Below are 54087 nucleotides of genomic sequence, written 5' to 3'. Positions count from 1 at the left end.
ATCAAGGTCGGTTCGGACATCGCCTATCCGCCGGTCGAGTTCAAGGACAAGTCCGGCAACACGGTCGGCATCGACCCTGACATCGCCGCCGCGATCGGCAAGCAGCTCGGCGTGACGCTCCAGTTCCAGAACGGCACGTTCGACACGCTGATCACCGGTCTGCGCTCCAAGCGCTACGACCTGGCGATGTCCTCGATGACCGACACCAAGGACCGCCAGCAGGGCATCGACTCCGAGACGAAGAAGAAGGTCGGCGAGGGCGTCGACTTCGTCGACTACTTCACCGCCGGTGTCTCGATCTACACCCGGAAGGGCGACGACCGGGGGATCACGAGCTGGGCCGATCTGTGCGGCAAGAAGATCGCGGTCCAGCGCGGCACCGTCTCGCACGACCTCGCCAAGGACGAGTCGAAGAAGTGCGCCGGCGGCAAGAAGATCGCCATCGAGACCTTCGACAACGACCTGGAGGCCCAGACCCGGCTGCGCAGCGGTGGCGTCGACGCCGGTTCCTCCGACTTCCCGGTGGCCGCGTACGCGGTGAAGACCTCGGGCGGCGGCAAGGACTTCCAGATCGTCGGCGAGCAGGTCGAGGCCGCCCCGTACGGCATCGCCGTCGCCAAGGGCAACGACCAGCTGACCAAGGCCGTTCAGGCGGCCCTGGAGGCGATCATCAAGAACGGCGAGTACAACAAGATCATATCCAAGTGGGGTGTGGACGCCGGCGCGGTCACCGAGGCCAAGGTGAACGGCGGATCCTGACCAGGCACCGGCGCTGAAAGGTTCTTCCTGTGACAGACATCGAGAAGACGGGCCCGGTCGACCGGCCGCCCATATCCTCCACCCCACCGCCCGGCCCCGAGGCGATCAGGGCCATTCCGGTCCGGCACTACGGCCGGTACGTCTCGGCGGTCATCGCGATCGGGGCGCTCGCCGCGATCGTCTACGCCTTCAGCCAGGGCAAGATCAACTGGGGTGCGGTCCCCGACTACTTCTTCGACCACCGCATCCTCAAGGGCGTCACCCAGACCCTGCTGCTGACCGCCCTGTCCATGGTCATCGGCATCGTCGGCGGCATCCTGCTGGCCGTGATGCGGCTGTCCAGGAACCCGGTGACCTCGTCGATCGCCTGGTTCTACATCTGGTTCTTCCGCGGCACGCCGGTCCTGGTCCAGCTGTTCGTCTGGTTCAACCTGGGCCTGGTCTTCGAGTACATCGACCTCATGCCGATCTACAAGGACTACTGGTCGAGCTTCATGACGCCGCTGCTGACGGCGCTGCTCGGCCTGGGTCTCAACGAGGCCGCGTACATGGCCGAGATCTGCCGCGCCGGTCTGCTCTCGGTCGACGAGGGCCAGACGGAAGCGTCGCACGCGCTGGGCATGAGCCACGGCAAGACCCTGCGCCGAGTCGTGATCCCGCAGGCGATGCGGGTGATCGTGCCGCCGACGGGCAACGAAGTGATCAACATGCTCAAGACGACGTCGCTGGTGGCGGCCGTGCAGTTCTACGAGCTGTTCAAGAACGCCCAGGACATCGGGCAGGCGTCCGGAGCACCGGTCGAGATGTACTTCCTGGCCGCGGCCTGGTACCTGATCATGACGTCGGTGCTGAGCATCGGCCAGTACTACCTGGAGCGGTACTACGCGCGCGGTTCGAGCCGCACCCTGCCGCCCACCCCGTTCCAGAAGGTCAGGGCCAATCTCCTGTCCCTCGGCCGCCCGAAGGGAGGCATGGCATGACCGCCATGGTGAAGGCCGAGGGCGTCCACAAGTCCTTCGGCGCCGCGCACATCCTCAAGGGCATCGACCTGGAGGTCGCGCCGCAGGAGGTCTTCTGCCTGATCGGCCCGTCCGGTTCCGGCAAGTCGACGTTCCTGCGGTGCATCAACCACCTGGAGCAGATCAACGCCGGCCGGCTGTACGTCGACGGCGACCTGGTGGGCTACCGCCAGAAGGGCGACAAGCTCTACGAGCTCAAGGACAGCGAGGTCGCGCTGAAGCGCCGGGACATCGGCATGGTCTTCCAGCGCTTCAACCTCTTCCCGCACATGACGGCGATCGAGAACGTCATGGAGGCCCCCGTCCAGGTCAGGCGCGAGTCCAAGGCCGTGGCCAGGGCCCGGGCCGAGCGGCTGCTGGACCGGGTCGGCCTCGGCGACAAGGCGAGGAACTACCCCTCCCAGCTCTCCGGCGGACAGCAGCAGCGGGTGGCCATCGCCCGCGCCCTGGCCATGGAGCCGAAGCTGATGCTCTTCGACGAGCCGACGTCGGCGCTCGACCCGGAGCTGGTGGGGGATGTCCTGGACGTCATGCGCGGTCTCGCGGAGGACGGCATGACGATGATCGTCGTGACCCACGAGATGGGCTTCGCCCGTGAGGTCGGCGACGCGCTGGTCTTCATGGACGACGGTGTGGTGGTCGAGTCGGGCCACCCGCGCGATGTGCTGACCGACCCGCAGCACGACCGGACGAAGTCGTTCCTGTCGAAGGTGCTGTAGCGGCGCGGAGAGAGGGCGGTACGGAGGCGACCTCCGTACCGCCCTCTTCCGTCCCCTACTTCTTGGGCAGCAGCTCCGGGCTGAGCAGCAGCTCCCGCAGCTGGGCGCGGGTCAGCGGCGGCGTCTTCAGGAGCGGGCCCTGCGCCCGCTCGCCCTTGAAGCCGGTGCTGTCACGGACGGCCAGCACCCCGCCGCCCTTCAGGGTGAGCCGGCCGGCCAGTTCCTTGCCCCACCGCGGTCCGCCCTCGTGGTCCATCGGGTCGCTCCAGGTCGTCAGCACCCGCCCGTCCGGCAGCTTCTCGTTCACGCAGTCCGGCATGCCCGGCATCCCCTGGGCGGGCTTGCACGGGTCGTCCCCCGCGACGGGGCTGCCGGTGTCGATGTAGCCGATGACGAGATAGCCGACGCCGCCGTCCCTGCGTACGGAGAAGCTGCCGTCCAGCGGTCCCTGCAGGTGCTCCATCTCCCGCTTGGAGGTGTCCGGGTCGAGGACGACGGAGAGCGAGACCTGGTCCACGGCGCCGACGTCCTCGGGCAGCACCTTCGCCAGGTCCTTCGCCCGACCGCTGTTCCCCGCGAGCTCGACCGGGGCCGCCACGGTGGTTTCCTGCGGGTCGTCGCCCTTCGGTGCCAGGTTCGGCACGACCACGGCTCCGGCCGCGACCGCGGCGACCGCCGCGACCGAGACGGTGACCCGGCGCCGCAGCCGCACCCGGGCGGCCCCGGCGTACACCGTCCGGGTGGTGGTGGCCGGCTGTCCGGCGTCGTCCGCGGCCCGCCCCAGCAGCTCGTGCACGTCGTTGCTCATACCAGTTCCTCCGCCATCTCGGCGCGCAGTGCCGCCAACCCCCGAGCCGTGTGGCTCTTGACCGTGTTCTCCCGCATCCCGAGCAGCCCGGCCGTGGCCTCGACGCTCAGGTCCTCCCAGTAGCGCAGGACCAGTACGGCCCGCTGCTTGTCCGTGAGCCGGGCGAGTGCCGCCCGCACCGCCAGGCCGGTGTCCGTGTCCGGCGCCCGGCCGGCACGGTCGGGCAGTTCGCCGTAGGACTGTTCGCGCCGCCAGAACCTGCGGCGGGATGCGATGAAGGTGTTGATCAGCGTCTTGCGCGCGTACGCCTCGATGTTGTCGAGCCGTCCGTACCGCCGCCCGCCGAGCACCACCTTGACCAGCGTCGCCTGGACCAGGTCATCGGCCTCGTGCCGGTCGCCGCAGAGCAGGTACGCGCTGCGGAACAGCGCGGTACGTCTGCCTTCGACGAAGGCGTGCAGCGCGGCATCGTCATCGATCCGCATCGTCGGCGCCCCTCTCCGGGTCCGCGGGTGCGGACCGTCTCACCCTTCCAGTGCGGCGGGAGGCACGGCGGGTTGCAGCGGGGTCCGGAAAACGAAGAGGCGGTACGGGCAACCTCCCCGCACCGCCCCTCATCGCACGTTCCGCCGCTACTTCACGGCGAGCACCAGGCTGTCCGAGGGCGAGGCCCAGACGCTCCGCGCCTCGCCGAATCCGGCCGCGCGCAGGGTCTCGGTGTGCCAGCCGACGGAGGGCATGTCGCCGTCCGCGTGCTCGCCGTAGATCCTGTACCGCTCGGCGGTCGGCCCGGCGAGGACCGGGTCCTCGGCGGCCAGCGCCCACCAGTCCGCCCAGTCGAGTGCGCCGGCGACCCTGGCCCGGTCCATGGCGGCGTGCCGGTGGGCGCGTTCGGCCGTGTTGATCCGGGGCGTCGCGGTGTCGATCATGTGGTCCGCGTTCATGAACACCCCGCCGTCCCTGACGAGCCCGCCGATGTGCCCGTAGAGCGCGGTGAGCGGTTCGGTGTGCAGCCAGTGCAGGGCGGTGGCGGTGAGCACGGCGTCGTACGAGTCGTACGGCAACTGCCGCGCCCACTCGGGGTCCTTGAGGTCCGCGCTGACAAAGGTGACGCGCTCGTCGCCGTCGAAGTAGCCGCGCGCGATGGCGAGCAGCGCCGGGTCGAGGTCCACGCCGGTGCTGGTGGCTTCCGGGAACCGCTTGAGCAGCCGGTCCGTAATACTTCCCGTACCGCATGCGAGATCGAGCACCCTCGGCCGCGGTCCCACAAGGGCCTCGACCATGTCCAGCATCACCCGGAACCGCTCCTCGCGGTCGGGCATGTACCACTCCTGCTGCCGGTCCCAGCTCTCCTGCCAGGCCCGCCAGTCCGTACCTGTCGATGTCTCAGTCACCAGGAACCTCCATGTAATACCCTGGACCCGTAAAAGCCCATTACACCGTTCGCTGCATCGACCATAGACCGACGCCGTAAGGACTACAAGTGGAACTGGCCTATTACTCGGACTACGCCGTACGTCTGGTCAACACCGAGGAGCCGGACCGCAACAAGGACTCCCTCACCTCCGTGGAGGCGGTCCGCGAGCTCTTCGGCGCCAACGGCCAGGCGGCCCGGCGGGCGACCGACGCGGACGTGACCCGCTTCAGGTCCGTACGGGCGCGGCTGCGCTCGGTCTTCGAGGCGGCCGACGGCGGTGACGAGACGCTCGCCGTCGACCTGCTCAACTCACTGCTGCTGGAGTTCCCGGTCAGCCCGCAGATCTCCGGCCACGAGACCCGCGACGAGGACGGCAAGCCGGACTGGCACATGCACCTGGCCGACCATCCGTCGAACGCGACGGCCGGGTACGCCGCCATCGCGGCGATGGGCCTCGCCTTCCACCTCACCTCGTACGGGGTCGACCGGCTCGGCCTGTGCGAGGCATCGCCGTGCCGCAACGCCTACCTCGACACCTCGACCAACCGGTCCCGCCGCTACTGCTCCGACCGCTGCGCGACCCGCGCCAATGTGGCCGCCTACCGGGCCCGCAAACGCCTGGAGACGGAACGGGCCGCCGACACCGGCCGCAGCGCGGAGACCGCCCAGGCCACCACACCCCGCACCGACCGCTGATCCTTCTTCAACGGCCGGTAGCGCGCCCGGACCCTGGCCAGTACGAACTCCTCGGGCACCACCCCGTAGTCCGTGCTGTCCCCGCCCGCGAAGCTGTTGTCGGCCAGCACCCACCAGCCGCCCCGACGGCGCTCGGCGGCCCGCTTCACGACCAGCAGGTCCTGCTGGAACGGATGTCTGAGGATCACCACGTCACCGGGGCGCACCATCGCCCCGTACTGCACGAGCAGCCAGTCCCCGTGATGGAGCGTCGGCACCATCGACGGCCCGGTCACCTCCACCACCTGGAACCGCACCCGCCCCGCCAGCCCCCGCCCGGGCTGCCCCTGCGTCAGCTCCGGCACCTCCGGCACCTCCCGCATCTCTCCGGCACCTCCCCGGTCCGTCCAGTACACGTCCTGCACAGCGTTCCGTACATTCGGCCACTGGTCCCATCCTCGCCCTGGACTTTTGGCCTAAGCCCATGGGGGCACCCACGAAAACACGTCTCTCACGGAGTAATGTCCCACCTGAGAAGACGATCACGAGGAAGGACAGCTCAATGCTTTCCCGCCTGTTTGCCCCCAAGGTGAAGGTCAGCGCCCACTGCGACCTGCCCTGCGGCGTGTACGACCCGGCCCAGGCCCGCATCGAGGCGGAGTCCGTCAAGGCCGTCCAGGAGAAGTACCAGGCCAACGAGGACCCGCACTTCCGGGCCCGCGCGGTGGTCATCAAGGAGCAGCGCGCCGAGCTCGCCAAGCACCACATCTCGGTGCTGTGGAGCGACTACTTCAAGCCCCCGCACTTCGAGAAGTACCCGGAGCTGCACCAGCTGGTCAACGACGCCCTCAAGGCGCTCTCGGCCGCGAAGGCCTCCACGGACCCGGCGACGGGCCAGAAGGCGCTGGACCTCATCGCCCAGATCGACAAGATCTTCTGGGAGACCAAGAAGGCCTGATCTTCGGCCGGGCTGTCCGACCCGCGGTTTCGCGGCTCGCGTCGCCCACCTCCCCGCACCCGGTCCGCAGGCCGCCGAGCACGGCGTCCATGGCGGACCGGGTGCGGTCTTTTTCGCCCGGTCGCAGGTGTGCGTGGATCCGCAGCGTGACGACGGCGGACACGGGCCCGAGGACCAGCTGCACCTGCTTGACGCTCACGCCGTCGGCGATGAGCGCGGAGGCGCAGAAGTGCCGCAGGTCGTGGGTCACCAGGTGCGGCAGTGCGACGGGCTTGCGGCCTTCCCGCTCGGCGGCCCCGTTCTCGACCGCCTGGAGCACCTTGCGGGCGCAGTTCCACTCGGTCTTCCAGCACCGATGGTTGAGGGGCTCCCTCTCCTCCATCGTGAACAGCCACTCCTTGGAGGGGCGCGCGGCGAGGTGTTCCAGGAGGCCGTCGGTCGCCGCGCCCGTCCCCCACCGACGAATCCGTAGATCACTTCACATCAATACCGGGAGAGCCCGTGACCGACAGCAAGAACATCAACAACCCCGTGGGCCAGGGCGGCGGCCAGCGCAAGAAGCTGTCCCGCACCGAACGGCAGAACAACGGTCCGCACCGCAACCTCGACCGCCGGAACGCGGCGGACAAGAGGGCGGAGCTGGTACGGAAGATGCGCGAGAAGACAGGCACGGCCGAGGGCGCCGGGCAGGCGGGCGACGAACCCGCACAGAGCTGAGGCACCGCCGCCGCAGGGCGGCACCAGGAGTCCGGGTCAGTGACCTGCGCGACCACCATCGCCGCAGGTCACCAGCCCGGCCCGTTACTGGAGGACCAGGAAGGCCTGATCTTCGGCCGGGCCGTCCGACCCGCGGTTTCACGGCTCGCGTCGCCCACCTCCCCGCACCCGGTCCGCAGGCCGCCGAGCACGGCGTCCATGGCGGACCGGGTGCGGTCTTTTTTCGCCCGGTCGCAGGTGCGCGTGGATCCGCAGCGTGACGACGGCGGACACGGGCCCGGGATCCGTGTCACAGGCGCGTGACGGCAACGTCCTGGACGTGAGACAGCGCGAACCGGCAGCCAGGAGCGGTCGTCTTCTTGATCGTCAACGCGCGGTACCGAGCACCCGGTGCCCCGCACCTGCCACGCCGAAAGGGAACCCCGTAATGAACCGTCGTCTCCGCACCGCCCTTGCCGTCACCGCCATGCTCGGCGCGGGCCTGCTGATGACAGCGTGCGAGGACGGTGACGACGCGTCGGCGTCGGGCGCCCCGGCGGCATCCGGACAGGCGAGCCGGACGGCACCCGGCAGCAGTGACGGCGGGGACAAGAACGGCGGGAACAGCGCTTCCGGCGCTTCGAAGTCCTCCGGCGGCGGGGCCGCGGCCGGCGGCTCGTCGGACAAGTCCAGTGCGGGCGGCGGCGACACGGCCGGGGACAAGAGCGGCTACGGGCAGAGCTGCGGCACCAACGACATCTCCTGGAGCGCGAGTTCCGAGTCCCAGGCAGGCGGCTACTTCCTGATCAAGGGCAAGGCCAAGCCCGGCATCACCTGCGTCCTGCCCGCCGCGCTGCCGGTCGTGGCCTTCGGATCGGACGGAACGGCCGCCGCGCCCGCGGAGCAGTCCGCGGGGCAGCCGATCACACTGCATGGCGGGGTCACCGTCTACGCCGGGGTGAACCCCAAGACCACCGACGCGGACGGCGGCAAGGAGCTGGACAGCATCATCGTCTCCGTCGCCGACGACGACCCGAACCCGGAGTCCCTGAACGTCGGCTCGTTCGTCGTCGACAAGCCGATCGTCACCAGCTGGCACACCTCCCCCGCCGACGCCGTTCCCTTCTCGGACTAAGAGCGCCCGGCAGTTGGCGTCACTTCAGTCGCTTGCCCGAGCCGTGCACCAGCGCGGCGATGCGCTCGGGCAGCAGCGCCGCGAACTGGTCCCAGACGCGGCGGCCGCTCAGGAGCCGACGTATTCGTACACACCCCCGTGGGGGTGACGAAGCACCGCACGATGGCCATTGGGGGTGGGCTGCGCTGGCCTCACCACGGTGGCCCCGGCCGCCACCGCTTCCTCGATCGCCGCGTCCAGGTCAGCGACCACGAGAGTGGCCCCGACTCCGGCGACCCGTTGCACCGCTTCGTCGGTCCCGCTGAACAGGAGAAAGGGGCCGATGCTCGCCAGCCCCACCCCGGCGAAGGCGAAGCGGGCGGCTGTCTGGCCGGTCACCCTCTCGTAGAAGGTGATGGCCGCGTCCAGGTCGTCAACACGCTGTCGTGCGATCACTGAGTCGATCTTCATGGTCGGTGCCATAGCTCCTCGTAGGGGCGCGTCTCTGCTCATGCCGGGGGGTGTTCGCGGCAACGCTAGTTGCCACTGCTCGCGAGGAGCTGCCGTGCGTATCCGCCACGCAGTTCCTCGGTGATCCGGCGTCGCCATGGGTGGCTGATCACCGCATGGGTGAGCCGACGGGAAGTGCGGGGCGCAGCCATGATCGTTTCTGCGACTCGGCGGGCTCGGTCCATCAGTTGATCCCTCGGCAGCACCTCGTTGACCAGCCCCCATTGCAGTGCGGTCGCGGAATCGATCCCCCCGCCCGTGTAGGCGAGGTGGGCGGCACGCTTGGTACCAAGAAGCTCCTCCAGGGCGAGGTACATGCCGTCGCCGGGCACCGACCCGGCGGCGAAATTCCCGTCGGCGATCACCACGTCGTCGGCGCACAGGGTGATGTCGCACATCAAGGCCAGTTCCTGGCGTGGACCGGGTCCGTTCAGCACCCCGATGGTCGGGACGTCGACACCAAGGACCAGCCCCTCAAGGAGTCGCGCCCCGTCGGAATACTGCTCGTACAGCAGGTCGCTGGACCACTGTGACAACGGTTGCGCAAACGACCGCGGATCGACCCCGGCCATCCACTGTCGGCCCGTCCCGGTAATGATCAGGACCTCGTTGTCCGGGTCCGCACCGGCTTCCGCGAGCACTCTCCCCCAAGCGTTCAGCAGCGCACGCGAGAAGACCGCCGATCCGCCCTCGGTGTGCATACGGATCTCGACGACCCCCGAGTCCCGGTGGATGTCGAAGTGTTCGGCGAACGCGGCCGCATACCACTTCAGGGCCGGGCGTCCCACGAAGCCGCCGAGAATCCTGTCGCGATCATCCAGCGCATCGGGCATCGGGCATCGAACCTTTCGATCGGCAGGAGTCCGGCGCCCTCACTCTGTCATATTAAGTGGGGTCAGACCCCACTTAATGAGAAGACGGGAAAGAATGCAGCCAGCGAACGAGGAACGTGCGGGCGACGGCCGACCCGTGCGTGCCGATGCCCGGATCAGCCGCGAGCGGATCGTGGCCTCCGCCGGTCGACTGTTTGCCGAGGAAGGCGTGCTGGTATCCCTGGAGCGGATTGCCCGGCACGCCGGGGTGGGCTCGGCGACGCTGCACCGCCACTTTCAGGGGCGACGCGCACTTGCCGTTGCGGTGATGGACGAGCGGGTCCAGGCCCTGTGCGCACGAGCGCGTCGGCTCTCGGCCGAGTTCGAACCCGGGCACGCCCTTGAGGCGTGGCTACGGGTAGTCGTGGAGCACAACAACACGTTTCGTGGCCTTGCCATGCTGCTGTCCGAGGAACTTGCCGAGCCCGGACATCACGTGGAAGCGCGGCATGACGAGGTGCGCGCGGCAGGCGCAGAGCTTCTGCACCAGGCGCAGCAGGCGGGCGCGGCCCGGAGCGACATCACGATCTCGGAACTCCTCAACCTGGCCAACGGGATCGCGGTTGCCACCGAGCGCGTGCGGGACCGGGAGAGGAAAGCCGACCATCTGCTCAACGTCGTGATCACCGGCGTGCGGCCCCGCGCCGACGCGGCCGTACACGACGCCCGCGCCCAGGAGCGCCCGGCAGGCGGCACGCTGGATAGTCCATCGGGCACCCGGAGCAGAGCAGCCACGAGCCCGGGTGATCACGGAGTTCTCTACGCTCAGTGATCACCGGAGGGCTCGTGCCTGTCTTGCCATCATGCCTGCTCGAACCCCTTTGGGACGAGTTCGCGGCACTGCTGCCCGAGCACATCGACACCCACCCGCTCGGCTGCCACAACCCGCGCACCTCCGACCGGACCGTCTTCGAACATGTCATCGCCGCGCCGGCACACGGCTCCGGCTACGAGCGCATCGCCGGCCCCGGCTGCTCGGACCGCACGATTCGACGCCGCCTCACGCACTGGGCCGAGTTGGGGACAGCCAAGCAGGTGCACGCGCTCGCCCTGCAGGCGTACGACCGGATGATCGGCCTGAAGCTCGATGAACTGTCCGTGGCCGGCTGCATCACCAAGGCCCCCTGCGGCGGGGAGGCCGCCGCACGCTCACCCGTGGACCGGGGCAAGCAGGTCCTGAAACGCTCCGTGGCCACCGAGGCCACCGGCGTTCCACTCGGCGTCGTGGCGGCCGTGGCCAACCGCCACGACTCCCCGCTTCTCGTGCCCACCCTTCAAGCCGCCAAGGAACAGGTCGGCGACCTTCCCCACCAGGTCAACGTGAACCTTGACCGAGGTTACGGCAGCAGCAGGACCCGTTCCGCGCTCGCCGGACTCGAATTCACCGCCGAGATCGCCCGCAAGGGCGTCCCCCCGCCCAGATCCAAGCCGACAAGAGATGGGTGGTCGAGCGCAGTCACGCGTGGATGAACGGCTTCGGCAGGCTACGGCGCTGCACCGACAGGCGCAGCCGAGTCGTGGACTTCTACCTCTACCTCGCCGCAGCAATCGTCACGCTGCGTATGCTCATCCGCCGTGCCACCCCACGCTACCGCTGGGACGAGCGTCCCCACACCAAGCGGCTGAAGTGACGCCTACTGCCGGGCGTTCCAAAGGATGTGACTGTCGGTCAGTTTCCTTTCCCAGAACACTTCGTCGCGCCATGCGCCGTCGGCGTAGAAGTGGTCATGGGCGATGCCCCAGGAAGTGAATCCGTGCTTGCGCAGGACCGCCTGGGACGCGAGGTTCTCCAGTTGGGTGTGTGCCTCAAGGCGATGCAGGTTCAGCTCGTCCTCGGCGATCCGCAACGCGAGGCCCACGGCGCGGCTCGTGTGTCCGCGTCCCTGGTGGAGAGAGGAGACCCAGTAGCCGAGGAAACCCTTCTGGAACGGGCCGCGCAGGATCGAGCCGATGGTGACCTGCCCGATGACGGTCTCGTCGGCGACCACGACGCCGGGCCAGGTGAGTCCGTCGTCGTGGGAGGCCAGAAGGGATTCGATGACCGCGGCCTGCCCGTCGGGCGTGTAGAACTCCGCGGGCCTCGCGGGCAGCCAGCGCGCGTACGCCTGTTTGTCCCGGGAGAGCAGGCCGGCGAGTGCGGGGCCGTCGGAGGGCTCGATCAAGCGGATCGATGTGGAGGTCATGGGTGTTCTGCCGTCTTGTCGGCTGCGGTGGGCGGTCGGTGCGCGGGAGTCATACGGTACGCCGTCGGCAGGAGCGGTCACCCGTCCCGCCGCATCGGCCCTAATCGCCCGAGAATCCGAAGACTCCCAGGTGGGTGGGCTGGTCGTCGGCGTAGAGGACGACGTAACGGCCGGTCCACCGCATCCGGCACTCACCCAGGAGGCTCCGCTCGTGTTCCTCGTGGCTCGCGGCGTCGTCGGCAGCGGCGACAAGTTCTTCGTACTGCGCGACCGTGGGGCGGTCCGTACCGAAGTGGTGGACCACTCGGCCGAGTGCCAGAGGGCGAAGGGTGCCGTAGTCGGAGGGGCGGGACTGCGTCGGCGGGTCGTCCGTGGCGACGACCCTGTCGATGTCGAGGATCGTATGGGTGCCCTCGTTTCCCATGAACTCCGCGTCCTCGTACAGTTCTTCCAGGCTTCGGTAGCGGGAACCGTCGCCGTACTGCTCCCGGAACAGCCTTGTCCGCAGGGCCTCCAGGGCCGCCTCGACATCCCCGTCGTACCCGGTGACGTAGTCCCATCCGCCGGCACCCATGGAGCCGTCCTCTCCGAAGACCGTGAACGCACAGACGGTAGCGGCAGGGACTGACAACCTCCGCGGCCTCGCGCCGGGCCCGGGACGGTTACCGGGAGCGCGCGGAGGCGTTCGCGGAGGAGTTTGCGAAGCCGTTTACCTGGAACGCGGCCGTGTCGCCAGGGGTTTCGCCTCCCGCGAGGGGACCATATGAAGTCGGCCGATGCCGGTCCCCCGTCGATTCGCTCCTCGTACCACCGATGAGCTTTCGGGGCAGGATCGGTCGGTATGGGTGGACATGCGCGGGCGACGGGGCTGCGCGCACGAGGGGAGAAAACGATGACCACCGAGGGCTTCACCACATGTCTGTGGTTCGACGGGCAGGCCGAGGAGGCGGCGGAGTACTACATCTCCGTCTTCAGGAACGCGCGCCTCGGCAGGATCGGGCGCTACAGCGAGGCGGGGCCGGGGCCCGCCGGGTCGGTGATGACGGTCGAGTTCGAGCTCAACGGGCAGCGGTTCGTCGGGGTGAACGGCGGGCCGGAGTTCACCTTCAACGAGGCCGTCTCGTTCCAGATCGACTGCGCCGACCAGGCCGAGGTGGACCACTACTGGAGCAGCCTCACCGACGGCGGCGAAGAAGGGCCCTGCGGCTGGCTGAAGGACCGGTACGGCCTCTCCTGGCAGGTCGTGCCCGAGGGCCTGACCGAGTTGCTCCTCGACCCGGACGGGGCCAAGGCCGCCCGGGCCACCGCCGCGATGATGACCATGAAGAAGCTGGACATCGCCGCGCTGCGGAAGGCGCACGACGAGGGCTGAGCAGCGCGGACGCGGGGGTGCCGGAGGTGGATCCACCGACTCCCGTCGGATCCGCCTCCGGCATCCGCGCGCCGGCGCCCGGCGGGCCCTTGCCCGCCGTCACCCTCGCGCGCCGCTCCTCGCGCGCCGCGGGGCGAGGAAGGTGCCCGCGAGCAGCGCTCCGGCCAGGACCAGCGCCGAGTTGACCAGGATCGCGACCGAGACGCCCGAGAGGACGCCCTCGGGGCCGGTGTCGCCGAGGGCGGACATCCGGGCGGTGGCCACGGCGCTCATGACCGGGATGCCCAGGGTGATGCCGACCTGCTGGGTCATGGTGGCGAGGCCGGTGGCCAGGCCCTGTTCCTCGTCGGGGAGTCCGGAGGTCGCGGTGACCATGAAGCCGACGATCATCAGCATGTTGCCGATGCCGCCGACGAAGGTGGCCGCCAGCAGCAGCGTGATCCAGCCGCTCGACGTCCCGAGCGCCACCAGACAGAGCGTGGCGGCGGCCTGGACGGCGCCGCCGGTGACGATGGCCGTACGGCTCCCGAACCGGCCGACCGCACGGCCGCCGAGCATGCCGCCGATCACCGTGCCGATGCCCAGGACACCGAAGGCGAGACCGGTGGCGAGGGGTGAGTGGCCGAGGACTTCCTGGAGGTAGAGGGTGAGCAGGAAGACCAGCGAGGTCTCGGTGACGAAGGCGATCAGGCCCGCGGTGTTGCCCCAGATGACGCTGCGCCGCTTCAGGATGTGTACGGGGACCAGCGGCGCCGGGGCCTTCTTCTCGACGGCCCGGAAGGCGACGAGGAGCACGAGCCCGGCGAGCAGGGCGGCCAGGGTGGTGGGCCTGGTCCAGCCGGACTCACCGGCCTGCGTCAGACCGTAGACGAGCAGCAGCAGTCCGCCGGTGACGGTCACGGCCCCGGGGACGTCGAGCCGGGGGCGCCCGGCCGGCCGCGAGTCGGTGATGACGGCCGGGGCGAGGGCGACCACCAGGGCGGCGACCGGCACGTTGACGAAGAACGCCCAGCGCCAGGAGAGCAGGTCGGTGAGCAGGCCGCCGAGGACGGCACCGGCGGTGAAACCGGCGGACATCAGCGCCCCGTTGAGACCCAGGGCGCGTTCGCGCAGCGGGCCCTCCTTGAAGGCGGTGGTCAGCAGCGCGAGTCCGGCCGGGGTCACGGCCGCCGTGGCGAGCCCCTGCAACACCCGTGCCACGAGCAGCATTTCGGGCGAGGTGGCGAGCCCGCCGAGGGCGGAGGAGAGGCCGAGGACGGACATCCCGGCGAGGAACAGCCGCTTGCGGCCGACGAGGTCGGCGATCCGGCCGAGGAGCAGGGTGAAGCCGGCCGCGGCGAGCGCGAACGAGGTGGCGATCCACTGGAGGTGGGAGAGGGAGAAGCCGAGCCCCTCGCCGACGACCGGCAGCGCGACGTTCAGGATCGAGAAGTCCACGGCGATCATGAACTGGGCGCCGAGGAGGAGTGCGAGGACGAGCTTCTGCCGTCCGGTCATGCGGGTCCGGGACGGGGAGGAGACAGGGGAAGGGGAGAGAGCGGTGGCGCCGGTCGTATCCGACGGGGCCTGGCTGGGTGCGGACATGATGGCCTTCCTCGGAGAGAGGCTCTAATGGGACTAAAGTGCCGTTAAAGTGGAGTCACCGTAACAGAGGAAGGGTTACTAATGGAACTGGAGACCCGTTATGACTTCTGAGGGTGTGGAACCCGGAAGCGTCCGGCCCGGTGGCCGTACCGCCCGGGTCCGCGAATCGGTCCTGCGGGCGGCGGGCGACGCCCTGGCCGAGCACGGCTTCGACCGCCTGGACCTCGCCGATGTGGCGCGCCGGGCGGAGGTCGGCAAGACGACCGTCTACCGGCGCTGGTCCACGCCCACCGGGCTGATCGCGGACCTGCTCGACGACATGGCCGAGCAGTCCTCGCCCCGTACCGCCACGGGTTCGCTGGCCGAGGACCTCCGGGCCAACGCCCGGCTGGTGGCGAGGACCCTCTCCGACCCGCGGCAGGGCGCGCTCTTCAAGTCCGTGATCGCCGCGGCCACCTGCGACCCGCGCACGGCCGAGGCGCTGCACCGGTTCTACGCGATTCGCATCAAGGAGTGGTCCGGCTGCGTCACCGAGGCCGTCGAGCGCGGGGAGCTGCCCGCGGGCACGGACCCGGACGAGGTGATCCGCGCCGTGTCCGCGCCGCTCTACTACCGGCTGCTGGCCAGCGGCGACCCGCTCGACGAGGCGGCCGCGGACCGTGCCGCCGAGGCCGCGGCGGCGGCGGCACGGTCGGGCGCGTACGCCGGCTGAGGGCCGACGCGCAGGGTGCCGGGCGGGTCCGCCGCCCACCGCCCCCCGGCCCGCCAGGAGGTGCTGGGCCGCGAGCCGGTCGCGCCGGAGCAGGAGTACATCGATGTCGCCGTGGTCCCGGAGGGCTCGGCCCACGGCGGACTCGACCGCGTGTCCCCCCGCGATCCGTCAGGGGACACGCAACGGTGCGAAGAGGCGGGCGGTCTCGTCCGGCGGGGGCGGATCCCAGGAGCCCCACGGGGTCTCCGTACTGGCCTCCGGTTCCTCTCCTCGCCGGCACCGCCCGCCTCGGGGTCAGTCCGTCTTCAGCAGATGCCGGTAGCTGTCCGGATGCTCCCGCAGGAAGGCGGCCAGGCTCGTCGCCGGATGCCCGGTGAGGTCCGGCACCGCCGCCGAGACCGTGGCCATCTCGCCGACGGCGATGGCCTCGTACGACGTCACCCAGCCGGCCACCTCCCAGTCCTCGGCACCGTACTGCGCCCGGGAGGCGTAGGCCTCCTCGTGGGTCTCCGGCCGGTAGGTGACGGTCCGGCCGGTGACCCTGCCGAGCTCCTCGGCCGCCTCGGCGAGGGTGAACGCCTCCGGGCCCGTGAGGTCGTAGGTGATCCCGTCGTGGCGGGTGTCGTCGCCCTCGGTGTCGGCCAGCAGGACGGCGACCGCGGCGTCCGCGATGTCGTCGTGCGCCACCGCCGCCACCCGGCCGTCCCCGGCCGGGCCGCGCAGCACCCCGTCTGCACCGGTCATCGCCGGGATCCCGGCGAGGTACAGGCTGTCGCGCAGGAAGGTGTGGCGGATGTCGGCGGCCCGGATGTGCGCCTCGGTGTGCCAGTGGTCGCGGGCGAAGGTGAACGTGGCGTCCGGCGCCGCGCCCAGGAAGGAGACGTACACGATGCGCTCGACGCCCACGGCGACCGCCGCGTCCACGGCCGTCGTGTGCTCGCGCACCCGGTACGGGCTCTCGTGCGCCGAGACGAGGAACAGCGTGTGCGCCCCGGCCAGGGCGCGGCGCATGGCCTCGCCGTCGCCGTACGGGGCGGGCGGCGCGGCGACGGCGCCGGGCAGTTCGGGCAGCCGGGACGGGTCGCGCCCGAGGAGCCGCACGGGCACGCCTGCGCGTGCCAGACGCCGCGCGACACGGCCGCCGACGGCTCCGCCCGCGCCGGTGACGGCGACGATGGGGGCGCCCGGGGTCTCCGGGCCGGTGGGGGGTGGGTTGTTCATGCGGGAGCGCCTTCCTTGCGCGGCCAGGGCCGCACCTCCACGACCGCGTCCACCGGGACGGGACCGTAGATGTGCGGGAACTCCTCGCCGCCGGGCGCGACGGGCTCGTACCGTACGGGCGCCGGGAGCCGGTCGGGATCGATGACGAGGACCACGAGTTCCTGGTCACCGGTCCCGGCCCCGCTCCCGGCGCCGTACAGCATCTCGGCCACGCCGGCGAGCTGGTGCGGCAGCGAGCAGTGGATGAAGCCCTCTTCGTGCAGGGTGCGGCCGCGGGTGGACATCTCGTACGTCCCGATCCCGCGGGCCGCCTCCCACAGGGGGCCTTCGGTGAGGTGCAGCAGCAGTTCGGCCATGGGCCAAAGCTAACCGCGTCGACGCGCCCTCCGGGCCATCAGCGTGGCCGCCGATCCGGCCACGAGCAGCGCGGCGGCGATTCCGCCGAGAACCCACTCACCGCCGTGCGCGCCGGTGTGCGGCAACTCGCCCCCGGGATGGGGCTTGTCCGGCCAGGGACCGGGCTTGTCCGGCCAGCCGGGCCTGTCGGGCTTGTGCGGCCAGGTGTGGGACGGGGTGGGCTTCGGTCCCGGTGTGTGGGTGGGGGTGGGGGTGGGGGTCGGGGTCGGCGTGTCCGTCGGGGTCGGGGTGGGGGTCGGGGTCGACGTATCCGTGGGAGTCGGAGTCGGGGTCGGGGTCGACGTGTCCGTGGGAGTCGGAGTCGGCGTGGGCTCCTCGCCGCAGGTCGGCAGGTCCCCGTCGAAGGGGTAGGAGTGCATCTCCTGGCCGCCCGACTCACCGGCCGAGGTGTGGATCAGTGAACCTGCGTTGTAGAAACGGCCGTTGGTGCCGCTCATGTCCAGCGTGGCCGTGCTCGACTGCTGGCCGATCAGGATGCTGCCCTGGAACTGCCCGGTGCCGTGCAGGCCGACCTCGGTGGCGTCCGGGAAGTTCCACAGAAGGTGCTCGCGCAGCCCGGCCTGGGGCAGTGAGCCCATGTACGTACTGATGTTGCGGGCACTGCCGTAGAGGTTGACGAGGACGGTCGCGCCCGCCGGGATCGCGTTGAACGTGAGCCCCTGCTGACCGCCCTGGGCCGTCGTCAGGTCGGCGTCGACGGCGAAGACCTGGAGGGACGAGGTGCCGTCGCCGGTGAAGACGGTCTCGGAACCGGTGTTCACCACGGTGCCCGTGGCGGGGCGGCGGTGGTCCTGGTTGTCGTCGTACGCGTAGCAGTGGCTGGCCGCGGTCAGCTGGTCGCGCAGCTCCGTGTACGGGGCCGTGGCGGCCGGGTCGTGGACCGGGGCCGGGATCACCGTTCCGCTGACGGTGTCGGCGTACTTGACCACGCCGTGGTTCGCGCCTTCCTCGGCGAGCAGCCGCTGTCCGGTGGCGACGGTCAGGGGCCCGCCCACGGTCAGGTAGTCGGAGTCGTTGGGGGGCGGCACCCGGGAGCCCACACCCGCCACGCCGACGTTGTAGATCTGCGAGGCACCCTCGCGCTTGTTCATGTCGAACTGCCCGAGGGTGACGATCTTCCCCTCGGCCTCGGCGGCGGCTTCCCGGACCAGGAAGTCGCCGCCGACGAAGATGTTGATGTTGCTGTCGTGGAAATTGACGGGCCCGTTGTTCGGGTCGGGCCAGCTGTCCGGGCAGTCGCTGCCCAGACACGGGCCGAGCCCACCGGGCAACGGGTCGGCCAGAGCGATGGACGCCATCGTGCCCACCATGGCAGCGGCCGCCGCCGTGGCCACCGCCGCCCGGATACCTTTGCCTCGCCTACGCGCTTCTGTTGCCATAAGGGGCAATATGCAGGTTTGCTTACCAAATGACAGGAATGCCACGCCCGGTTCGCCCCTGATACACCCGGATATGCGGAGCCACGGCCGGGAACGCCCGTGCGCGCGGGCACGCGCGAGGCCGCGGCCGACGGCGCGTCAACGGTCGTCGGCCACACGCAGATCGTCTTCGGCGATACGCCGGTCGCCTTCGGCGGCTTCGGCGGTGGGTCAGGCCGTGTCCGCCAGGAGTTCGGCCTCCACGCCCGGGTCCAGGCCGACCGCGGGCCGGTCCGGGCGCTGCGGGGCCTGTCCGCCCAGCTCCTCCAGCCACTTCCAGGTGTCGGCGACCGTCTCCTCGACCGGGCGGCAACGCAGGCCGGTCGCGTACGCCTTGCTGACGTCCGCGCAGTGCAGGGTGTCGTACAGCTCGCCCGGCGGCAGCCAGACCGGCAGATCGCTCCACGGCTCCACGCCCGCCGCGAGGATCCTCTCCGCGGGTGTCCAGCGCAGTGCCGCGTCGGAGCCGGTGACACGCACACAGGCCTCGAGCAGTTGCCCCATGGTGGCGTGGCCCGGGCGGCTGACCAGGTTGTACGGTCCGTGCAGACCGCTGCGGGCGGCGTCCAGCAGCCAGTCGGCGAGGTCGCGGGCGTCGATGTACTGAAGCCTCAGATCCGGTGTGCCCGGGGCCAGTACGAGGCCGCCGCGGGCGATCCGCCCCAGCCACCAGGGCAGTCTGCCGATGTTCTCCCAGGGGCCCAGGATCAGTCCCGCGCGGGCGAGGAGGGCCCGGTCGCCGAAGGCGTCCAGCGCGGCCAGTTCGCCACCGCGCTTGGCCAGGGGGTACGAGACGTCCCCGCCCGCGTCGGGCGAGGCACCGGTCACCAGCGGCCCCTCCTCCGGCAGGCCTGCCGGGGCCGGGTAGTCGTACACGGAGCGGCTGGAGACATAGGCGTACCGGGCGGCCCGGTCGGCCAGCAGGCGGGCCGCGTCCCGTACCGCCGAGGGGGCGCCGCTCCAGGTGTCGACGACCAGGTCCCAGGCGTACCCGCCGTCGGGGTCGTCGCCCGGTCCGGCCAGGGCGGCGAGGCCGTCCTCGGTGGTGCGGTCGCCGAGGAGCTCCGTCACGCCCGGCGGGGGTGCGTGCCGGCCGCGGTGGAACACCGTGACGTCCCAGCCCCGCGCCAGCGCCGCCTCGGTGACGGCGCGCCCGACGAACTCCGTACCGCCCAGCATCAGAAGCCTCATGGCACCGACTCTGCCCGCCGGGCGGCCCGGTGGGAACCGGTCCTCGCTCTCGGCGGAATCGGGAACCCGTGCTTCACGGCGTGCGGGCGAGCGGGCTGCGGTTGCGCAGCAGCCACTGGTGGTACCCGGCCGCGCGCCGGGCCGCCTCCCGGTACGCCGCCTCCAGCTCCCCGTACACCGTCGCCGTGTCGACGCCGGGCCGGGACACCAGCAGCAGCCTTACGGCGAGGGGGTCGTCGCGCAGCGGGCGGATCGCCATGTCGTCGCGCGGTCCGGAGGTGGGCTGGCAGGGGGCGACCGCCTCGCCGAGCACGATGAGGGAGGCGGCGGTGAGGTAGTCGCCGTGCAGCACGGCCGGCGCGACACCGGCCTCGTCGAACACCCGGCGCAGCCCGTCCCATTCGCCGTCCACGGTGGGGTCGACCATCCAGCGGTCGGCGGCCAGGTCGACGAGGTCGACGACGGGCCGGCCGGCGGCCGGGTGGTCCCTGGCCATGGAGATGAACTGCGGTTCACGGTCCAGGAGTACGCACTGTTCCAGGCCGTCGGGGACGGCCAGCGGGCAGCCCTCGACCTCGTGCACGAAGGCGACGTCGAGCCCGCCCGCCCCGACGTCGCCGAGCAGTGCGCGGGCCGACACGTCGACCCGCAGCGAGATGTCCGTGCCGGGGAGCCGGAGCCGCAGCCTTCTCAGCCAGCCGCCGATGACCCTGCTCGCCGTGCAGCCGATGCGCAGGCGGGGCCCGGTGGCCCGGACCGCGTCGGCCTCCGCCTTCGCGTCGCTGACCAGGGCGGTCATCCCGTCGACCAGGGGGCGGGCCCGACTGAGGACCGAGCGGCCGAGCAACGTCGGCCGGCAGCCGGTCCGTTCGCGGCGGAACAGCTCGGCGCCCAGGGTGTTCTCGATCCGGCGCAGCTGGGTGGTCAGGGAGGGCTGGCTCACGCCCAGTCTGCGGGCGGCTTGGTGCAGGCTGCCCGTGTCCGCGATGGCGCACAGCGCCCTGAGGTGTCTCACCTCAAGCTCCATACGGTCGAGCGTAGGGCGGCGGACCATGGTCGCACCAGACTCCCCAATCGCATCAAAGCCCTTTAATTCACCTGGAGTTGGCGGGCTCTTCGACGGCGGTACCCGGGGTGGCGATAGCCCGGTGCTATCGCCGGTTGACATCATCCGCCGCGGCTCGTGCTCCCCGACACTCTCTCCGTACCGCACCCGTCCGAGTCCGATCATCGGACGGGTTCATCGGACCGGTAACGGTAGGAGACCCCCCATGAGACACCCCAGGACCGTCATGTCGGCCGTGGTCGGCCTCGGCTTCGGCCTCGCGGCCGCGCTGGGCACGGCACCGGCGATCGCCTCCTCGGCCCCCGCCGCGGCACCCACCACCACGTCGGACGCCCGCGCCGGCTACACCGCCTACGCCGGATCGCACGAGAACGCCGCCGCGAACAAGGCGTTCTTCGAGGCGGTCGCCAAGTCCGTGGCGAAGAAGCGGGCGGCGAACCCCGGCGCCCAGTCGGTCACCGTCGTCTACAGCACCTCCAACGCACCCAGCTTCCGTACCCAGATAGCCAACAGCGCGCAGATCTGGAACAGCTCCGTCTCCAACGTCCGCCTGCAGGAGGGCTCGAACGCCGACTTCACCTACTACGAGGGCAATGACTCCCGGGGCTCGTACGCGAGCACCGACGGGCACGGCAACGGGTACATCTTCCTGGACTACGCGCAGAACCAGCAGTACAACTCGACCCGCGTCACCGCGCACGAGACCGGGCATGTGCTCGGCCTGCCGGACCACTACTCCGGCCCGTGCAGCGAGCTGATGTCGGGCGGCGGCCCCGGCACGTCCTGCACCAACCCGTACCCCAACGCGAGTGAGCGCAGCCAGGTCAACTACCTGTGGCAGTACGGCTTCGCGGCGTCCCTCGCGCGCAGCGCCTCCTGACCCTCCCCGTCCGGACGCGTCGCACCACCGGGGCCACCTCGTAGGACGGGGTGGCCCCGCTGCGGTCTCCCGGTCCGGACGGGACCGAGCCCGGGAGCCGGCCCACGGACCGGGCACGGGATCCGGCCGGGGCCGGACGGTCAGGCGAGTTCCAGCGGGAAGGCGCCCCGGTGGCCCGTACCGGCCCCCTGCTCCGGGCGGGGCTCGAACTCTCGGCAGCTCCAGATCTCCTGGACGAACCCGGTGCGCCGGTCCCACAGATCCCGGACATCACCCTCCCCTGCCGCCCCTCGGTAGGCGTCCTTGGCACCCCGGAAGCATGCGAGGCCGCCGGACAGTCCGCGCACCGCGGCCGGCGCCGGGAAGTAGTCCGAGAAGGCGCAGGCGATGCAGGTCTGAAGACGCACGCCGGACGGCAGGGCGCGCTGGATCGTGGCGAGCGCCGCCCCGAAGTCGCTCTCGGCGCGATGGGACGTGTAGGCCGCACCGCCGAACTGCAGCTCCAGGCCGAGGTACGAATCGGGACGGCGCAGCGACAACAGGCAGCTGAGCGTGGCCTGGTGAACGGCCCCGTCCCAGAGGACCGGGAGCGGCAGGTCCCACTCCAGTACGCAGTCGCTCAGCGCACCGTCCACCAGGGTGAACCGGTCATCGGCCGGTGGCGTACCGACGGCCGGGGTGAGGCCGTCGAAGCTCGTGCCCTCGAAGTCGATGCCCCGTGTGCGGAGGCGTAGTTGCTGTCCGTCGGTGGTGAGGACGACGGCGTCGGAACCCTGTCGGTCCCGGTACCACCCTGCCCATGACTCATCTGTCATGGGCACGGACTGTAGCCCGTGCCCATGACAGTCGCCCGCTCGCCCTCCGTTTCGTCTCACGGGCCTTGTGACCTCGGCGCCTTGCTCCCGTTCCGCTTCCTCCGCCCCGCGGTCAGTGGGTCCGTCGGGTGACGAACTCCGCCAGGGTCAGGAGGTCGCCCGCCCGGGCCAGGTCGGGGACGGCCCGGGAGAGGTGATGGACCGCGCGGGCCATCCGGTCCGCCGCGGCGATCTGCGCCCAGTCGCGGCCGCCGGCCCGGTCGACGGCGTCGGAGGCACGGCTCACCTCGCCGGGTGTGTTCATCGATCCCCGGTACAGCGTGGCGAGTTCGGCCGCCGCCGGGGTGCCGGAGGCCAGTGCGGCGACGACGGGCAGGGACTTCTTGTGGGCGGCGAGATCCGCGCCGACCGGCTTCCCGGTCCGCGCCGGATCCCCCCAGATGCCGATCAGGTCGTCGATGAGCTGGAAGGCGAGGCCCGCCTCCCGGCCGAATCCGTCCATCGCGCCGACCGCCCGCTCCCCCGCGCCCGCGTACAGCGCCCCCAGCGCGCAGGCGCAGCCGAGCAGGGCGCCGGTCTTGGCGGTGGCCATGGTCAGGCACTCGTCCAGCGTGACCTCGTCGGGGCCCCGGTCCTCGAAGGCGCAGTCGGCCTGCTGGCCCGCGCACAGTTCGATGACGCAGGTCGAGAGCCGGGCCGAGGCGCGGGGCCCGGCCGGGGACGGGTCCTCGGCGAGCAGCCGCTGGGCGAGGGCGAGCATGGCGTCGCCCGCGATGACCGCGTCCGGGATGCCGAAGACCGTCCAGGCGGTGGGGCGGTGGCGGCGCGTCCGGTCCTCGTCGATGACGTCGTCGTGCAGCAGGGTGAAGTTGTGGGCCAGCTCCACGGCGACGGCCGCCCGCACCGCCTGTTCCTGGTCGCCGCCCAGCGCGCGGGCGGCGGCGAGGACCAGCGCGGGTCTGATCGCCTTGCCGGCCGGACCCGAGGACGGGCTGCCGTCGGCCTCCTGCCAGCCGAAGTGGTACATCGCCACGCGACGGATCGATCCGGGCAACGACTCGACCGCGGCGCGCAGTTGAGGGTCGACGAGGGCCCGGGTCCGCTCCAGGAGCGCCTCGGCCTCCTGACCCTGCGTCGCGGCGGCGGCCGGGGCGAAGGCCATGGCGGGCGGGTCGTCGGCGCTCTGCGCCACGGGAACGGGCGGGGCACCGCCGGGCGGGGCGTCGTCGCCCGGAATCCGGGGTGTGGGTGGTTGGGGTACGTGATGGGTCTTCACTGGGGCGTCCTCCCGAGGCCGCCCCGGGCACGGCTGCCCGGTGGCGGAGGTTGACGGGGGTCCGGACATCGCCGTCCGGACCCCCGAGGGGCTACCGCCAGCGGCTGACCTCGACGTTTTCCAGTACGCCCAGGGCGTCCGGCACGAGGATGGCCGCGGAGTAGTAGGCCGTCACCAGATAGGAGATGATCGCCTGCTCGTCGATCCCCATGAAGCGGACCGAGAGGCTGGGCTCGATCTCGTCGGGGATGCCGGACTGCTGGAGTCCGATGACGCCCTGCTCGGCCTCACCCGTCCTCATGCAGATGATCGACGTGGTCCGGGCGTCGGTGACCGGGATCTTGTTGCACGGGAAGATCGGCACCCCTCGCCAGGCCGGCACGTGGTGTCCGCCGACGTCGACGCTCTCGGGCACCAGACCGCGCTTGTTGCACTCGCGGCCGAATGCGGCGATGGCCCTCGGGTGGGCGAGGAAGAGCTTCGAGCCGCGGCGGCGCGAGAGGAGCTCGTCCATGTCGTCGGGGCCGGGCGCGCCGTCGTGCGGCTGGAGGCGCTGCCCGTAGTCGCAGTTGTTGAGCAGCCCGAACTCGCGGTTGTTGATCAGCTCGTGCTCCTGGCGCTCGCGCAGCGCCTCGACCGTGAGCCGCAACTGCTGCTCGGTCTGGTTCATCGGCTGGTTGTAGAGGTCGGCGACCCGGCTGTGGACCTTCAGCACGGTCTGGGCGACGCTCAGCTCGTACTCGCGGGGGGACGCATCGTAGTCGACGTACGTGTGCGGGACGACGGCCTCGCCGACATGGCCGGCGGAGAGGTCGATCGCCGCCTCGCCGTACTTGTTGGTGCGCTGTTCCGGGATGCTGAGCAGTCCGGCGAGGTGGTCGCGGAGCGAGTCCGCGCGCTCGGCGAGGTTCAGCACGTCCGCCCGGCTCAGCGTCAGCACCGTGCAGGCGGTGACGGCACGGGCCGTGTACTCCCAGACTGCGTCGCCGTCGATCAGAGCCTGGTCCCCGAAGTAGGCCCCGTCGGCGTGGACCCCGAGCACCGTCTCGTCCCCGTAAGGACCGGTGCCGACCTTCTCGACCTTGCCGTGTGCCAGCAGATAGACGCTGTCCGCCGCGTCCCCCGACGCGGCCAGCACCTGCCCCGCCGCGATCTCGCGCTGCTCGCACCGCCGGGCGAGCTCGCCCAGCACCTCCTCGTCGCCGAAGTCCCGCAGGGCGGGGAGCTCTCCGAGCTCGGCGGGGATGACCGCGACCCGGTCACCGGTCTGCACAAAGGTCACCCTGCCGTCCCCGACCGAGTAGCTCAGCCTGCGGTTCACCCGGTAGGTACCACCTTGCACCTGCACCCACGGCAGCGTCTTCAGCAGCCACCGCGAGGTGATCTCCTGCATCTGCGGGGCGGACTTGGTGGTCGTCGCGAGGTTCCGCGCCGCTGCCGTCCCCAGACTCTGCTGCGGCGGCAACGACGCGTTCTGAACCTCTTCACCAACGGACATCTGACGTCCTCTCGATCTTCGGCTGACCTGCGTGAAGAAGCCTTTCAGCACGGAGAGCGGTCGCACCATTACACAAAAGAGTGTGACTAATCGGCTTTGGGCTGGGCACAACGCTCAGCGATGTCCACGGACCGACTTAAGTTGCATCCTCGATGCAACTTATCTACGGTTACCGCCATGCGGCTGACGAAATTCACCGACGTGGCGCTGCGCGTGCTGATGCGCCTCGCCGTCGCGGAGAACGAGGATCCGCCGACCACCCGGGAGGTGGCGGCCACCATGCAGGTGCCGTACACCCACACCGCGAAGGTCGTCGCCAGACTCCAGCACCTCGGACTGATCGAGGCGCGACGGGGCCGCGGCGGGGGGCTCAGCCTCACCGGAGCCGGCCGCTCCGCCTCGATCGGCGAGCTCGTCCGGGAGCTCGAAGGCCCCGGCGACGTCGTCGAGTGCGAGGGCGCCACTCCCTGCCCGCTGCGCTCGGCCTGCCGGCTGCGCGGCGCCCTGCGCCGTGCGGAAGAGGCCTTCTACGCCTCACTCGATCCACTCACCGTCACCGAACTGGTCGCCTCCCCCACCGGACCGCTGCTGATCGGCATCAGCGGCACCCGCCCCGACACCGGCTGAACAGCCGCACACCACACCACGGGCACCACCGCCCGACCCGACCCCGTACCGCCCGGCTTCGCGCCGCCCGGTTCCGCACTGCCCAAAAATACGAATCTCATATACCAATTCACATGCGAGGAGTCCCGATGCTCTCCGAGACGTCGACCGCCACCGTCCGTGCCACCCTCCCCGCCGTGGGCGCGGCCATCGGAGACATCGCCGATCTCTTCTACCGCAAGCTCTTCGAGGCCCACCCCGAGCTGCTGCGCGACCTCTTCAACCGCGGCAACCAGTCGTCCGGCGCCCAGCGGCAGGCCCTCGCGGGCTCCATCGCGGCCTTCGCGACCCACCTGATCGAGCACCCGGACACCCGCCCGGACGTGATGCTCGGCCGGATCGCCCACAAGCACGCCTCCCTCGGCGTCACCGCCGCCCAGTACGACGTCGTGCACACCCATCTGTTCGCCGCGATCGCCGAGGTGCTCGGCGACGCGGTCACCCCGGAGGTCGCGGCCGCCTGGGACGAGGTCTACTGGCTGATGGCCGGCGCCCTGATCTCGATCGAGGAGCGGCTGTACGCGCAGCAGGGCGTCGTCGCCGGCGACGTGTGGCGCGAGTGGGAGGTGGCCGCCCGGATCGAGGAGACCGCCGATGTCGCCACCTTCCGGCTCCGCCCGGCCGACGGCGCCCCCGCACCCGCCTTCCGGCCCGGCCAGTACGTCTCCGTACAGGTGGAACTCCCCGACGGGGCCCGCCAGATACGCCAGTACAGCCTCTCCTGCGCCCCCGGCTCGCGGCTCCGCTCCATCACCGTCAAGCGGGTGCACGGCGGCGGCTCACCGGACGGCGAGGTCTCGCGCCATCTGCACACCGAGGTGGGGGCCGGCGACCAGCTGCGGGTCTCCGCCCCGTACGGCGACCTCGTGCTGGACTCCGCCGACGCACCGCTCCTGCTCGCCTCCGCGGGCATCGGCTGCACCCCGATGCTCTCGATGCTGGACCACCTCGCGGCGACCGGCCACCGGGCCCCGGTCACCGTCGTGCACGGCGACCGCTCGCCCGCCACCCACGCGATGCGCACCGACCACGCCCAGCTCACCGCCAAGCTCCCCGACGCCACCGCCCACTTCTGGTACGAGGACCCCGAGCCGGGCCACCGGGCCGACCGCACCGGCCGGGTCGATCTGAGCGGCCTCGCCGTCGCCCCCGGCACCCACGCCTACCTCTGCGGCCCCCTGCCCTTTATGCGTGCCGTGCGCACCCAGTTGCTGGCCAAGGGCGTCCCGGCGTCCAACATCCACTACGAGGTCTTCGGCCCCGACATGTGGCTGGCGCAGGACTGAATCCGTCCGGCGACAATTGCGGCATGCCCTCCGAAGCGCTCGACCTCTCCCGGCTGCGGCCGGTGCTCCCCTCGCCCCTGCAGCCGGTCGAGGACGGGCGCTTCACGCGTCACGGCGTACGGCTGCTGCTCAAGCGCGACGATCTGATCCACCCGGACCTGCCCGGCAACAAGTGGCGGAAGCTCTCCCTCAACCTGCGGGCAGCCGCCGGGCGCACCGTACTGACCTTCGGCGGCGCGTACTCCAACCATCTGCGGGCCACCGCCGCCGCCGGGCGGCTGCTCGGCTTCCGCACCGTCGGGGTGGTGCGCGGCGACGAGCTGGCCGGCCGGCCGCTGAACCCCTCGCTGGCCCAGTGCGCCGCCGACGGCATGACCCTGCACTTCATGGACCGCGCGACCTACCGCGCGAAAGGCGATCCGGAGGTCCTGGCGGGGCTGCTGAGCGCCTTCGGGGAGTGCTGTGTCATCCCGGAGGGCGGCAGCAACGCCCTGGCGGCACAGGGCTGTACAGAGCTGGGGCACGAGCTGCGCGGCCGGGCCGACGCGGTCGCGGTGGCCTGCGGCACCGGGGGCACCCTCGCCGGTCTCGCCGCCGGCCTCGCGCCCGGACAGCGCGCCCTCGGTGTCCCGGTACTGCGCGGCGGCTTCCTCGGGGAGGCGGTGCGCGAACTGCAGCGGGAGGCCTTCGGCGGCCCGGCCGGGTCCTGGTCCCTGGACGAGCGCTTCCACTTCGGCGGCTACGCCCGTACGACCCCGGCCCTGCACGCCTTCGCCGACGACTTCGAGCAGCGGCACGGCCTGCCCGTCGAACGGCTCTACGTCGCCAAGCTGCTGTACGCGCTCACCGAACTGGCCGGGGAGGGCGCGTTCCCCGCGGGAACCACGGTCGCGGCGGTCGTCACGGGCAGCCCTCAGGGAGCGTCCGACTCCTCCCGGTAGGCCGCCGCCTCCTCCAGGTCGAGCCGTCTGAGCAGCGTCCGCAGCATCTCGTCGTCGATCCGCCGCTCGTCCCGCAGCGTCACGAAGACCGCGCGCTCGGCTTCGATCATCTCCCTGGCCAGGCGCCGGTAGGTGTCGTCCGCCGACTCCCCGGTCAGCGGATTGGCCGCGCCCAGCCGCTCCCACACGGCGTTGCGGCGGCGCTCCAGTACGGTGCGCAGCCGGTCGGCCAGGGGTCCCGGCAGCTGGTTGCGGCGGTCGGCGAGCAGCTCCTCCAGCCGCGCCTCGGCGGCCACGGATGCCTCGCTCTGGGCCTGTGCCTCGGCCAGTGTCTCGGCCTTCGCGTCGCGCCCGGGGAGCTTCAGGACCCGCACCAGCAGGGGCAGGCTGAGCCCCTGGACGACCAGGGTGCCGATGACCGTGGTGAAGGTCAGGAACAGCACCAGGTTGCGGGCCGGGAAGGGGCTCCCGTCGGACATGGCGAGCGGGATGGAGAAGGCGATGGCGAGCGAGACCACACCGCGCATCCCGGCCCAGCCGACGATCAGCGGCGCCGTCCAGTCGGTGTCGGGCTCGCGTTCCCTGATCCGTTTCGACAGCCACCGGGGCAGATACGTCGCCGGGTAGACCCAGACGAAGCGGACCACGACCACGGCGAGGAAGACGACGACCGCGTACCGGACGGCTTCGCCCACGGCGTACGCGCCGAGCCCCTTCAGCACGAAGGGCAGCTGGAGCCCGATCAGCGCGAAGACCGCGGACTCCAGGATGAACGCGACCATCTTCCAGACGGCCGCCTCCTGGAGCCGGGTCGCGAAGTCCACCTGCCAGGACCGGTGCCCCAGATAGAGCGCCACGACGACCACGGCGAGCACCCCGGAGGCGTGTACGCGCTCGGCCGCCGCGTACGCCACGAAGGGAATCAGCAGCGACAGCGTGTTCTGCAGCAGCGCCTCCTTGAGGTGGGTGCGCAGCCAGTGCAGCGGCACCATCAGCGCCAGGCCGACCACGACGCCGCCGACCGCGGCGAGGAAGAACTCCCCGATCCCCGCGCCCCAGCTCATCCCCTCGCCCACGGCGGCCGCGATCGCCACCTTGTAGGCGGTGATCGCCGTGGCGTCGTTCACCAGGGACTCACCCTGCAGGACCGTCGTGACCCGGCCGGGCAGCCCGACCCGGCGCGCGATCGCGGCGGCCGTGACCGCGTCCGGCGGGGCGACGACCGCGCCGAGCACCAGCGCGGCGGTGAGCGGCAGGTCGGGTACGAGGCGGTACGCCAGCCAGCCGACCGCGACGGTCGCGAACAGCACGTAACCGACCGACAGCAGCGCGACCGGCCGGAGATTGGCCCGCAGATCGAGGTACGAGCTGTCGACGGCCGCCGTGTAGAGCAACGGTGGCAGCAGCAGCGGCAGCACGACGTGCGCGTCGAGCGTGTAGGTGGGCACCCCGGGCAGATAGGAGGCGATCAGGCCCACGGTGACGAGCAGCAGCGGGGCCGGCACGGGGGTGCGGCGCGCCGCCCCCGCGACCGCCGCACTGGCCGCGACCAGTCCCACCAGCGGCAATACGTCCATTCCACGGTCCTCGCATCCGCAGTTCACGGTCCACGTATCCGTCGTAACCTGACAATCATGAGTGACTGCCCTCACGTGTCCGCACTGCCGCGCCCCGAACCTGCTCCGCTCAGCGCGACGTGCCCCGGCTGCCTCGCGGCGGGCACCCACCCCGTGCAGCTGCGGCTCTGCCTCGTCTGCGGCCATGTCGGCTGCTGCGATTCGTCGCCCCTGCAGCACGCCACGGGGCACTTCAAGGAGACCGGTCATCCGGTGATGCGGAGCTTCGAGCCGGGCGAGAGCTGGCGCTGGTGCTTCGAGGACGGTTCGATCGTCTGAGGCCTGGGTACGTCAAACCGGCGCCGGTTGTTCGTAATTGACCGCCGCAGACCCCTACCCACTGTGTGTACTCATGGGCTTACCATGAGTGACAGCCATGGGCTGGGGCTCTGGCGACACGGCATCATGGGTCGCGATAGCGTCGCGGACCAGAACCGAAGACGTACCGCATGGCTCCGGGGCACCCTTCCCGGATCCTCGAAAGAGTTTGTGCCACCTTGGAGGTGAGGGTGTCCCAGATCGCAGGCGAGCCCGGGAATCAGGACTTCGTAGAGGTCCGGCTGCCCGCTGCGGGTGCCTACCTGTCGGTGCTGCGTACGGCCACGGCCGGTCTCGCAGCGCGCTTGGACTTCACTCTCGACGAGATCGAGGATCTTCGCATCGCGGTCGACGAGGCCTGCGCGATCCTGCTTCAGCAGGCCGTGCCGGGCTCCGTCCTCAGCTGCGTCTTCCGACTCGTCGAGGATTCTCTCGAGGTCACGGTGTCCGCCCCCACGACGGACGGCCGGGCACCGGAGCGCGACACCTTCGCCTGGACGGTGCTCTCCGCACTGGCCGGGAAGGTCGACTCCTCGGTGGCCGACGACCGTACGGTCAGCATCAGCCTCTACAAACAGCGCGGCGCGGGACCCGGGCCGGCGTGAGCAACGGGAACGGGGACGGTCCTGTGCGGGACGAAACGATGCGACCAGGGGTGGTGCGCGCAGCAGGCATCCCGGAACAGCAGGCCCTGCCCCATCCGGTGGACGGGGCGGACGGGCCGGTGGGCCGTACGGTCGCGGTGGAGCAGTCGCAGGCGGAGCGGGCAGGCCAGATGAGCGAGCACGGGCACCACGATCCACACGACCGCAGCGGGGCGCGGGCGCTCTTCGTCGAACTGCGCGCGCTTCCCGACGGGTCGCCCGAGAAGGCGGAGCTGCGCAATCGGCTGGTGCGGATGCATCTGCCCCTCGTGGAGCATCTGGCCCGCCGGTTCCGCAACCGCGGCGAGCCGCTGGACGACCTGACCCAGGTCGCGACGATCGGCCTGATCAAGTCGGTGGACCGGTTCGACCCGGACCGCGGCGTCGAGTTCTCGACGTACGCGACCCCGACGGTCGTGGGCGAGATCAAGCGCCACTTCCGTGACAAGGGCTGGGCGGTCCGGGTGCCGCGCCGGCTCCAGGAGCTGCGGCTCTCGCTGACCACGGCCACCGCCGAGCTCTCCCAGCAGCACGGGCGCTCGCCGACGGTCCACGAGCTGGCGGAGCGACTGGGCATCTCCGAGGAAGAGGTCCTGGAGGGCCTGGAATCGGCCAACGCGTACAGCACGCTCTCACTGGACGTGCCGGACACGGACGACGAGTCCCCCGCGGTCGCTGACACGCTGGGCTCCGAGGACGAGGCGCTGGAGGGCGTCGAGTACCGCGAGTCGCTCAAGCCGCTGCTGGAGGATCTGCCGCCGCGCGAGAAGCGGATCCTGCTGCTGCGCTTCTTCGGCAACATGACCCAGTCGCAGATCGCGCAGGAGGTCGGCATCTCGCAGATGCACGTCTCGCGGCTGCTGGCCCGCACGCTGGCGCAGCTGCGCGAGCGGCTGCTCGTCGAGGAGTAGCGGGCAAGGCCGCGCGGGCGCGGTCCTTGCCGTGCCCGCGCGGCCCCGTGCCGTCGGCCCGCCCCGCCCGGTCGCCGGGCGGGGCGGATTCAGTTCTCCGGGGTGGTGCCCGGCCGGCGGATGCCGAGCGCCTCGACCGTCGTCGGCCTGACCAGCTGGTAGAGCGCCGTCAGGGTCACCGCGGCGAGGACGATCCCGGCCGGGATCAGCACGCCGTGCGACCGCAGCAGCGTCCAGGCCACCGGCAGTCCGATGATCTGTGTGATGAGTGCGGGACCGCGGCTCCAGCTGCGCCGCAGCAGCAGACCGCGGGCGGCGAACAGCGGGATCAGGGCGAGCGCGATCAGCGTCAGACCGCCCATCTCCGCCTGCTGCGGGCTCTCGGGGCTGCCGAGCAGCCCCATGACCAGCATGTAGATCCCGCCGATGGCCAGCGCCGCCCCTTCCAGGGCGGTGAGTGCGGCAACGAGAGTGATCCTGCTCGGCTTCGCCGGTTCGAGCCTCGGCGAGGGCGACGAGGCGGGCGTGTTCTGCTGAGTACTCACCCTTGCAGGTTGGCATCCCGGCGCCGCGAAAGCGAAGCCGGGGTCGAAACCGGTACCGGAACGGATGCCGGAACCGGTACGGGGACGGGCGGCCGGTCGGCCCCGCAGCATCCGGGCCGTCACCGAGCGTGAAGGTCAGGGGGCGGGACTTCAGAGCGATACCGCGCGGTAGGTAGTCTGGCGGTCATGCGCGCACTCCTCGTGGTCAATCCAGCTGCTACCACCACCAGTGCGCGGACCCGTGACGTGCTCATCCACGCGCTGGCCAGCGAGATGAAGCTGGAGGCCGTGACCACGGAATACCGGGGCCACGCCCGGGACCTGGGGCGGCGGGCCGCGGACAGCGACGACATCGATCTGGTGGTCGCCCTGGGCGGCGACGGCACGGTCAACGAGGTCGTCAACGGCCTGCTCCACAACGGCCCCGACCTGGACACCCTCCCGCGGCTCGCGGTGGTTCCCGGCGGTTCCACCAATGTGTTCGCGCGTGCCCTGGGCCTGCCCAACGACGCGGTGGAGGCGACCGGAGCGATCCTGGACGCGCTCGCCAACCGGACCGAACGCACGGTCGGCCTCGGACTGGCGGCCGGCACCCCCGGCACCGAGGACGAATCCGTCCCGGAACGCTGGTTCACCTTCTGCGCCGGGCTCGGTTTCGACGCGGGTGTGGTCGGCCGGGTCGAACAGCAACGCGAACGCGGCAAGCGCTCCACGCACGCGCTCTACGTACGGCAGGTGGTCCGGCAGTTCATCGACGAGCCGCACCGCAGGCACGGCGTGATGACCCTGGAGACCCCCGGGCACGAACCGGTCACCGATCTGGCGCTGTCCATAATCTCCAACACCGCCCCCTGGTCCTACCTGGGCAATCGCCCTCTGTACGCGTCCCCGAAGGCCACCTTCGACACCGGCCTGGACGTGCTCGGACTGAAACGGCTCTCCACTCCGGCGGTCGCCCGTTACGGCACTCAGCTGCTCACTTCGAGCCCGGAGAAGGGCCCGTCCGGAAAGCACGCCGTTTCACTTCATGACCTCACGGACTTCACCTTGCATTCAAAGGTCCCGCTGCCTTTCCAGATGGACGGAGACCACCTGGGAGTGCGCACGAGTGTGACGTTCACAGGCGTACGCCGTGCACTGCGTGTGATTGTGTGAGTGGAAGGGACCAAAGTCCTTTAACTCGAACGTTTGGGCTGGGCTCCACCCCATAGAAGTACGGCTGTGACCTAGTCGACACCGAGGAATCAAAAAAAAGTTTCCAGAAGGGGTTGTATCCGCCGCTGAGGTTTGCGAATCTCTACATGGCGATCGGGACGGCCCGCAACACCAGCCTCCGCTGAGAGCCAGAACCCCTCCTCACTTGCACAGGACCACAACCAGTTCATCTGGGCGTCGGCCCGTCACCTGCGGGGGGATTCGTGAAAGCGTTCACATTCACAAGCAACAGTATGTAATACCAAGGAGAGGTAGCAGCCATGGACTGGCGTCACAACGCCGTTTGTCGTGAGGAAGACCCCGAGCTGTTCTTCCCCATCGGCAACACCGGTCCTGCGCTGCTGCAGATCGAGGAAGCCAAGGCCGTCTGCCGTCGCTGCCCCGTCATGGAGCAGTGCCTGCAGTGGGCGCTCGAGTCCGGCCAGGACTCCGGCGTCTGGGGTGGCCTCAGCGAGGACGAGCGCCGCGCGATGAAGCGCCGCGCCGCTCGCAACCGGGCGCGTAACGCCAGCGCCTGACCGACGCCACCGCTACGAGCCTCAGCCAGGCGGCGCGTACAGAGCGTACGCACAACCCCGCCCCCCGAGTCGCAGCGCGCAGTACCCCCGAAGCGCATGCATGAACAGTGAGCCCGGACCGTGAAAACGGTCCGGGCTCACTGCTGTGTTCGTCCCCGCCGGAGGTCCACTCCGGTGAACGGGCGGACCGGCGGGGCTACTTCTGGGGCCGGACGGGGATGTCGAGCACGACCTGGGTGCCGCGCTCGGGGGCCGGGACCATGCCGAAGGTTCCGCCCAACTCGCCTTCCACCAGCGTCCGGACGATCTGCAGACCCAGGTTGCCGGCGCGCTGCGGGTCGAATCCCTCGGGCAGTCCGCATCCGTCGTCCTGGACCGTGATCAGCAGCCGCGCCCCGGCGGAGGTACCGCCGCGCACCGCGGACACCTCCACCGTGCCGGACTCGGCGAGCGTGAAGGCGTGTTCCAGGGCGTTCTGCAGGACCTCCGTGAGCACCATCGCCAGGGGTGTGGCCACTTCGGCGTCGAGGATGCCGAAGCGTCCCGCCCTCCGGCAGGTGACCTTGCCCGGCGAGATCTCGGCGACCATCGCGATGACGCGGTCGGCGATCTCGTCGAACTCCACCCGCTCGTCCAGATTCTGGGACAGCGTCTCATGGACGATGGCGATCGAACCGACGCGCCGCACCGCCTCGTTGAGCGCCTCGCGGCCCCGTACGGAGTCCATCCGCCGGGCCTGGAGCCGCAACAGGGCCGCAACGGTCTGGAGGTTGTTCTTCACCCGGTGGTGGATCTCCCGGATGGTCGCGTCCTTGGTGATCAACTCGCGTTCACGGCGGCGCAGTTCGGTGACGTCCCGGAGCAGGACCAGGGAGCCGATGCGGACGCCCTTGGGCTTGAGCGGGATCGCCCGGAGCTGGATCACCCCGCCCGCGCACTCGACCTCGAACTCCCGGGGCGCGTAGCCGCTGGCCAGCTTGACCAGGGCCTCGTCCACCGGCCCCCGGGAGGGGGCGAGTTCGGCGGTGATGCCGCCCAGGTGCTGGCCGACCAGATCCGAGGCGAGGCCGAGCCGGTGGTAGGCGGAGAGGCCGTTCGGACTGGCGTACTGGACGACCCCGTCGGCGTCGAGCCGGATCAGCCCGTCGCCGACGCGCGGCGAGGCGTCCATGTCGACCTGCTGGCCGGGGAAGGGGAAGGACCCGGCGGCGATCATCTGGGCCAGGTCCGAGGCCGACTGGAGGTAGGTGAGCTCCAGCCTGGACGGGGTGCGGACGGTGAGGAGGTTGGTGTTGCGGGCGATGACCCCGAGGACCCTGCCCTCCCTGCGTACGGGGATCGACTCGACCCGTACCGGCACCTCCTCGCGCCACTCCGGGTCGCCCTCGCGCACGATCCGGCCCTCGTCCAGCGCCGCGTCCAGCAGCGGACGGCGGCCGCGCGGCACCAGGTGCCCGACCATGTCGTCCTGGTAGGAGGTGGGGCCGGTGTTGGGGCGCATCTGCGCCACGGAGACATAGCGGGTGCCGTCGCGCGTGGGGACCCAGAGCACGAGATCGGCGAAGGAGAGGTCGGAGAGCAGCTGCCACTCCGAGACCAGCAGATGCAGCCACTCCAGGTCGGTGTCACTGAGGGCTGTGTGCTGGCGGACGAGGTCGTTCATGGAGGGCACGTGTGCGAGCGTACCCGCGGACGTGCGATGGTTCCGAACCGAACGACCGGACCGTACGTGCAAGGGGAGGTGGCCGGAAAATTGCGGCTGCCGCATGGATGGACACGGGCGAATGGTCTAGTCCACAATGCTGAGGACAGAGCTTCCGCTCTCCCCGCACAGGAGAGTGGATCGAGGTACCCGCGCTCTCTGCCCTGACCGCGCAGGTACCTCTCCCCGGCCGGGGGCACCGCACACCGCCGGCCGAACAGACCGTCCGTGATGGCCGGTCTTACTCCGGGCTGCGGTGCCGGACGGGCTGAGGGTCCCGTCCCGGCGCCGTGGCCCGCGGGTGTTCCCGGGGAGTTCCGCCGCGCTCAGCGGGTCTCGGTGACCTTGGCCAGGGCGCGGGGCGCGTCCGGGTCCTGGCCGCGGGCGATCGTCACCTCGTACGCCAGCATCTGCAGCGGCAGGATCTCCAGAACCGGCTGGACCTCCTCGGCGACCCCGGCCGTCGGCAGCACGAACCCCGTGGACGCCGCCTCGACCTGGGCCTTCGGGCCGACCACGAAGAGATCGGCGCCCCGGCCGCGCAGCCGGTCCAGGACGGGCTGGAGGGCCTCGCCGCCCCGGCCGTCGGTGACCACGGCGATCACCGGGGAGACGTTGTCGACCATCGCGAGCGGGCCGTGCAGCAGGTCGGCGCCCGAGTAGGAGAGGGCCGGGATGTAGCTGGTCTCCATCAGCTTCAGGGCGGCCTCCTTGGCGGTGGGGTAGCCGTAGCCGCGCGAGGTGATGACCATCCGCTCGGCGAAGCGGTAGCGGGACGCCAGGGCCCTGACCTCGTCCTTGCGGGCCAGGATCTCCTCGGCCCGCTCCGGCAGGACCGCTGCGGCCGAGCCGTCGCCGCCGGCCAGCCCCTCCACGAAGAGGTAGAGGGACAGGAGCGAGGCGGTGTACGTCTTGGTCGCCGGGAGGGCCTTCTCCGGGCCGGCCAGGATGTCGATGTGGTACTCGGAGACCGCGGACAGCGGCGAGTCCCGGTTGTTGGTCACGGCCAGGGTGATCGCACCGGCCTCGCGCGCCGCCCTCGTGGAGGCCACCAGGTCCGGCGAGCCGCCGGACTGGCTGACGGTGACGACGAGGACGTCCCGGAGGTCCGGCTTCGCGCCGTACGCGGTGGTGGTCGACATCGAGGCGAGACCGCAGGGCAGACCGAGCCGGATCTCCAGCAGGTACTTGGCGTACAGCGCGGCGTTGTCCGAGGTGCCCCGGGCGGTGAGCAGTACGAAGCGCGGCCCGCGTGCCGCGACCGCGGCGGCCACCTCGCGGATCGCGGGGGCGCCCCGGTCGAGGATGCGCCGGAGCATCGCGGGCTGCTCGGCCATCTCGCGGGACATGATCCGGCCCGGCTGCTCGCTCTCCTCGGCTGGAGATGTGGCGGACATGTCGAGTGCCTCCCAGCGGGGTCCCGGTGCGTCGGCGGCGCCGTCCGGACCAGTCGACCACGGTGCGCCGGACGCCCGCCAGCGGACCGCGTCCACGATGGGAACACCCCGTGCCCGGGTTGCCGGGGTCTGCTAGATTGGAGGCCGATTGGTCTATACCACCTGACTCAACTCTTCAGATCGGCAGGCCCCGCGTGGAAGTTGTCATCGTCCCGGACGCCAAGGCAGGCGGCGAACTCATCGCGGAGGCGATCGGCGCCCTCCTGAGCCGCAAGCCCGACGCCCTTCTCGGCGTTGCCACCGGCTCGACCCCGCTGCCCATCTACCAGGCGCTGGCGGCCAAGGTCCGCTCCGGTGCCGTCGACGCCTCGCGCGCCCGCATCTGCCAGCTCGACGAGTACGTCGGTCTGCCCGCGGGCCACCCGGAGTCCTACCGCTCCGTGGTGCTGCGCGAGGTCGTCGAACCGCTCGGCCTGTCCGAGGCGTCCTTCATGGGCCCCGACGGCTCCGCCGAGGACGTCCAGGCGGCGTGCCTGGCGTACGACAAGGCGCTCGCCGAGGCAGGCGGGGTCGACCTGCAGCTCCTCGGCATCGGCACCGACGGGCACATCGGCTTCAACGAGCCCTGCTCCTCGCTCGCCTCCCGCACCCGGATCAAGACGCTCACCGAGCAGACCCGGATCGACAACGCGCGCTTCTTCGACGACGACATCACGCAGGTGCCGCACCACGTGATCACCCAGGGCATCGGCACCATCCTGGAGTCCCGCCACCCGATCCTGCTCGCCACCGGCGAGGGCAAGGCGGACGCCGTGGCGCAGACGGTGGAGGGGCCGGTCGCCTCGATCGTGCCCGCCTCGGCGCTCCAGCTGCACCCGCACGCGACGGTGGTGGTGGACGAGGCCGCCGCGTCGAAGCTGAAGCTGGCGGGCTACTTCCGCGCCACGTACGCGGCGAAGCCGGCGTGGCAGGGGCTGTAGCACTCCCGGGCACGTACGAGAGGGCCGGGACACCCACGCGGGGTGTCCCGGCCCTCTCCTGTGCCGTCGCGGGCCCGGCCGGGCGTGATGCGGCCCCCCGGCCCCGTATCACGCCCGGCACTCAGGCCGTCGGGCCGTCCGTGCCCCTGACGACGATCTCCGCCGCCGCGAGGCCGCAGACGCGGGCCGCGCCATGGGTGGCGATGTGCAGGCCGCCCCTGGGGGCCGCCTGCGGGACGCCCATCTCGACCACGACCGTGTCGGGGCGCTCGGCCACCAGGGCGTCGAGCGCCTCGCCCATCCAGGCGTGCCGGTGGACGTCGCGGACGACCACGACGATGCGCCGCTCCCCCGCCGCCCGCAGCACCGCGGCGACGGGCGCCTCGGTCTCGCTGCCGTACGTACCGGTCTCCGTGCCCGGCAGCAGCCGGCCCAGCTCCGCCGCGACGCCCCACGGGGTCTCGTCGCCGACGGCGATGTTCGACGCGGAGGCGAACGCGGCGACGTAGGCGGGCTCGGTCAGCGGGGCGGCGGAGCCGGTCGTCCGCACCGCCCGGCGGGCGGCGACCAGGCCGATGTCGGATCCGGTTCCGGTGCCGGACGCGGTCCCCTCCTGCTGTGCCGCGCCCGGCCCCGATCCGGCCTTCCCGGCCCCCTGCGTCCAGGACGCGAGGGCACGTACCCGGGCGGCCGCGTCGGCGAGCCGCTCCTCGGCGAGTTCACCGCTGCGCACGGCCCGGACCAGCGCGTCGCGCAGCCGGAGCACCGTGCCGTCGTCCTCCAGGCCGCCACCGACGCACAGCGCGTCGGCCCCGGCGGCGATCGCGAGGACGGAGCCCTGCTCGATGCCGTACGTCGCGGCGATGGCCTGCATCTCCACGGCGTCGGTGACGATCAGGCCGTCGTAGCCCAGCTCCCCGCGGAGCAGACCGGTGAGGATCCGCGGGCTCACCGTGGCGGGGTGGTCCGGGTCGAGCGCCGGCAGCAGGATGTGCGCGCTCATCACGCACTTGGTGCCCGCCGCGATGGCCGCCCGGAAGGGCACCAGTTCACGGGCGTGCAGGGTCTCCAGGTCCACGTCGATGCGCGGCATCGCGTGATGCGAGTCGATCGCGGTGTCGCCGTGCCCCGGGAAGTGCTTGGTGCAGGCGGCGACCCCGGCGGCCTGGAGGCCCTCGACGTACGCGGCGGTGTGCCGGGCCACGAGCTCGGTGTCGGCGCCGAAGGACCGTACGCCGATGACCGGGTTGTCCGGGTTGGAGTTGACGTCCGCGGACGGCGCCCAGTTGAGGTTGACGCCGCACTCGGCGAGCCGGCGGCCGAGCTCCTGGGCGACCGCGCGGGTGAGGCCGAGGTCGTCGACGTGACCGAGGGCGAGGTTGCCGGGGAACGAGGAGCCGGTGCGCACCTCCAGGCGGGTGACGTCACCGCCCTCCTCGTCGATCGCGACGAGAAGGTCCTCGCGCTCGGCCTTGAGCTGGGCGGTGAGCGCGGTGACCTGCTCGGGCGTGCGGATGTTGCGGCCGAACAGGGCGACGGAGGCGAGGCCTTCGTCGACCCGGCGCAGCACCCAGTCCGGGGCGGTGGTGCCGGTGAATCCGGGCTGCAGTACGGCGAGCGCGTCGCGGGTGACGGTGTCCGTGGCGGATATCAGGGTGGTCATGGGCGGCGTTATCCCTTCACTGCGCCGTCGGTGAGGCCGCTGACGGCCTTGCGCTGCAGGAAGACGAACAGGATGAGGATCGGGATGGCGAAGATCGAGGCCGCCGCCATGGTGGCGCCCCAGTCGTCGCCGAACTGGCTCTGGAACTGGGAGAGCCAGAGCGGGAGCGTCTTGGCCTCGGGGTCCTTGTTGAGGATCAGGACCAGCGGGAATTCGTTCCAGGCGGTGATGAAGCCGAAGAGCGAGGTGGCCATCAGGCCGGGGGCGAGCAGCGGCAGGATCACCTTGACGAAGGCCTGCGGGCGGGTACAGCCGTCGACCATGGCGGACTCCTCCAGTTCCTTGGGCACCGCGGCAACGTAGCCGCGCAGCGTGAGGATCGTGAAGGGGAGCACCATCACCATGTAGAAGAGGGTCAGCGGGACCAGGCTGTTGAGCATGTCGGCGTCGCGGACCAGCATGTAGATCGCGATGACCATGACTTCCCACGGCGCCATCTGGGCGATCATGAAGACCAGGATCATGCCCTTGCGGCCCTTGAAGCGCATCCGGGCCAGCGCGAACGACGCGAAGAGCGCGATGATCAGCGAGAACGCCACCGCGACCAGGGTGACGGTGAGCGAATTCCTGACCAGGGTCAGGAAGTTCGGTGCGTCGTACGCCGTCTTGAAGTGCTCGAACGTGACGTCGGTGGGGAGCCAGACCGGCGTCTCGGTGATGATGTCGCCGGTCGGCTTGAACGCCGTGCTGAACATCCAGTAGACGGGGAAGACCAGGGCGGCGAAGAGGACGATCGCCGTCGCGTTGGGCCAGATGCGGCCGAACAGTGAGCGCTTCACAGCTCGTCCTCCTCTTGCTTGAGAACGATCCGGAGGTAGTAGGAGGTCAGCCCCAGCATGATCAGGATGGTCAGCAGCGAGATCGCCGCGCCCATGCCGTAGTGCTGGTTGCCGACGCCCTCGACGAAGGCGTAGATCGGCAGGGTCTCGGTGAGGCGGTTGGGGCCGCCCTCACTGATGGTGAAGATCTGCGGGAAGGCCTTGAAGACCCAGATGACTTCGAGGAAGGTCGTGGCGTAGAGGAAGGGCCGCAGGAACGGGAACGTCACCGAGGTGAAGCTCTTCCAGACGCCGGCGCCGTCGAGCGAGGCGGCCTCGTACAGTTCCTTGGCGATCGTCGTGGTCGCCGCGTACAGGTTGATCGCGACGAACGGGATGGACTGCCAGACGATCATCAGGGTGACCACGAAGAAGGTGGAGAACTGTGATCCGGTCCAGTTGAAGTCGGCCATCGAGTGCCAGCCGAGCTTGTCCAGCACGTAGTTGACCACGCCGAAGCGCGAGGCGAACAGCCACTGGAAGACGGTGGACGCGGCCACGATCGGCATCGCCCAGGCGAGCACCAGGCCGACCATCAGGGTGAGCCGCATCTTCTTGCCGAGCCGGGCGAGCAGCAGTCCGACCAGGGTGCCGAGGACCATGATCAGGACGACGTTGACGCCGGTGAAGACGATCGTGCGGAGCGTGACCCTCCAGAAGTCCTCGCCGGTGAGGATCTCCTGGTAGTTCTTGAAGCCGTTCCACTCGGTGACATGCTGGATCAGCTGTCCCATATTGAGGTTCTGGAACGACAGCATGGCGTTCTTCACCAGGGGGTACCCGAGGAAGAGCGCCGTCACCGCGAGTGCGGGAATCATCAACAGGTACGGCGCTGCGCCTATACCCGGCTTCCGCTTGCTTCCCCCGTGCTGCCCGACGGGTGGTTTCCCGTCCTGCCCGCGGACTGCGGCTGTCTTGGCCACATCCGAGGGTTCGGTCTGCACTGCCATGCTCGCCATCTCTTCCAACAAAGCCCTACACGGAACGGTGCGTACGACCGGGGCGGCGGGTCGGGACCCGCCGCCCCGGCGCGGGACGCGCTACTTGCGACTACTGCTGCTGGCTGAGGCGCTTGTTGAGCTCACCCTCGACCTGCTTGGCGGCCTCGGCGGGCGACTTGCCCTGGAGAACCAGCGTCATGTAGGTCTTGATCGGGTTCGGCGGGTTCTCGACCGGCGCCCACTCCGGGATCAGCGGCGTGGTGCCACCAGACTTGGCGGCGGCCGGACCGGCGGCCTCGGCGGCGGGCTGGCCGACGGTGTACTTCTGCATGGCGTCGTTCTTCGGGGACCAGCCGGCCTCCTTGATGAGCGCGCCGTCGTTCTGCTCGGAGAGCGCGATCTTCAGGAACTCCTTGGCCAGGTCCTGCTTCTTGCTGCCCGCGGCCACGGCGAGGTTGGAGCCGCCGAGGAAGACACCCTCGGGCTTGTCGGCCGTCTCACCGGGGATGGTGAAGAAGCCGATGTCGTCCTTGATCTTCGGGTTGGCCTTGATGGCGGTGCCGGCCTCGTAGCCCATCGCGATGATGGCGCCGGTCTTGCCCTTGGCGAAGACCTCGGCCTGCTGCGGGGTGGCCTCGTCCTTGTCCTTGGGGGCCTTGGAGAAGGCCTGGTACTGCTTGTAGACGTCCATGGCCTCGGCGACCTTCGGGTCGGCCAGGTTGGAGACGTACTTGTCGCCTTCCTTCTTGACCGGAGAGACGTCCTTGCCGACGAGCAGACCGTCGAAGAAGTACCAGTTCTGGCCGGGCAGGTAGATCGGCTCGGCGTTGCCCTTCTTCTCGATGGCCTGGAAGGCCTTGAAGAGGTCGGCACGGGTCTTCGGCGTCTCGGTGATACCGGCGTCCTTGAAGACCTTCTTGTTGTACATGACGACGCGGTTGCCCACGTACCACGGCAGGGCGTACTGCTTGCCGTCGTAGATGGAGGGCTGGTTGACGCCGTCGGCCCAGGCGGAGCCGATCTCCTTCTTCAGGTCACCGAGGTCGGCGAGACCGCCGGTCTTGGCGTACGCCGGGGTCTGGGTGTTGCCGATCTCCAGGACGTCCGGCGGGTTGGACTCGGAGAGGGCCGTGGTGACCTTCTGCTGAATGCCGTTCCAGTCCTGGACCTCGATCTTCAGCTTGGCCTTGGTCTTCTTCTCGAACTCCTCGGTGACCGTCTTGGTCCACCCGTCCGGGTTCGAGCCGGACATCGTCCACACGGTCAGGGTCTGGCCCTTGTACGCGTCCGGACCGGCCTTCTTGCCGCTGTCACCGCCGTCGTCGGACCCACACGCCGCGAGGCCGATCATCATGCCCGCGACGCCGATCGCCGCGATGAGCTTGCGCTTCACGCCAAACCCTCCTCAGGGATACTGCAACCCCGCCCACCGCGAAGACATTCGACGAGTACTGCTGGGGCTGGACCTGGTCTTTAATGGTTTAGACCAGTACCGGGAGCTTGGCCTAGACCTTTAGGGGTGTCAAGGGTGTATAAGAAGTGCACTCGCGTCCGTTATAGGACCGACACCTAAGGGAGGGCGACCAGCCGTGACCGGACCGTGCCACCATGTGAGCCGCGACAGACGGAGGAGCCGGTGACGGCAGCAACGCAAGCGTCGGGAAGGCGGACCATGGGTGCCGACGGGGGCAGTACGGAGAACGAGACGGGCGCGGCCACGCGGACGGCGCGCGTCCCGAAGTACTACCGGCTGAAGCGACATCTGCTCGACATGACGGACACCATGCCGCCGGGCACCCCCGTGCCGCCGGAGCGGACCCTGGCCGCCGAGTTCGACACCTCGCGCACCACCGTGCGCCAGGCGCTCCAGGAGCTGGTCGTCGAGGGCCGGCTGGAGCGCATCCAGGGCAAAGGCACCTTCGTCGCCAAGCCGAAGGTCTCGCAGGCCCTGCAACTCACCTCGTACACCGAGGACATGCGCGCCCAGGGCCTCGAACCGACCTCCCAGCTGCTGGACATCGGCTATGTGACGGCCGACGACACCCTCGCCGGGCTGCTCGACATCACCACCGGCGGCCGGGTGCTGCGGATCGAGCGGCTGAGGCTCGCCAGCGGCGAGCCGATGGCGATCGAGACCACACACCTTTCGGCCAAACGCTTCCCCGCGCTGCGCCGCTCGCTGGTGAAGTACACCTCCCTCTACACCGCCCTGTCGGAGGTGTACGACGTGCGGCTGGCCGAGGCCGAGGAGACCATCGAGACCTCGCTGGCCACCCCGCGCGAGGCCGGCCTGCTCGGTACCGACGTGGGCCTGCCCATGCTGATGCTCTCCCGGCACTCGCTCGACGGACAGGGCGAGCCGGTGGAGTGGGTGCGCTCGGTCTACCGGGGCGACCGGTACAAGTTCGTGGCGCGCCTGAAGCGGCCCACCGACTGAGCCCGGAACACCACTCGGGGCCCCCGCGGAAAGCATCACTCCGCGGGGGCCTTTCGTACATCTCGGTACGGACCAACTGCCGTACGCCTGGCGGAATCACGAACAGAAGTACCCACTCAGGGGACCGTTGCCGGACCGCAATGCGGACAGGGGGTGACGGTGACCGGAAGCCTCCCCTAGATTTCCTGCGCATTACAAGGTGATCAGCGAGGGGACGGAGTCGCCGCATGCCAGCAGGCCCAGAAGGAAAACCGCCCACCGTCACACCGGTGCGGGTGGTCATCGCCCTCTGTCTCGTCGCGCCGTTCGTGGCGATGCTCTGGGTGAGTTCGTACGCGAAGGTGGACCCCACCTTCATCGGCATTCCGTTCTTCTACTGGTACCAGATGCTCTGGGTGCTGATCTCCACCGCGCTGACGATGATCGCGTACAAGCTGTGGCAGCGTGACCAGCGCGCCCGCAAGGGAGGTGAGCCGGCATGAAGGACGGCGTGAACGGCGTCGCGCTCGGCGTCTTCATCTTCTTCTTCGTGGCCGTCACGGTCATGGGCTTCCTGGCGGCGCGCTGGCGCAAGGCCGAGAACGAGGCCAGCCTCGACGAATGGGGCCTGGGCGGACGGTCGTTCGGCACCTGGGTCACCTGGTTCCTGCTCGGCGGCGACCTGTACACCGCGTACACCTTCGTCGCCGTTCCGGCGGCGATCTACGCGGCGGGCGCGGCCGGCTTCTTCGCCGTGCCGTACACCATCCTGGTGTACCCGCTGATCTTCACCTTCCTGCCGCGGCTCTGGTCGGTCTCGCACAAGCACGGGTACGTCACCACCTCGGACTTCGTGCGCGGGCGCTTCGGCTCCAAGGGCCTGTCGCTGGCGGTCGCCGTCACGGGCATCCTCGCCACGATGCCGTACATCGCGCTCCAGCTCGTCGGCATCCAGGCGGTGCTGGACGTGATGGGCGTCGGCGGCGGCGAGAACACCCACTGGTTCGTCAAGGACCTGCCGCTGCTGATCGCGTTCGCGGTGCTCGCCGCGTACACCTACTCGTCCGGACTGCGGGCACCCGCGCTGATCGCCTTCGTCAAGGACGGGCTGATCTACCTGGTCATCGCGGTGGCGATCATCTACATCCCGATCAAGCTGGGCGGCTTCGACGACATCTTCGCCAAGGCGGGCGAGGCGTTCTCGCAGACCAACCCGGCCACCGGCAAACCGCGTGGCGCGCTCGCGCCGGGCGAGGCGGGCCAGTGGGGTTACGCCACCCTGGCGCTGGGCTCGGCGCTGGCGCTGTTCATGTATCCGCACTCGATCACGGCGACGCTCTCCAGCCGCAGCCGCAATGTGATCCGGCGCAACACCACGATCCTGCCGCTGTACTCGCTGATGCTGGGCCTGCTGGCGCTGCTCGGCTTCATGGCCATCGCCGCCGGGATCAAGGTGGACAACGGGCAGCTGGCCATCCCGCAGCTGTTCGAGAACATGTTCCCGGACTGGTTCGCGGGCGTCGCGTTCGCCGCCATCGGCATCGGCGCGCTGGTGCCCGCCGCGATCATGTCGATCGCCGCGGCGAACCTCTTCACCCGCAACATCTACAAGGACTTCCTGAAGCCGGACGCGACCCCGGAGCAGGAGACCAAGGTCTCCAAGCTGGTGTCGCTGCTGGTCAAGGTCGGCGCGCTCGCCTTCGTCCTCACCATGGACAAGACGGTCGCGATCAACTTCCAGCTGCTCGGCGGCATCTGGATCCTCCAGACGATGCCGGCCCTGGTCGGCGGCCTGTTCACCCGCTGGTTCCACCGCTGGGCGCTGCTCGCGGGCTGGGCGGTCGGCATGGTGTACGGGACGGTGGCCGCGTACGGGGTCGCCTCGCCGACCCAGAAGCACTTCGGCGGCTCGTCCGCGGAGATCCCCGGCATCGGCGAGATCGGCTACATCGGCCTCACCGCGTTCGTGCTGAACGTGGTCGTGACGGTGGTGCTGACCTTCGTCCTGAACGCCGTGAAGGCGCCCGCCGGGATCGACGAGACCTCCCCGGCCGACTACACCGCCGACGCGGGCGACCCAGGCGTCGAGGCGGAACTCCCGCCGGCCACGGCGGGGGCGCCGGGCGGCCACTGACGATCCGCGCCCACGGCCCGTCGAGCCCCCTCCAGCGGGGCGCGGCGGGCCGTCGGCGTGATCGGGTCGCCCGGCCCGGGAAAGGGCCGTACGGCTCGTTCTGTGGGTCCGGCCCGGTCGACGCGACACAACATGTGGGGGCTGCCTCATCGGGCAGCCCCCACATGTATGCTCTTCCTCGCTGTCGCCGCAGGGGAATCCGGTGCGAATCCGGAACTGTCCCGCAACGGTGTATTCAGTGCGCTTTTGTGCACCCCCGAGTCAGTCCGATGACCTGCCGGCAGCGCATCCGGCTCGACCGAACCGGATGCCCAGACGTCCGGGCCTCGCGGTTGGGCCGGTGGACGCCGTGCGGAGCGCTGCCCTGCCCCGGGTCTGCGCGTCCGCAGGGCTGCCCCGTTCCCCGCCGGCCCCGAGCCGAGCGAGGGAGAGCACCACGTGACCATCGCGCCAGCCGATCCGGCTTCAGTCGCCGCGTCCGCAGCAGCCGAGTCCGAGGCAGCCGCACAGGACGGACCGGGGACCGCACTGCTGCGGACCCTGACCGACCTCACCGCCGATCTGCCCGACACCGACCCCGGCCGGGTCGCCGCCGCCGCGCTGCGCGGCCGCAGCGCCCGGGCGGACGAGGCGGAGCTGCGTTCGCTGGCCACCGAGGCCGCCGCGGGCCTGATCTCCGAGGACCCCGCCTACTCCCGGCTCGCCGCCCGGCTCCTGACCCTCACCATCGCGGACGAGGCGGCCGGGCAGGGCGCGGTCTCCTTCTCCGCCTCGGTCGCCGTCGGGCACCGCGAGGGCCTGATCGCGGACCGTACCGCCGCGTTCGTCGCCCGCCACGCGGCCGCCCTCGACGCGCTGGTGGAGCGTTCGCTCGCCGACGGCGCGGACGACCGCTTCGGCTACTTCGGGCTGCGGACCCTGCACAGCCGCTATCTGCTGCGCCACCCGCACACCCGCCAGGTCGTCGAGACGCCCCAGCACTTCATGCTGCGGGTCGCGTCCGGGCTCGCCGAGGACGACTCGCAGCGCGCCGTGGACGAAGTGGCGGCGCTGTACGGGCTGATGAGCCGGCTCGACTACCTCCCCTCCTCCCCCACGCTCTTCAACTCCGGCACCCGGCACCCGCAGATGTCCTCCTGCTACCTGCTGGACTCCCCGCTGGACGAGCTCGACTCGATCTACGACCGCTACCACCAGGTGGCCCGGCTCTCCAAGCACGCGGGCGGCATCGGTCTCTCGTACTCCCGCATCCGCTCCCGCGGTTCGCTGATCCGCGGCACCAACGGGCACTCCAACGGCATCGTGCCGTTCCTGAAGACGCTGGACGCCTCCGTCGCCGCGGTCAACCAGGGGGGCCGCCGCAAGGGCGCCGCCGCCGTCTACCTGGAGACCTGGCACGCGGACATCGAGGAGTTCCTGGAGCTGCGCGACAACACGGGCGAGGACCAGCGGCGTACGCACAACCTCAACCTGGCCCACTGGATCCCGGACGAGTTCATGCGCCGGGTCGACGCGGACGGCGACTGGTCGCTGTTCTCGCCCGCCGACGTACCCGGCCTCGTCGATCTGTGGGGCGACGAGTTCGACGCCGCGTACCGGGCCGCCGAGGCCCAGGGGCTGGCCCGCAAGTCGATCCCGGCCCGCGAGCTGTACGGCCGGATGATGCGCACCCTCGCGCAGACCGGCCAGGGCTGGATGACGTTCAAGGACGCCTCCAACCGGACCGCGAACCAGACCGCCGAGCCGGGCACCGTCGTCCACTCGTCGAATCTGTGCACCGAGATCCTCGAAGTCACCGACGACGGCGAGACGGCGGTCTGCAACCTGGGCTCGGTCAACCTCGGCGCGTTCGTCGCCGACGGTGGCATCGACTGGGAGCGGCTGGACGCCACCGTCCGCACCGCCGTGACCTTCCTGGACCGGGTCGTCGACATCAACTTCTACCCGACCGAGCAGGCCGGCCGCTCCAACGCGAAGTGGCGCCCGGTGGGTCTGGGCGCCATGGGCCTCCAGGACGTCTTCTTCAAGCTGCGGCTGCCCTTCGACTCCCCCGAGGCCCGCGCGCTCTCCACGAAGATCTCCGAGCGGATCATGCTCGCCGCGTACGAGTCGTCCTGCGAGCTCGCCGAGCGGTCCGGACCGCTGCCCGCCTGGTCGCAGACGCGGGCGGCACGCGGTGTGCTGCACCCCGACCACTACGACACCGAGCTGAACTGGCCCGAGCGGTGGGAGGCGCTGCGCGCCCGCGTCGCGAGGAGCGGGATGCGCAACTCGCTGCTGCTCGCCATCGCGCCGACGGCGACGATCGCCTCGATCGCGGGGGTCTACGAGTGCATCGAGCCGCAGGTCTCCAACCTCTTCAAGCGCGAGACGCTCAGCGGTGAGTTCCTCCAGGTCAACGCGTATCTGGTCGATGAGCTGAAGCAGCTCGGGGTGTGGGACGCCCGCACCCGTGAGGCGCTGCGCGACGCCAGCGGCTCGGTGCAGGGCTTCGCCTGGATCCCGGAAGAGGTGCGGGCGCTGTACCGCACGGCGTGGGAGATCCCGCAGCGCGGTCTGATCGACATGGCGGCGGCCCGTACGCCGTTCCTGGACCAGAGCCAGTCGCTGAACCTGTTCCTGGAGACGCCGACGATCGGCAAGCTCTCCTCGATGTACGCGTACGCCTGGAAGCAGGGGCTGAAGACGACGTACTATCTGCGCTCGCGCCCGGCGACCCGGATCGCCCGTGCCGCCTCCGGCCAGGCCGCGACCGCCGCCCCCATTCCCGTACAGCAGGCTTCGGCGCCCGACGCGGACGCGATCGCCTGCTCCCTCGAAAACCCCGAGTCCTGCGAGGCCTGCCAGTAATGAGCACCACCGAATCCGAGAAGAACCTGCTCGACCCGGGCTTCGAACTGACCCTGCGGCCCATGCGCTACCCGGACTTCTACGAGCGCTACCGCGACGCGATCAAGAACACCTGGACGGTGGAGGAGGTCGATCTGCACTCCGACGTCGCCGACCTCGCCAAGCTGTCCCCCGGCGAGCAGCACATGATCGGCCGGCTGGTCGCGTTCTTCGCGACGGGCGACTCGATCGTCTCCAACAACCTCGTGCTGACGCTGTACAAGCACATCAACTCCCCCGAGGCGCGGCTGTACCTGTCGCGGCAGCTCTTCGAGGAGGCCGTGCACGTCCAGTTCTATCTGACGCTGCTGGACACCTATCTGCCCGACCCGGAGGACCGCGCCGCCGCGTTCGACGCGGTCGAGGAGATCCCCTCCATCCGTGAGAAGGCGCAGTTCTGCTTCAAGTGGATGGACTCGGTCGAGAAGATCGAGCGGCTGGAGACGAAGGCCGACCGCCGCCGGTTCCTGCTGAACCTGATCTGCTTCGCGGCGTGCATCGAGGGGCTGTTCTTCTACGGCGCGTTCGCGTACGTCTACTGGTTCCGCTCGCGGGGTCTGCTGCACGGTCTCGCCACGGGCACCAACTGGGTGTTCCGTGACGAGACGATGCACATGAACTTCGCGTTCGAGGTCGTGGACACCGTCCGCAAGGAGGAGCCGGACCTCTTCGACGACGAGCTCCAGCAGCAGGTCACCGACATGCTGAAGGAGGCCGTGGCCGCGGAGCTGCAGTTCGGCCGCGATCTGTGCGGCGACGGGCTGCCCGGTATGAACACCGAGTCGATGCGGCAGTACCTGGAGTGCGTCGCCGACCAGCGGCTCACCCGGCTCGGCTTCCCGGCGGTCTACGGCTCCGAGAACCCGTTCTCGTTCATGGAGCTCCAGGGCGTGCAGGAGCTGACGAACTTCTTCGAGCGCCGGCCGTCCGCGTACCAGGTGGCGGTGGAGGGCTCGGTCGCCTTCGACGACGACTTCTAGACCCTAGATCCTGGCCCAGCTTCTGAGGTAGGGGCGCCGCGCAGCCGTGACCGGCCGCGCGGCGTCCGCCGTCTCCGGTGGTCCGTCGCTCCGGGCCCGTTCCGCGGCGCGCAGCTCGCGGTCGATGCGACGCTCGCGGGCGAGCCCGGCGAGGGCGGGCAGCAGGACGAGAGCGATGAGTGCGGCTGTGCCCAGGACGTTCTGGAATGTGTTCATGGCTCCACTCTCGTCCGCGCGGCCGGATTGCGGCAGTGGCAGGACTGTCATGGACCATCGAATTACTGCCACACTGGTGCCATGCTGAAAAATGTCGCCGCTCTGCTGCTCGACGAGGTCCACCCCTTCGAACTGGGTGTGCTGTGCGAGGTCTTCGGACTCGACCGCAGCGATCAGGGCCTGCCGGTCCACGACTTCGCCGTGGTCTCCGCCGAGGGCCCGGTGCTCCGGACCCACGCAGGCTTCACCATCAGTACGCCGTACGGCCTCGACCGCCTGGAGGAGGCCGACCTCATCGCCGTGCCGGCCGGCAGCCACTTCAGGGAGCGGGAGTACCCCGAGGAGGTCCTCGACGCGCTGCGCCGGGCGGTGGACCGGGGGGCCAGGGTGATGAGCGTCTGCTCCGGCGCGTACGTCCTCGGCGCGGCCGGACTGCTGGACGGGCGCCGCTGCACCACCCACTGGCGCCACGCCGCGGAACTGGCGCGCCGCTTCCCCCGGGCCGTCGTCGAGCCCGATGTGCTGTACGTGGACGAGGGCCAGGTCATCACCTCGGCGGGCACGGCGGCCGGGATCGACGCCTGTCTGCACCTGGTCCGGCAGGCGTACGGCCCCGATGCCGCCAACGCGATCGCCCGCCGCATGGTGGTGCCGCCGCACCGGGACGGCGGCCAGGCGCAGTACATCGAGCGGCCACTGCCCCGCACCTCCTGCGACACCGTCGGCGAGACGCTCGTCTGGATGGAGCGCCACCTCGACCAGGAGATGACCGTCGAGCAGCTCGCCGCCCAGGCCCACATGTCGCCGCGCACCTTCGCCCGCCGCTTCCAGCAGGAGACGGGCACCACTCCGTACCGCTGGCTGCTGCGCCAGCGGGTGCTGCTGGCGCAGCATCTGCTGGAGACGTCCGATGAAACGGTGGACACGATCGCGGGGCGCACCGGCTTCGGGACCGCCGCCGCACTGCGCCACCAGTTCGTACGCTCCTTGAGCACCACGCCGAACGCGTACCGGCGCACCTTCCGCGGTCCGGGCGCGATGGTCGAAGTCGCTTGATCTGCAGAAGATCTGACGTCGGATCAATCGTCCAACCGCTCGCCACTCCCGTCCATGGACCGCGGCCCGGCCGGCCCAGGAGGGTCGGTCGCATGGACATACGGAAGACAGGACGAAGGACCACGGGGGCCGTGGTGGCCGCGCTCGCCGCCGCGCTGCTGCCCTGGCAGAGCGCCTCGGCCGAGAACACCCCCACCGCCGCGCCCCCGCCCGAAGTGCTGCCCTCGCTGCGGCAGTGGCAGCCCGGAGAGGGTGAGTTCACCCTGACCGACCGGGCGCGGATCGTGCTGGACGGGGTGCGCGACAGCCGTACGACCGCCGACGCGCGCCGTTTCGCCGATGAGCTGGCCACCGGGCGGGCCCCGGTGGCCCGGGGCCTCGCGGCGGCCCGCCCCGGCGATGTCGTGCTGCGCCAGGACCCCTCCCTGAAGGGCTCGTTGGGCGCGGAGGGCTACCGGCTCGATGTCGGCGACCGGGTCACGGTCACGGCCGCGACCTCCACCGGTGTCTTCTACGGCTCCCGGACGGTCCTCCAGCTGCTGAACGACGACGGCAGGGCCGCACGCGGCTCGGCCACCGACGTTCCGGCGTACCGGGAGCGCGGCGTCGGTGTCTGCGCCTGCTACATCAATGTGTCGCTCCCGTGGTTCGAGCGGCTGATGAAGGACATGGCGTCCCAGAAGCTCAACCAGCTGTGGATCGAGGCCAAGGTCAGGAGCGACACCGACCCGGCGTCGGCGTTCTGGGGCTACTACACCAAGCCGCAGGTCCGCACCCTGGCCGCGCTGGCGAAGAAGTACCACATCGAGCTGGTGCCGGAGATCAACTCCCCCGGCCACATGGACACCTATCTGGAGAACCACCCGGAGCTCCAGCTCAAGGACAGGAACGGGGTCTCCTCCCCGCCCCGGCTCGACATCTCCCGGCCCGAGGCGCTCGCGTACTACACCTCGATGGTCGACGAGGCGCTGGAGGTGTGGGGCACCCGCTCCTGGCACATGGGCGCGGACGAGTACATGATCGGCTCCTCCTACCCGGACTATCCGCAGCTGCAGACCGCCGCGACCGCGAGGTTCGGCGCGAAGGCGACCCCCGACGACCTCTTCGTCGACTTCATCAACCAGGTCGACGAGCATGTGAAGGCCGGCGGCCGGTCGCTGCGGATCTGGAACGACGGTCTGGCGGGCAGGAACGGTGTGGTCCCGCTGAACCGTGACATCACCGTCGAGCACTGGCTGGGCGGCGGCAGCATCCAGAAGCCCTCCGCGCTGCTCGCCGAGGGCCGGCCGGTGATGAACTCCGCCTACGCGCTCTACCTGGTGCGCGGCGGCTACACCACGCGGACCCGGGAGCTCTACGAGAGCGACTGGACCCCGCTGCGCTTCGAGGGCGAGACCCTGCCCGCGACGTCGGCGAACCTCACCGGGGCCAAGATCAGCCTGTGGCCGGACAGCGCCGCCGCCGAGACCGAGAACGAGGTGGAGGCGAAGACCTTCATGCCGCTGCGGTTCCTGGCCCAGGCCACCTGGGGCGGCCCGAAGCCCAGCGGGACGTACGACGGTTTCGAGGCGCTGGCCCGGCGGATCGGCCACGCGCCGGGGTGGTCGAACACCGACCGCACCCCGCTGCCCGACGGTACGTACCGGCTGACCGCGGGCGCCAGGTCCCTTGCTCCGGGGGCGGATTCGGGGGTCTCCCTGGTCCGTGGCGGCACGGCCTCCTGGACGCTGACGGCCACCGCCGACGGGTACTACACGGTGCGCCCGGCCGGCACGGACCAGTGCCTGGACGCGGTGCGCGGCAAGAAGTACCTGGGCGCCCCGCTGGAGGTCGGGGCCGAACTGTCGCTGGCCGGCTGCTCGGCGACGGCGCGTACGCAGCGCTGGCAGCTGGACGCCTCGGCCGGGGCGCTGACCCTGCGCAACGCCATCTCGCAGCTGCACCTGACGGAGCGGGCCGGGGACGGCGCCGCGGTCCAGACGACGGGCGGTACGCGGCTGACGGCGAAGTCCTCCTGACCGTCCCGCACAGAGGTGGGGCCCGCCGGTGCCGGCGGGCCCCACCCGCGTGTCAGATGCCGCAGTTGGGCGCGGACCAGAAGTGGCTGGGGCCCTGGTTCACGTGGACGTGGTCGTTGTGGTCCGGGTAACCCGGGCCGAGGATCCCGTTGAACCCGTGGTTGCGGGCCTGCTGGGCCAGGGTGCAGAAGGCGATCCCGCCCAGGTCGGCCGCGTCACCGTACAGATGACGGCTGTTCGAGGCCCCGCCGACCGCGCTGTTGCAGGACGTGGAGCGGAAGCCGCTGTTGACGGTGATGGGGCGGTCGCCGAGCGCGTGGCGCAGCGCCTCCAGCTTCCACATGGTGCTCAGCGCGTTGGCCTTGGCCGTTCCCGCAGCGACGGCACCACCGGCCCAGGTGCTGTTGCAGTGGTTGAGCTCGGCGTACGTGAAGTGGGCCGGGGTGCAGTCGTTGTCCTGGAGCTCGTAGATCTTGGCCTGGGTGGCCGGGCCCGCGATGCCGTCGGCGGCGAGGCCGTAGGCGGCCTGGAAGCGCTTGACGGCGGCGGTGGTGGCCGGTCCGTAGGAGCCGTCGATGGCGAGTACGGAGTTGTAGCCGGGGTAGCCGGCCACCCGGATCTGGAGCTGGACGACGTCGTTGCCGGTGGCGCCGGGGGACATGGTGCGGGTCCAGGTGTAGCAGCCGTCGGCCTGTGCGGTGCCGGCGGTCACCATGGCACCACCCAAAGCGAAAGCCATGGTCATGACAAGACCGAGCAGAAGTCGTGCGGTACGTCTGAGCATGTGGGGCTCCCCGCTGTGACGGAAGTGTGGTCAGAGAGCTTGTCGGACGAGTCGACGCGCGTCAACTACCCACGTATGAATGGCAGTTGACGGGTGCCGGGGAACGAAAACCGGTCACCGAGGTCGGCGAGACCGCCGGTCTTGGCGTACGCCGGGGTCTGGGTGTTGCCGATCTCCAGGACGTCCGGCGGGT

54 protein-coding genes, 2 pseudogenes and 1 riboswitch (1 of these 57 only partly in view) are annotated in these 54087 nt (G+C 70.4%); of the genes and pseudogenes, 28 read left to right on the top strand and 28 right to left on the bottom strand.

Annotated elements, in window-relative coordinates:
* The 3 genes in view from ACWCPY_RS15295 to ACWCPY_RS15285 are tightly spaced (at most 29 nt apart) and all read left to right on the top strand, a layout consistent with a single transcriptional unit that may run on beyond the window.
* A protein-coding gene (locus ACWCPY_RS15295) for an ABC transporter substrate-binding protein (RefSeq protein ID WP_451265040.1) crosses the window boundary here: on the top strand, positions 1–759 show its 3' portion. 186 nt of this gene lie to the left of the window's left edge; only the last 759 of its 945 coding nucleotides appear in the window; its start codon lies beyond the left edge, outside the window; its stop codon occupies positions 757–759.
* A 29-nt stretch (positions 760–788) separates the two neighbouring features.
* Positions 789–1739, top strand: coding sequence for an amino acid ABC transporter permease (locus tag ACWCPY_RS15290; RefSeq protein WP_451265038.1), 951 nt, complete (start codon positions 789–791; stop codon positions 1737–1739).
* A complete protein-coding gene (locus ACWCPY_RS15285) occupies positions 1736–2497 on the top strand; it encodes an amino acid ABC transporter ATP-binding protein (protein WP_451265036.1) in 762 nt (253 codons plus the stop codon). Before ACWCPY_RS15290 ends, ACWCPY_RS15285 begins: the two co-directional genes overlap by 4 nt.
* A gap of 55 nt (positions 2498–2552) precedes the next feature.
* Here ACWCPY_RS15285 and ACWCPY_RS15280 read toward each other — a convergent pair whose 3' ends face one another.
* The 3 genes from ACWCPY_RS15280 to ACWCPY_RS15270 all read right to left on the bottom strand — a co-directional run bounded on the left by ACWCPY_RS15280 (position 2553) and on the right by ACWCPY_RS15270 (position 4699).
* Complete coding sequence (locus ACWCPY_RS15280) at positions 2553–3305, bottom strand: hypothetical protein (protein ID WP_451265034.1); 753 nt, start codon at positions 3303–3305, stop codon at positions 2553–2555.
* The gene (locus tag ACWCPY_RS15275; protein ID WP_451265032.1) at positions 3302–3790 is read right to left on the bottom strand and encodes a SigE family RNA polymerase sigma factor; all 489 of its coding nucleotides are present in this window, start codon (positions 3788–3790) and stop codon (positions 3302–3304) included. Before ACWCPY_RS15275 ends, ACWCPY_RS15280 begins: the two co-directional genes overlap by 4 nt.
* A 147-nt stretch (positions 3791–3937) precedes the next feature.
* Complete coding sequence (locus ACWCPY_RS15270) at positions 3938–4699, bottom strand: class I SAM-dependent methyltransferase (RefSeq protein WP_451265030.1); 762 nt, start codon at positions 4697–4699, stop codon at positions 3938–3940.
* A gap of 89 nt (positions 4700–4788) precedes the next feature.
* On the opposite strand from ACWCPY_RS15270, the gene ACWCPY_RS15265 reads away from it, so the two are divergent.
* Complete coding sequence (locus ACWCPY_RS15265) at positions 4789–5418, top strand: CGNR zinc finger domain-containing protein (protein WP_451265028.1); 630 nt, start codon at positions 4789–4791, stop codon at positions 5416–5418.
* Here the strand turns inward: ACWCPY_RS15265 and sodX are convergent.
* A complete protein-coding gene (gene sodX, locus ACWCPY_RS15260) occupies positions 5322–5780 on the bottom strand; it encodes a nickel-type superoxide dismutase maturation protease (protein WP_451265026.1) in 459 nt (152 codons plus the stop codon). The genes ACWCPY_RS15265 and sodX overlap by 97 nt on opposite strands.
* A 179-nt stretch (positions 5781–5959) precedes the next feature.
* On the opposite strand from sodX, the gene sodN reads away from it, so the two are divergent.
* Entirely contained in the window at positions 5960–6355 is a 396-nt protein-coding gene (gene sodN, locus ACWCPY_RS15255; RefSeq protein WP_093549788.1) for a superoxide dismutase, Ni, read from the top strand.
* Here sodN and ACWCPY_RS15250 read toward each other — a convergent pair.
* Positions 6309–6794: pseudogene (locus ACWCPY_RS15250) on the bottom strand (tyrosine-type recombinase/integrase); the annotation flags it as partial. The gene sodN and the pseudogene ACWCPY_RS15250 overlap by 47 nt on opposite strands.
* Before the next feature lie 62 nt (positions 6795–6856).
* Between ACWCPY_RS15250 and ACWCPY_RS15245 the strand changes: the two are divergent.
* Both ACWCPY_RS15245 and ACWCPY_RS15240 read left to right on the top strand, forming a co-directional pair.
* A complete protein-coding gene (locus tag ACWCPY_RS15245) occupies positions 6857–7072 on the top strand; it encodes a DUF6243 family protein (RefSeq protein WP_451265024.1) in 216 nt (71 codons plus the stop codon).
* 427 nt (positions 7073–7499) lie between these two features.
* Positions 7500–8186 (top strand): DUF4232 domain-containing protein, encoded by a 687-nt coding sequence (locus ACWCPY_RS15240; protein WP_451265022.1) that lies wholly within the window; start codon positions 7500–7502, stop codon positions 8184–8186.
* A gap of 108 nt (positions 8187–8294) precedes the next feature.
* Here ACWCPY_RS15240 and ACWCPY_RS15235 read toward each other — a convergent pair whose 3' ends face one another.
* Both ACWCPY_RS15235 and ACWCPY_RS15230 read right to left on the bottom strand, forming a co-directional pair.
* Entirely contained in the window at positions 8295–8636 is a 342-nt protein-coding gene (locus tag ACWCPY_RS15235) for a VOC family protein (RefSeq protein ID WP_451265020.1), read from the bottom strand.
* Positions 8637–8701: 65 nt separating this feature from the next.
* The gene (locus tag ACWCPY_RS15230) at positions 8702–9508 is read right to left on the bottom strand and encodes an enoyl-CoA hydratase/isomerase family protein (RefSeq protein WP_451265018.1); all 807 of its coding nucleotides are present in this window, start codon (positions 9506–9508) and stop codon (positions 8702–8704) included.
* Between the two features lie 94 nt (positions 9509–9602).
* Here ACWCPY_RS15230 and ACWCPY_RS15225 point away from each other — a divergent pair, with 94 nt between their 5' ends.
* Both ACWCPY_RS15225 and ACWCPY_RS15220 read left to right on the top strand, forming a co-directional pair.
* Positions 9603–10319 carry a TetR/AcrR family transcriptional regulator gene (locus ACWCPY_RS15225; RefSeq protein ID WP_451265016.1) on the top strand — a complete coding sequence of 239 codons (717 nt, stop codon included), beginning with the start codon at positions 9603–9605 and terminating at the stop codon, positions 10317–10319.
* 14 nt (positions 10320–10333) lie between these two features.
* A pseudogene (locus tag ACWCPY_RS15220) lies at positions 10334–11178 on the top strand (IS5 family transposase).
* A gap of 3 nt (positions 11179–11181) precedes the next feature.
* Here ACWCPY_RS15220 and ACWCPY_RS15215 read toward each other — a convergent pair.
* Positions 11182–11730, bottom strand: coding sequence for a GNAT family N-acetyltransferase (locus ACWCPY_RS15215; RefSeq protein ID WP_451265014.1), 549 nt, complete (start codon positions 11728–11730; stop codon positions 11182–11184).
* 100 nt (positions 11731–11830) lie between these two features.
* Entirely contained in the window at positions 11831–12304 is a 474-nt protein-coding gene (locus ACWCPY_RS15210) for a hypothetical protein (protein WP_451265012.1), read from the bottom strand.
* Positions 12305–12622: 318 nt separating this feature from the next.
* On the opposite strand from ACWCPY_RS15210, the gene ACWCPY_RS15205 reads away from it, so the two are divergent.
* The gene (locus ACWCPY_RS15205; protein ID WP_451265010.1) at positions 12623–13102 is read left to right on the top strand and encodes a VOC family protein; all 480 of its coding nucleotides are present in this window, start codon (positions 12623–12625) and stop codon (positions 13100–13102) included.
* Positions 13103–13201: 99 nt separating this feature from the next.
* Here ACWCPY_RS15205 and ACWCPY_RS15200 read toward each other — a convergent pair whose 3' ends face one another.
* A complete protein-coding gene (locus ACWCPY_RS15200) occupies positions 13202–14686 on the bottom strand; it encodes an MFS transporter (RefSeq protein ID WP_451265008.1) in 1485 nt (494 codons plus the stop codon).
* A 100-nt stretch (positions 14687–14786) separates the two neighbouring features.
* Here ACWCPY_RS15200 and ACWCPY_RS15195 point away from each other — a divergent pair, with 100 nt between their 5' ends.
* Positions 14787–15398 (top strand): TetR/AcrR family transcriptional regulator, encoded by a 612-nt coding sequence (locus ACWCPY_RS15195; protein WP_451265006.1) that lies wholly within the window; start codon positions 14787–14789, stop codon positions 15396–15398.
* 294 nt (positions 15399–15692) lie between these two features.
* Here the strand turns inward: ACWCPY_RS15195 and ACWCPY_RS15190 are convergent, their stop codons facing one another.
* From ACWCPY_RS15190 to ACWCPY_RS15170, 5 genes are all read right to left on the bottom strand, one after another.
* Positions 15693–16619, bottom strand: coding sequence for an NAD(P)H-binding protein (locus ACWCPY_RS15190; protein ID WP_451265004.1), 927 nt, complete (start codon positions 16617–16619; stop codon positions 15693–15695).
* The gene (locus ACWCPY_RS15185) at positions 16616–16975 is read right to left on the bottom strand and encodes a DUF952 domain-containing protein (RefSeq protein ID WP_451265002.1); all 360 of its coding nucleotides are present in this window, start codon (positions 16973–16975) and stop codon (positions 16616–16618) included. The genes ACWCPY_RS15190 and ACWCPY_RS15185 overlap by 4 nt, the downstream gene beginning before the upstream one ends.
* Before the next feature lie 9 nt (positions 16976–16984).
* A complete protein-coding gene (locus ACWCPY_RS15180) occupies positions 16985–18334 on the bottom strand; it encodes a choice-of-anchor A family protein (protein ID WP_451265000.1) in 1350 nt (449 codons plus the stop codon).
* A 291-nt stretch (positions 18335–18625) separates the two neighbouring features.
* On the bottom strand, positions 18626–19633 hold the full coding sequence (locus ACWCPY_RS15175) for an NAD-dependent epimerase/dehydratase family protein (RefSeq protein ID WP_451265225.1): 1008 nt from the start codon (positions 19631–19633) through the stop codon (positions 18626–18628).
* Between the two features lie 85 nt (positions 19634–19718).
* Positions 19719–20672, bottom strand: a complete 954-nt coding sequence (locus ACWCPY_RS15170; protein ID WP_451264998.1) for a LysR family transcriptional regulator — start codon at positions 20670–20672, stop codon at positions 19719–19721.
* 244 nt (positions 20673–20916) lie between these two features.
* Here ACWCPY_RS15170 and snpA point away from each other — a divergent pair, with 244 nt between their 5' ends.
* Complete coding sequence (snpA, locus tag ACWCPY_RS15165; protein ID WP_451264996.1) at positions 20917–21591, top strand: snapalysin; 675 nt, start codon at positions 20917–20919, stop codon at positions 21589–21591.
* A gap of 140 nt (positions 21592–21731) precedes the next feature.
* Here snpA and ACWCPY_RS15160 read toward each other — a convergent pair whose 3' ends face one another.
* The 3 genes from ACWCPY_RS15160 to ACWCPY_RS15150 all read right to left on the bottom strand — a co-directional run bounded on the left by ACWCPY_RS15160 (position 21732) and on the right by ACWCPY_RS15150 (position 25180).
* On the bottom strand, positions 21732–22406 hold the full coding sequence (locus ACWCPY_RS15160) for a DUF6304 family protein (RefSeq protein ID WP_451264994.1): 675 nt from the start codon (positions 22404–22406) through the stop codon (positions 21732–21734).
* A 112-nt stretch (positions 22407–22518) separates the two neighbouring features.
* On the bottom strand, positions 22519–23568 hold the full coding sequence (locus ACWCPY_RS15155) for a family 2 encapsulin nanocompartment cargo protein polyprenyl transferase (RefSeq protein WP_451265223.1): 1050 nt from the start codon (positions 23566–23568) through the stop codon (positions 22519–22521).
* A 205-nt stretch (positions 23569–23773) separates the two neighbouring features.
* Complete coding sequence (locus ACWCPY_RS15150; protein WP_451264992.1) at positions 23774–25180, bottom strand: family 2B encapsulin nanocompartment shell protein; 1407 nt, start codon at positions 25178–25180, stop codon at positions 23774–23776.
* Positions 25181–25357: 177 nt separating this feature from the next.
* Between ACWCPY_RS15150 and ACWCPY_RS15145 the strand changes: the two genes are divergently transcribed.
* The 3 genes from ACWCPY_RS15145 (at position 25358) to ACWCPY_RS15135 (ending at position 28073) form a co-directional block, all read left to right on the top strand.
* Positions 25358–25807, top strand: a complete 450-nt coding sequence (locus ACWCPY_RS15145) for an RrF2 family transcriptional regulator (protein ID WP_451264990.1) — start codon at positions 25358–25360, stop codon at positions 25805–25807.
* Between the two features lie 128 nt (positions 25808–25935).
* Positions 25936–27132 (top strand): globin domain-containing protein, encoded by a 1197-nt coding sequence (locus ACWCPY_RS15140; RefSeq protein WP_451264988.1) that lies wholly within the window; start codon positions 25936–25938, stop codon positions 27130–27132.
* A 23-nt stretch (positions 27133–27155) separates the two neighbouring features.
* Complete coding sequence (locus ACWCPY_RS15135) at positions 27156–28073, top strand: 1-aminocyclopropane-1-carboxylate deaminase/D-cysteine desulfhydrase (RefSeq protein WP_451264986.1); 918 nt, start codon at positions 27156–27158, stop codon at positions 28071–28073.
* Here ACWCPY_RS15135 and ACWCPY_RS15130 read toward each other — a convergent pair.
* Entirely contained in the window at positions 28046–29650 is a 1605-nt protein-coding gene (locus ACWCPY_RS15130; RefSeq protein WP_451264984.1) for a Na+/H+ antiporter, read from the bottom strand. The genes ACWCPY_RS15135 and ACWCPY_RS15130 overlap by 28 nt on opposite strands.
* Positions 29651–29707: 57 nt before the next feature.
* Between ACWCPY_RS15130 and ACWCPY_RS15125 the strand changes: the two genes are divergently transcribed.
* The 3 genes from ACWCPY_RS15125 to ACWCPY_RS15115 all read left to right on the top strand — a co-directional run bounded on the left by ACWCPY_RS15125 (position 29708) and on the right by ACWCPY_RS15115 (position 31562).
* The gene (locus tag ACWCPY_RS15125) at positions 29708–29968 is read left to right on the top strand and encodes a UBP-type zinc finger domain-containing protein (RefSeq protein WP_072483808.1); all 261 of its coding nucleotides are present in this window, start codon (positions 29708–29710) and stop codon (positions 29966–29968) included.
* A 230-nt stretch (positions 29969–30198) separates the two neighbouring features.
* Positions 30199–30612, top strand: a complete 414-nt coding sequence (locus tag ACWCPY_RS15120) for an ATP-binding protein (protein WP_148839137.1) — start codon at positions 30199–30201, stop codon at positions 30610–30612.
* Positions 30609–31562, top strand: coding sequence for an RNA polymerase sigma factor SigF (locus ACWCPY_RS15115; protein WP_403768758.1), 954 nt, complete (start codon positions 30609–30611; stop codon positions 31560–31562). Before ACWCPY_RS15120 ends, ACWCPY_RS15115 begins: the two co-directional genes overlap by 4 nt.
* Before the next feature lie 89 nt (positions 31563–31651).
* Here ACWCPY_RS15115 and ACWCPY_RS15110 read toward each other — a convergent pair whose 3' ends face one another.
* Positions 31652–32107 (bottom strand): hypothetical protein, encoded by a 456-nt coding sequence (locus ACWCPY_RS15110; protein WP_451264982.1) that lies wholly within the window; start codon positions 32105–32107, stop codon positions 31652–31654.
* Between the two features lie 186 nt (positions 32108–32293).
* Here ACWCPY_RS15110 and ACWCPY_RS15105 point away from each other — a divergent pair, with 186 nt between their 5' ends.
* Together ACWCPY_RS15105 and ACWCPY_RS15100 are read left to right on the top strand one after the other, a co-directional pair.
* Positions 32294–33262: a diacylglycerol/lipid kinase family protein gene (locus ACWCPY_RS15105; protein ID WP_451264980.1), complete on the top strand. Its 969-nt coding sequence runs from the start codon at positions 32294–32296 to the stop codon at positions 33260–33262.
* A 320-nt stretch (positions 33263–33582) separates the two neighbouring features.
* A complete protein-coding gene (locus ACWCPY_RS15100; protein WP_003953983.1) occupies positions 33583–33840 on the top strand; it encodes a WhiB family transcriptional regulator in 258 nt (85 codons plus the stop codon).
* A gap of 196 nt (positions 33841–34036) precedes the next feature.
* Here ACWCPY_RS15100 and ACWCPY_RS15095 read toward each other — a convergent pair whose 3' ends face one another.
* Together ACWCPY_RS15095 and ACWCPY_RS15090 are read right to left on the bottom strand one after the other, a co-directional pair.
* Positions 34037–35503: a histidine kinase N-terminal domain-containing protein gene (locus ACWCPY_RS15095; RefSeq protein WP_451265221.1), complete on the bottom strand. Its 1467-nt coding sequence runs from the start codon at positions 35501–35503 to the stop codon at positions 34037–34039.
* 365 nt (positions 35504–35868) lie between these two features.
* On the bottom strand, positions 35869–36939 hold the full coding sequence (locus ACWCPY_RS15090; RefSeq protein WP_451264978.1) for an SIS domain-containing protein: 1071 nt from the start codon (positions 36937–36939) through the stop codon (positions 35869–35871).
* Positions 36940–37133: 194 nt separating this feature from the next.
* Here ACWCPY_RS15090 and nagB point away from each other — a divergent pair, with 194 nt between their 5' ends.
* Positions 37134–37919 (top strand): glucosamine-6-phosphate deaminase, encoded by a 786-nt coding sequence (gene nagB / locus ACWCPY_RS15085; RefSeq protein ID WP_451264976.1) that lies wholly within the window; start codon positions 37134–37136, stop codon positions 37917–37919.
* A 121-nt stretch (positions 37920–38040) separates the two neighbouring features.
* On the opposite strand, the gene ACWCPY_RS15080 is transcribed toward nagB, so the two are convergent.
* The 4 genes from ACWCPY_RS15080 to ACWCPY_RS15065 all read right to left on the bottom strand — a co-directional run bounded on the left by ACWCPY_RS15080 (position 38041) and on the right by ACWCPY_RS15065 (position 42794).
* The gene (locus tag ACWCPY_RS15080; protein WP_451264974.1) at positions 38041–39582 is read right to left on the bottom strand and encodes a glycoside hydrolase family 3 protein; all 1542 of its coding nucleotides are present in this window, start codon (positions 39580–39582) and stop codon (positions 38041–38043) included.
* 8 nt (positions 39583–39590) lie between these two features.
* Complete coding sequence (locus ACWCPY_RS15075) at positions 39591–40421, bottom strand: carbohydrate ABC transporter permease (protein ID WP_451264972.1); 831 nt, start codon at positions 40419–40421, stop codon at positions 39591–39593.
* Positions 40418–41410 (bottom strand): carbohydrate ABC transporter permease, encoded by a 993-nt coding sequence (locus ACWCPY_RS15070; protein WP_451264970.1) that lies wholly within the window; start codon positions 41408–41410, stop codon positions 40418–40420. The genes ACWCPY_RS15075 and ACWCPY_RS15070 overlap by 4 nt, the downstream gene beginning before the upstream one ends.
* A gap of 100 nt (positions 41411–41510) precedes the next feature.
* Positions 41511–42794, bottom strand: coding sequence for an extracellular solute-binding protein (locus ACWCPY_RS15065; protein WP_451264968.1), 1284 nt, complete (start codon positions 42792–42794; stop codon positions 41511–41513).
* 279 nt (positions 42795–43073) lie between these two features.
* Here ACWCPY_RS15065 and ACWCPY_RS15060 point away from each other — a divergent pair, with 279 nt between their 5' ends.
* From ACWCPY_RS15060 to ACWCPY_RS15040, 5 genes are all read left to right on the top strand, one after another.
* Complete coding sequence (locus ACWCPY_RS15060) at positions 43074–43838, top strand: GntR family transcriptional regulator (RefSeq protein WP_329815939.1); 765 nt, start codon at positions 43074–43076, stop codon at positions 43836–43838.
* Positions 43839–44065: 227 nt separating this feature from the next.
* Entirely contained in the window at positions 44066–44320 is a 255-nt protein-coding gene (locus tag ACWCPY_RS15055) for a DUF3311 domain-containing protein (RefSeq protein WP_451264966.1), read from the top strand.
* Entirely contained in the window at positions 44317–45951 is a 1635-nt protein-coding gene (gene mctP, locus ACWCPY_RS15050) for a monocarboxylate uptake permease MctP (RefSeq protein WP_451264964.1), read from the top strand. The genes ACWCPY_RS15055 and mctP overlap by 4 nt, the downstream gene beginning before the upstream one ends.
* A 160-nt stretch (positions 45952–46111) precedes the next feature.
* Positions 46112–46247, top strand: a riboswitch (cobalamin riboswitch).
* Between the two features lie 142 nt (positions 46248–46389).
* The gene (locus ACWCPY_RS15045) at positions 46390–48801 is read left to right on the top strand and encodes a ribonucleoside-diphosphate reductase subunit alpha (RefSeq protein ID WP_451264962.1); all 2412 of its coding nucleotides are present in this window, start codon (positions 46390–46392) and stop codon (positions 48799–48801) included.
* On the top strand, positions 48801–49820 hold the full coding sequence (locus ACWCPY_RS15040; RefSeq protein WP_451264960.1) for a ribonucleotide-diphosphate reductase subunit beta: 1020 nt from the start codon (positions 48801–48803) through the stop codon (positions 49818–49820). The genes ACWCPY_RS15045 and ACWCPY_RS15040 overlap by 1 nt, the downstream gene beginning before the upstream one ends.
* Positions 49821–49823: 3 nt before the next feature.
* Here ACWCPY_RS15040 and ACWCPY_RS15035 read toward each other — a convergent pair whose 3' ends face one another.
* Positions 49824–50036: a hypothetical protein gene (locus ACWCPY_RS15035; RefSeq protein ID WP_451264959.1), complete on the bottom strand. Its 213-nt coding sequence runs from the start codon at positions 50034–50036 to the stop codon at positions 49824–49826.
* Between the two features lie 81 nt (positions 50037–50117).
* Between ACWCPY_RS15035 and ACWCPY_RS15030 the strand changes: the two genes are divergently transcribed.
* Both ACWCPY_RS15030 and ACWCPY_RS15025 read left to right on the top strand, forming a co-directional pair.
* On the top strand, positions 50118–51092 hold the full coding sequence (locus ACWCPY_RS15030) for a GlxA family transcriptional regulator (RefSeq protein WP_451264957.1): 975 nt from the start codon (positions 50118–50120) through the stop codon (positions 51090–51092).
* A gap of 92 nt (positions 51093–51184) precedes the next feature.
* The gene (locus ACWCPY_RS15025; RefSeq protein ID WP_451264955.1) at positions 51185–53110 is read left to right on the top strand and encodes a family 20 glycosylhydrolase; all 1926 of its coding nucleotides are present in this window, start codon (positions 51185–51187) and stop codon (positions 53108–53110) included.
* Positions 53111–53162: 52 nt separating this feature from the next.
* On the opposite strand, the gene ACWCPY_RS15020 is transcribed toward ACWCPY_RS15025, so the two are convergent.
* On the bottom strand, positions 53163–53894 hold the full coding sequence (locus ACWCPY_RS15020; protein WP_451264953.1) for a D-Ala-D-Ala carboxypeptidase family metallohydrolase: 732 nt from the start codon (positions 53892–53894) through the stop codon (positions 53163–53165).
* Between the last annotated feature and the right edge of the window lie 193 nt (positions 53895–54087).

The sequence above is a fragment of the Streptomyces sp. NPDC002403 genome, assembly GCF_053593015.1.
The sequence above is the reverse complement of the archived record's forward strand: the minus strand, read 5'-3'. Positions and strand labels throughout refer to the sequence as shown.

What these genes read in the sequence shown, in the direction of transcription:
- ACWCPY_RS15285 (WP_451265036.1), top strand. Translation starts at nt 1,736, where the DNA reads ATGACCGCCATGGTGAAGGCCGAGGGCGTCCACAAGTCCTTCGGCGCC.
- ACWCPY_RS15060 (WP_329815939.1), top strand. Translation starts at nt 43,074, where the DNA reads ATGGGTGCCGACGGGGGCAGTACGGAGAACGAGACGGGCGCGGCCACG.
- ACWCPY_RS15230 (WP_451265018.1), bottom strand. Translation starts at nt 9,508, where the DNA reads ATGCCCGATGCGCTGGATGATCGCGACAGGATTCTCGGCGGCTTCGTG.
- ACWCPY_RS15030 (WP_451264957.1), top strand. Translation starts at nt 50,118, where the DNA reads ATGCTGAAAAATGTCGCCGCTCTGCTGCTCGACGAGGTCCACCCCTTC.
- ACWCPY_RS15130 (WP_451264984.1), bottom strand. Translation starts at nt 29,650, where the DNA reads ATGGACGTATTGCCGCTGGTGGGACTGGTCGCGGCCAGTGCGGCGGTC.
- ACWCPY_RS15210 (WP_451265012.1), bottom strand. Translation starts at nt 12,304, where the DNA reads ATGGGTGCCGGCGGATGGGACTACGTCACCGGGTACGACGGGGATGTC.
- ACWCPY_RS15175 (WP_451265225.1), bottom strand. Translation starts at nt 19,633, where the DNA reads ATGCTGGGCGGTACGGAGTTCGTCGGGCGCGCCGTCACCGAGGCGGCG.
- ACWCPY_RS15070 (WP_451264970.1), bottom strand. Translation starts at nt 41,410, where the DNA reads ATGGCAGTGCAGACCGAACCCTCGGATGTGGCCAAGACAGCCGCAGTC.
- ACWCPY_RS15140 (WP_451264988.1), top strand. Translation starts at nt 25,936, where the DNA reads ATGCTCTCCGAGACGTCGACCGCCACCGTCCGTGCCACCCTCCCCGCC.
- ACWCPY_RS15275 (WP_451265032.1), bottom strand. Translation starts at nt 3,790, where the DNA reads ATGCGGATCGATGACGATGCCGCGCTGCACGCCTTCGTCGAAGGCAGA.
- ACWCPY_RS15160 (WP_451264994.1), bottom strand. Translation starts at nt 22,406, where the DNA reads ATGACAGATGAGTCATGGGCAGGGTGGTACCGGGACCGACAGGGTTCC.
- ACWCPY_RS15095 (WP_451265221.1), bottom strand. Translation starts at nt 35,503, where the DNA reads ATGAACGACCTCGTCCGCCAGCACACAGCCCTCAGTGACACCGACCTG.
- ACWCPY_RS15215 (WP_451265014.1), bottom strand. Translation starts at nt 11,730, where the DNA reads ATGACCTCCACATCGATCCGCTTGATCGAGCCCTCCGACGGCCCCGCA.
- ACWCPY_RS15020 (WP_451264953.1), bottom strand. Translation starts at nt 53,894, where the DNA reads ATGCTCAGACGTACCGCACGACTTCTGCTCGGTCTTGTCATGACCATG.
- ACWCPY_RS15100 (WP_003953983.1), top strand. Translation starts at nt 33,583, where the DNA reads ATGGACTGGCGTCACAACGCCGTTTGTCGTGAGGAAGACCCCGAGCTG.
- ACWCPY_RS15200 (WP_451265008.1), bottom strand. Translation starts at nt 14,686, where the DNA reads ATGTCCGCACCCAGCCAGGCCCCGTCGGATACGACCGGCGCCACCGCT.
- ACWCPY_RS15190 (WP_451265004.1), bottom strand. Translation starts at nt 16,619, where the DNA reads ATGAACAACCCACCCCCCACCGGCCCGGAGACCCCGGGCGCCCCCATC.
- ACWCPY_RS15080 (WP_451264974.1), bottom strand. Translation starts at nt 39,582, where the DNA reads ATGACCACCCTGATATCCGCCACGGACACCGTCACCCGCGACGCGCTC.
- ACWCPY_RS15055 (WP_451264966.1), top strand. Translation starts at nt 44,066, where the DNA reads ATGCCAGCAGGCCCAGAAGGAAAACCGCCCACCGTCACACCGGTGCGG.
- ACWCPY_RS15280 (WP_451265034.1), bottom strand. Translation starts at nt 3,305, where the DNA reads ATGAGCAACGACGTGCACGAGCTGCTGGGGCGGGCCGCGGACGACGCC.
- ACWCPY_RS15170 (WP_451264998.1), bottom strand. Translation starts at nt 20,672, where the DNA reads ATGGAGCTTGAGGTGAGACACCTCAGGGCGCTGTGCGCCATCGCGGAC.
- ACWCPY_RS15040 (WP_451264960.1), top strand. Translation starts at nt 48,801, where the DNA reads ATGAGCACCACCGAATCCGAGAAGAACCTGCTCGACCCGGGCTTCGAA.
- snpA (WP_451264996.1), top strand. Translation starts at nt 20,917, where the DNA reads ATGAGACACCCCAGGACCGTCATGTCGGCCGTGGTCGGCCTCGGCTTC.
- ACWCPY_RS15225 (WP_451265016.1), top strand. Translation starts at nt 9,603, where the DNA reads ATGCAGCCAGCGAACGAGGAACGTGCGGGCGACGGCCGACCCGTGCGT.
- ACWCPY_RS15035 (WP_451264959.1), bottom strand. Translation starts at nt 50,036, where the DNA reads ATGAACACATTCCAGAACGTCCTGGGCACAGCCGCACTCATCGCTCTC.
- ACWCPY_RS15135 (WP_451264986.1), top strand. Translation starts at nt 27,156, where the DNA reads ATGCCCTCCGAAGCGCTCGACCTCTCCCGGCTGCGGCCGGTGCTCCCC.
- ACWCPY_RS15240 (WP_451265022.1), top strand. Translation starts at nt 7,500, where the DNA reads ATGAACCGTCGTCTCCGCACCGCCCTTGCCGTCACCGCCATGCTCGGC.
- ACWCPY_RS15185 (WP_451265002.1), bottom strand. Translation starts at nt 16,975, where the DNA reads ATGGCCGAACTGCTGCTGCACCTCACCGAAGGCCCCCTGTGGGAGGCG.
- ACWCPY_RS15180 (WP_451265000.1), bottom strand. Translation starts at nt 18,334, where the DNA reads ATGGCGTCCATCGCTCTGGCCGACCCGTTGCCCGGTGGGCTCGGCCCG.
- ACWCPY_RS15150 (WP_451264992.1), bottom strand. Translation starts at nt 25,180, where the DNA reads ATGTCCGTTGGTGAAGAGGTTCAGAACGCGTCGTTGCCGCCGCAGCAG.
- ACWCPY_RS15025 (WP_451264955.1), top strand. Translation starts at nt 51,185, where the DNA reads ATGGACATACGGAAGACAGGACGAAGGACCACGGGGGCCGTGGTGGCC.
- ACWCPY_RS15125 (WP_072483808.1), top strand. Translation starts at nt 29,708, where the DNA reads ATGAGTGACTGCCCTCACGTGTCCGCACTGCCGCGCCCCGAACCTGCT.
- ACWCPY_RS15235 (WP_451265020.1), bottom strand. Translation starts at nt 8,636, where the DNA reads ATGAAGATCGACTCAGTGATCGCACGACAGCGTGTTGACGACCTGGAC.
- sodX (WP_451265026.1), bottom strand. Translation starts at nt 5,780, where the DNA reads ATGCGGGAGGTGCCGGAGGTGCCGGAGCTGACGCAGGGGCAGCCCGGG.
- mctP (WP_451264964.1), top strand. Translation starts at nt 44,317, where the DNA reads ATGAAGGACGGCGTGAACGGCGTCGCGCTCGGCGTCTTCATCTTCTTC.
- ACWCPY_RS15105 (WP_451264980.1), top strand. Translation starts at nt 32,294, where the DNA reads ATGCGCGCACTCCTCGTGGTCAATCCAGCTGCTACCACCACCAGTGCG.
- ACWCPY_RS15090 (WP_451264978.1), bottom strand. Translation starts at nt 36,939, where the DNA reads ATGTCCGCCACATCTCCAGCCGAGGAGAGCGAGCAGCCGGGCCGGATC.
- ACWCPY_RS15195 (WP_451265006.1), top strand. Translation starts at nt 14,787, where the DNA reads ATGACTTCTGAGGGTGTGGAACCCGGAAGCGTCCGGCCCGGTGGCCGT.
- ACWCPY_RS15205 (WP_451265010.1), top strand. Translation starts at nt 12,623, where the DNA reads ATGACCACCGAGGGCTTCACCACATGTCTGTGGTTCGACGGGCAGGCC.
- ACWCPY_RS15155 (WP_451265223.1), bottom strand. Translation starts at nt 23,568, where the DNA reads ATGGCCTTCGCCCCGGCCGCCGCCGCGACGCAGGGTCAGGAGGCCGAG.
- sodN (WP_093549788.1), top strand. Translation starts at nt 5,960, where the DNA reads ATGCTTTCCCGCCTGTTTGCCCCCAAGGTGAAGGTCAGCGCCCACTGC.
- ACWCPY_RS15145 (WP_451264990.1), top strand. Translation starts at nt 25,358, where the DNA reads ATGCGGCTGACGAAATTCACCGACGTGGCGCTGCGCGTGCTGATGCGC.